At 38.1% G+C, this 53,881-nt stretch carries 43 protein-coding genes and 1 pseudogene; 12 read left to right on the top strand and 32 right to left on the bottom strand.

Annotated features, from left to right (window positions below):
- The 5 genes and pseudogenes from ACSV5T_RS08575 to ACSV5T_RS08595 form a co-directional block, all read right to left on the bottom strand.
- Positions 1 to 1,451: pseudogene (locus tag ACSV5T_RS08575) on the bottom strand (autotransporter outer membrane beta-barrel domain-containing protein); the annotation flags it as partial.
- A 319-nt stretch (positions 1,452 to 1,770) separates the two neighbouring features.
- Positions 1,771 to 4,020 (bottom strand): autotransporter outer membrane beta-barrel domain-containing protein, encoded by a 2,250-nt coding sequence (locus ACSV5T_RS08580; RefSeq protein ID WP_438320802.1) that lies wholly within the window; start codon positions 4,018 to 4,020, stop codon positions 1,771 to 1,773.
- Between the two features lie 467 nt (positions 4,021 to 4,487).
- Positions 4,488 to 4,814, bottom strand: coding sequence for a hypothetical protein (locus tag ACSV5T_RS08585; RefSeq protein ID WP_039968814.1), 327 nt, complete (start codon positions 4,812 to 4,814; stop codon positions 4,488 to 4,490).
- Between the two features lie 308 nt (positions 4,815 to 5,122).
- Positions 5,123 to 5,533 carry a hypothetical protein gene (locus ACSV5T_RS08590; protein WP_024063950.1) on the bottom strand — a complete coding sequence of 137 codons (411 nt, stop codon included), beginning with the start codon at positions 5,531 to 5,533 and terminating at the stop codon, positions 5,123 to 5,125.
- Between the two features lie 203 nt (positions 5,534 to 5,736).
- Complete coding sequence (locus ACSV5T_RS08595; protein WP_438320804.1) at positions 5,737 to 6,921, bottom strand: O-antigen ligase family protein; 1,185 nt, start codon at positions 6,919 to 6,921, stop codon at positions 5,737 to 5,739.
- A 133-nt stretch (positions 6,922 to 7,054) separates the two neighbouring features.
- Here ACSV5T_RS08595 and ACSV5T_RS08600 point away from each other — a divergent pair, with 133 nt between their 5' ends.
- Positions 7,055 to 7,270, top strand: coding sequence for a hypothetical protein (locus ACSV5T_RS08600; protein ID WP_438320805.1), 216 nt, complete (start codon positions 7,055 to 7,057; stop codon positions 7,268 to 7,270).
- A 65-nt stretch (positions 7,271 to 7,335) separates the two neighbouring features.
- On the opposite strand, the gene ACSV5T_RS08605 is transcribed toward ACSV5T_RS08600, so the two are convergent.
- From ACSV5T_RS08605 to ACSV5T_RS08690, 18 genes are all read right to left on the bottom strand, one after another.
- Complete coding sequence (locus ACSV5T_RS08605) at positions 7,336 to 8,580, bottom strand: flippase (protein ID WP_438320806.1); 1,245 nt, start codon at positions 8,578 to 8,580, stop codon at positions 7,336 to 7,338.
- A gap of 161 nt (positions 8,581 to 8,741) precedes the next feature.
- Positions 8,742 to 9,695 carry a glycosyltransferase family 2 protein gene (locus ACSV5T_RS08610; RefSeq protein ID WP_438320807.1) on the bottom strand — a complete coding sequence of 318 codons (954 nt, stop codon included), beginning with the start codon at positions 9,693 to 9,695 and terminating at the stop codon, positions 8,742 to 8,744.
- 4 nt (positions 9,696 to 9,699) lie between these two features.
- Positions 9,700 to 10,515 (bottom strand): LicD family protein, encoded by an 816-nt coding sequence (locus ACSV5T_RS08615; RefSeq protein ID WP_438320808.1) that lies wholly within the window; start codon positions 10,513 to 10,515, stop codon positions 9,700 to 9,702.
- Between the two features lie 17 nt (positions 10,516 to 10,532).
- Complete coding sequence (locus tag ACSV5T_RS08620; RefSeq protein ID WP_105090015.1) at positions 10,533 to 11,867, bottom strand: adenylyltransferase/cytidyltransferase family protein; 1,335 nt, start codon at positions 11,865 to 11,867, stop codon at positions 10,533 to 10,535.
- Between the two features lies 1 nt (position 11,868).
- Entirely contained in the window at positions 11,869 to 12,945 is a 1,077-nt protein-coding gene (locus ACSV5T_RS08625; protein ID WP_105090014.1) for a pyridoxal-phosphate-dependent aminotransferase family protein, read from the bottom strand.
- Positions 12,946 to 12,962: 17 nt separating this feature from the next.
- Positions 12,963 to 13,814, bottom strand: a complete 852-nt coding sequence (locus tag ACSV5T_RS08630; protein ID WP_119207145.1) for a LicD family protein — start codon at positions 13,812 to 13,814, stop codon at positions 12,963 to 12,965.
- A gap of 33 nt (positions 13,815 to 13,847) precedes the next feature.
- Entirely contained in the window at positions 13,848 to 14,606 is a 759-nt protein-coding gene (locus ACSV5T_RS08635; RefSeq protein WP_438320809.1) for a DUF4422 domain-containing protein, read from the bottom strand.
- Between the two features lie 61 nt (positions 14,607 to 14,667).
- Positions 14,668 to 15,771, bottom strand: coding sequence for a UDP-galactopyranose mutase (gene glf, locus ACSV5T_RS08640; protein ID WP_316067092.1), 1,104 nt, complete (start codon positions 15,769 to 15,771; stop codon positions 14,668 to 14,670).
- Positions 15,772 to 15,781: 10 nt separating this feature from the next.
- Positions 15,782 to 16,729 (bottom strand): acyltransferase family protein, encoded by a 948-nt coding sequence (locus tag ACSV5T_RS08645; RefSeq protein WP_438320811.1) that lies wholly within the window; start codon positions 16,727 to 16,729, stop codon positions 15,782 to 15,784.
- Between the two features lie 32 nt (positions 16,730 to 16,761).
- Positions 16,762 to 18,198 carry an undecaprenyl-phosphate galactose phosphotransferase WbaP gene (gene wbaP, locus ACSV5T_RS08650; RefSeq protein WP_438320812.1) on the bottom strand — a complete coding sequence of 479 codons (1,437 nt, stop codon included), beginning with the start codon at positions 18,196 to 18,198 and terminating at the stop codon, positions 16,762 to 16,764.
- Between the two features lie 231 nt (positions 18,199 to 18,429).
- Complete coding sequence (locus ACSV5T_RS08655) at positions 18,430 to 19,641, bottom strand: O-antigen ligase family protein (RefSeq protein ID WP_438320815.1); 1,212 nt, start codon at positions 19,639 to 19,641, stop codon at positions 18,430 to 18,432.
- A gap of 71 nt (positions 19,642 to 19,712) precedes the next feature.
- Positions 19,713 to 20,657: a VirK/YbjX family protein gene (locus tag ACSV5T_RS08660; RefSeq protein WP_438320816.1), complete on the bottom strand. Its 945-nt coding sequence runs from the start codon at positions 20,655 to 20,657 to the stop codon at positions 19,713 to 19,715.
- Between the two features lie 39 nt (positions 20,658 to 20,696).
- Positions 20,697 to 21,782, bottom strand: coding sequence for a glycosyltransferase family 4 protein (locus ACSV5T_RS08665; protein ID WP_438320817.1), 1,086 nt, complete (start codon positions 21,780 to 21,782; stop codon positions 20,697 to 20,699).
- Positions 21,783 to 21,887: 105 nt separating this feature from the next.
- Complete coding sequence (locus tag ACSV5T_RS08670) at positions 21,888 to 23,909, bottom strand: LTA synthase family protein (protein ID WP_438320818.1); 2,022 nt, start codon at positions 23,907 to 23,909, stop codon at positions 21,888 to 21,890.
- Between the two features lie 66 nt (positions 23,910 to 23,975).
- Positions 23,976 to 24,731, bottom strand: coding sequence for a glycosyltransferase family 2 protein (locus ACSV5T_RS08675; RefSeq protein WP_295231017.1), 756 nt, complete (start codon positions 24,729 to 24,731; stop codon positions 23,976 to 23,978).
- A gap of 56 nt (positions 24,732 to 24,787) precedes the next feature.
- Positions 24,788 to 26,767: an LTA synthase family protein gene (locus ACSV5T_RS08680; protein ID WP_438320819.1), complete on the bottom strand. Its 1,980-nt coding sequence runs from the start codon at positions 26,765 to 26,767 to the stop codon at positions 24,788 to 24,790.
- Positions 26,768 to 26,974: 207 nt separating this feature from the next.
- Positions 26,975 to 28,078: a transcriptional regulator gene (locus tag ACSV5T_RS08685; protein WP_438320820.1), complete on the bottom strand. Its 1,104-nt coding sequence runs from the start codon at positions 28,076 to 28,078 to the stop codon at positions 26,975 to 26,977.
- Positions 28,079 to 28,401: 323 nt separating this feature from the next.
- Positions 28,402 to 28,998, bottom strand: a complete 597-nt coding sequence (locus tag ACSV5T_RS08690; RefSeq protein ID WP_438320821.1) for a class I SAM-dependent methyltransferase — start codon at positions 28,996 to 28,998, stop codon at positions 28,402 to 28,404.
- A 487-nt stretch (positions 28,999 to 29,485) separates the two neighbouring features.
- Here ACSV5T_RS08690 and ACSV5T_RS08695 point away from each other — a divergent pair, with 487 nt between their 5' ends.
- The 3 genes from ACSV5T_RS08695 (at position 29,486) to ACSV5T_RS08705 (ending at position 35,247) form a co-directional block, all read left to right on the top strand.
- Entirely contained in the window at positions 29,486 to 30,850 is a 1,365-nt protein-coding gene (locus tag ACSV5T_RS08695; protein WP_156719476.1) for a hemolysin family protein, read from the top strand.
- A gap of 273 nt (positions 30,851 to 31,123) precedes the next feature.
- Positions 31,124 to 32,188: an efflux RND transporter periplasmic adaptor subunit gene (locus ACSV5T_RS08700; RefSeq protein ID WP_438320822.1), complete on the top strand. Its 1,065-nt coding sequence runs from the start codon at positions 31,124 to 31,126 to the stop codon at positions 32,186 to 32,188.
- Positions 32,185 to 35,247 (top strand): efflux RND transporter permease subunit, encoded by a 3,063-nt coding sequence (locus tag ACSV5T_RS08705; protein ID WP_438320823.1) that lies wholly within the window; start codon positions 32,185 to 32,187, stop codon positions 35,245 to 35,247. Before ACSV5T_RS08700 ends, ACSV5T_RS08705 begins: the two co-directional genes overlap by 4 nt.
- A gap of 55 nt (positions 35,248 to 35,302) precedes the next feature.
- Here ACSV5T_RS08705 and ACSV5T_RS08710 read toward each other — a convergent pair whose 3' ends face one another.
- From ACSV5T_RS08710 to dnaA, 9 genes are all read right to left on the bottom strand, one after another.
- Positions 35,303 to 35,620, bottom strand: coding sequence for a YbjQ family protein (locus ACSV5T_RS08710; RefSeq protein WP_005384805.1), 318 nt, complete (start codon positions 35,618 to 35,620; stop codon positions 35,303 to 35,305).
- 121 nt (positions 35,621 to 35,741) lie between these two features.
- The gene (locus tag ACSV5T_RS08715; protein WP_119206601.1) at positions 35,742 to 37,223 is read right to left on the bottom strand and encodes an amino acid permease; all 1,482 of its coding nucleotides are present in this window, start codon (positions 37,221 to 37,223) and stop codon (positions 35,742 to 35,744) included.
- Between the two features lie 10 nt (positions 37,224 to 37,233).
- A complete protein-coding gene (gene gyrB, locus ACSV5T_RS08720) occupies positions 37,234 to 39,135 on the bottom strand; it encodes a DNA topoisomerase (ATP-hydrolyzing) subunit B (protein ID WP_295802506.1) in 1,902 nt (633 codons plus the stop codon).
- Positions 39,136 to 39,210: 75 nt separating this feature from the next.
- Positions 39,211 to 39,459 (bottom strand): DUF370 domain-containing protein, encoded by a 249-nt coding sequence (locus tag ACSV5T_RS08725; RefSeq protein WP_004692940.1) that lies wholly within the window; start codon positions 39,457 to 39,459, stop codon positions 39,211 to 39,213.
- 13 nt (positions 39,460 to 39,472) lie between these two features.
- Complete coding sequence (locus ACSV5T_RS08730; protein ID WP_438320824.1) at positions 39,473 to 40,375, bottom strand: DUF721 domain-containing protein; 903 nt, start codon at positions 40,373 to 40,375, stop codon at positions 39,473 to 39,475.
- Positions 40,362 to 41,462: a DNA replication/repair protein RecF gene (gene recF, locus ACSV5T_RS08735; protein WP_438320825.1), complete on the bottom strand. Its 1,101-nt coding sequence runs from the start codon at positions 41,460 to 41,462 to the stop codon at positions 40,362 to 40,364. Before recF ends, ACSV5T_RS08730 begins: the two co-directional genes overlap by 14 nt.
- A 3-nt stretch (positions 41,463 to 41,465) precedes the next feature.
- The gene (locus ACSV5T_RS08740) at positions 41,466 to 41,699 is read right to left on the bottom strand and encodes an RNA-binding S4 domain-containing protein (RefSeq protein WP_004692943.1); all 234 of its coding nucleotides are present in this window, start codon (positions 41,697 to 41,699) and stop codon (positions 41,466 to 41,468) included.
- Between the two features lie 291 nt (positions 41,700 to 41,990).
- Positions 41,991 to 43,103 (bottom strand): DNA polymerase III subunit beta, encoded by a 1,113-nt coding sequence (gene dnaN / locus ACSV5T_RS08745; protein ID WP_054747902.1) that lies wholly within the window; start codon positions 43,101 to 43,103, stop codon positions 41,991 to 41,993.
- Positions 43,104 to 43,501: 398 nt separating this feature from the next.
- Positions 43,502 to 45,079 (bottom strand): chromosomal replication initiator protein DnaA, encoded by a 1,578-nt coding sequence (gene dnaA / locus ACSV5T_RS08750; protein ID WP_438320826.1) that lies wholly within the window; start codon positions 45,077 to 45,079, stop codon positions 43,502 to 43,504.
- An 830-nt stretch (positions 45,080 to 45,909) separates the two neighbouring features.
- Between dnaA and rpmH the strand changes: the two genes are divergently transcribed.
- The 8 genes from rpmH (at position 45,910) to rsmG (ending at position 53,701) form a co-directional block, all read left to right on the top strand.
- A complete protein-coding gene (gene rpmH / locus ACSV5T_RS08755) occupies positions 45,910 to 46,044 on the top strand; it encodes a 50S ribosomal protein L34 (protein WP_004692946.1) in 135 nt (44 codons plus the stop codon).
- A 79-nt stretch (positions 46,045 to 46,123) separates the two neighbouring features.
- On the top strand, positions 46,124 to 46,483 hold the full coding sequence (gene rnpA / locus ACSV5T_RS08760) for a ribonuclease P protein component (protein ID WP_156719487.1): 360 nt from the start codon (positions 46,124 to 46,126) through the stop codon (positions 46,481 to 46,483).
- A 49-nt stretch (positions 46,484 to 46,532) separates the two neighbouring features.
- A complete protein-coding gene (yidD, locus tag ACSV5T_RS08765) occupies positions 46,533 to 46,754 on the top strand; it encodes a membrane protein insertion efficiency factor YidD (protein WP_072270728.1) in 222 nt (73 codons plus the stop codon).
- A gap of 168 nt (positions 46,755 to 46,922) precedes the next feature.
- Positions 46,923 to 47,591: a YidC/Oxa1 family membrane protein insertase gene (locus tag ACSV5T_RS08770; RefSeq protein ID WP_303880512.1), complete on the top strand. Its 669-nt coding sequence runs from the start codon at positions 46,923 to 46,925 to the stop codon at positions 47,589 to 47,591.
- A gap of 8 nt (positions 47,592 to 47,599) precedes the next feature.
- Positions 47,600 to 48,397 (top strand): RNA-binding cell elongation regulator Jag/EloR, encoded by a 798-nt coding sequence (gene jag, locus ACSV5T_RS08775; protein WP_438320827.1) that lies wholly within the window; start codon positions 47,600 to 47,602, stop codon positions 48,395 to 48,397.
- Positions 48,398 to 48,586: 189 nt separating this feature from the next.
- A complete protein-coding gene (mnmE, locus tag ACSV5T_RS08780; RefSeq protein ID WP_438320829.1) occupies positions 48,587 to 49,972 on the top strand; it encodes a tRNA uridine-5-carboxymethylaminomethyl(34) synthesis GTPase MnmE in 1,386 nt (461 codons plus the stop codon).
- 275 nt (positions 49,973 to 50,247) lie between these two features.
- Positions 50,248 to 52,119, top strand: coding sequence for a tRNA uridine-5-carboxymethylaminomethyl(34) synthesis enzyme MnmG (gene mnmG / locus ACSV5T_RS08785; RefSeq protein ID WP_438320830.1), 1,872 nt, complete (start codon positions 50,248 to 50,250; stop codon positions 52,117 to 52,119).
- Positions 52,120 to 52,948: 829 nt separating this feature from the next.
- Positions 52,949 to 53,701, top strand: a complete 753-nt coding sequence (gene rsmG, locus ACSV5T_RS08790; RefSeq protein ID WP_438320831.1) for a 16S rRNA (guanine(527)-N(7))-methyltransferase RsmG — start codon at positions 52,949 to 52,951, stop codon at positions 53,699 to 53,701.
- Positions 53,702 to 53,881 lie beyond the last annotated feature (180 nt).

Genomic DNA, 53,881 nt, shown 5'->3' on the forward strand with positions numbered 1-53,881 from the left:
GGATCCGGAGTTACAGGTGTAACTGGTTTTGGATCTGGAGTTACCGGCGTAACTGGCTTAGGATCTGGAGTTACTGGTGTAACTGGTTTAGGTTCTGGAGTTACTGGCGTAACTGGCTTAGGATCCGGAGTTACAGGTGTAACTGGTTTTGGATCTGGAGTTACCGGCGTAACTGGCTTAGGATCTGGAGTTACTGGCGTAACTGGTTTAGGATCTGGAGTTACCGGTGTAACTGGTTTTGGATCCGGAGTTACTGGTGTAACTGGTTTTGGCTCTGGAGTTGGTGTAGGTTTTGGTTCTGGCACCACATAGGAGCCTTGACCATTACCGTCTTTCCAAGTGATATCCCCTTCTTTTTGATCTGTAGTCAACGCTTTTTTGTAGCTAGACACAATACCTTTAGAAGCAATAGATACTGTACCAGAAAGGTTTCTTTCACCCTTTACATAGTTTTCATAATAGAATTTATGGGCCAAGTTATCTAAAATCTTGTTTACATTACTTTCAGAGGAAGTATCAAGGTGATCACCTGTTACATAGCCATGCACAGCAGAGCCAGTCGCAGCGGATTTCACGATGAAGTTACCACCCTCGATATCAGCCGGATCAAGACCATTTTTCTTGGAGCCTTGTTTAGCGAAATTCAAACCCGTACTATCACTCATGTCATAAATAACGTTGATATGGCCGTCCAATTTATTTACATGAATGTCGCTACGAGAATCTTGTGCAATACGGCTGAACCCTTCACGCGTACGAGTACCTGTGAGGTTGTTAATACTACTGCGTTCCGTTTTACCATCAATTTTGAAAGATTCCAAGCCACCCATGTAATCATGGCTCCACATGCCTCCATCAAAGGTCATGTTGATTTCGCCACCCTTATCCTCTAAGGTGTTCACAGCCTTACCGGAAAATTGGTTAGGGCTATTGTGCGCGCGGCCTAGGCCGATATTGATAACAGATGGTTGCTGTTCTTGATGAGGAGGCATCATTTTATCAGATACCAGCACATCACCTTGCATATTGAACACTTTGTGTTTTACAGTACCCGCATCATCGACACCGAGATTAATTTTACTATTATAAGCAAATGCCACTGGATATGGAGACTTCCATGGCGCAGTAGTCACATCCATAACACCGCCATCTACTTGGATGGAACTGTTATTTAGCATGCCTGTAATGAAAGCTGGTTGACGGTAGCGTTTAGGCAATTGAGATGCATCAGGAGTGTCCAGAGAGCCAATTGTAACTTGACCACCATCAGATGCGACTACACCATTCGCAGTCGTACTACCTGTACTTTCAAATTTACTATCTGCAGTAGTTGCAAAAATACGTCCATCAGAATTAATACCTGCTGCAGCCCATGTACTAGGCATAGCCATCGTAGATGACAATAAGGTCATCATAACAGCAGACAATAAAATCTTATTACTACCTTTCATCCTCTTATACCTCAATAAATACTTCACTTACAATACAATCACATTTGTGAAAGCTCCTTCATACTTGAATATATATCTATGAGTTGATTTATTAGCCTTTATATACGGTAAAAGACAGATATACACGCTCATAATAAAGAAACTTTTTTCTAACACTTTTAAAATATATTTAAAATATTACATCATTTTTAGTGAATTGTAAATGAATTGTACTCATTTATTTTAGAAATAATTAAGTTTTGATATGTATTAGATAAAAATATAGCAAAAGAGGCAACGCTTAATTCGCTGCCTCTTAGTAAATCTGTTGACCAGTATATTAGAATTTATGTGTAAACCCAGCATTTACAGACCAGCCTGCTTTATAGTCGCCAGATAGACCTGTGCTAAGGTCAGCAAAGATACTGTTATTAGCATTGAATCCATAGCGACCACCGAATGCTAGATCGGTCCAAGTGCCTTTAAGATCTTGTTTTGTATATTTTGTAGTATTGCCTGTTGTGTACGCTGTATTTACAGTACCAGAGAAGGCATGGTTTACACCAACGCGAGTATAGATGTTGCCTGCACCGAATGTTTTACCGATTTCAAGGCCAAGTCCCCCTGCTGTGCTGCTCACACCAGATTCGTTGACATGCATACGACCCGCATCAAAGCTATCCCCACCGAAGTGAGTGTAGCTCAATTGTGCTTGTGGCTCGATATACGTGCCATTTTGGAATTTCACAGTTTTACCATAGCGCGCGCCAATTGTATAGGCATTCGCTTTAGCATCACCAGAAATGCTTTCACCAATTTCATTGCGAGCTGTGAAAGCATTAGAAACGCGACCTACTTGGGATTCAAGGTGAATGTATTGGTCTTTACCAAGATCTTTCACACCGTACGCACCTACAGCAAAGGCTTTTTCCTTACCAGTGCCATTGAATACGTAGTCATCGTTGCCACGAAGGTAGGATACTTGACCACCTACAGTCCAGCCGCTACCTGTTTTAGCATCGTAACCACCTTGAATGCGTGTATACGTTGTATCTGTGTCGATACCTTTTGCATTGAAGCTGTATTTACCACCCCCAACGCGAGCCCAAATGCCTGTTGGTTCGCCTTGTTGCAATACGCGTGGACGATACATATTATCTGTTAATGCTCTCCAACCATTGATATTGCTCATAATAGCAGAACGGGCACCGCGCATATGAGGTGTATCAAAATCACCCATGATAACATGAATGTGAGAATTACGCTCTGGCGCTGGAGTTGGTTTCACTTCTGGTTTAGGAGTTGGTTTTGGTACTGGCTTAACCTCAGGTTTTGGCGTTGGTTTAACCTCTGGTTTAGGAGTCGGAGTTGGTACCGGCTTAACCTCAGGTGTTGGCGTTGGTTTTACTTCTGGCTTAGGTATTGGCTTAGGTTGAGGTTTTGGTACAGGTTTATTTTCACCATATACGTATTTACCTTGACCATCTTTATCCGTTTGCCATGTAATATCACCTTCTTTAGCATGACCAGATGTAATTACTGTAAAACGACCAGATTCAGAACCATCAGATGCAATAGCTACTGTACCTTGAAGGTTTCTTTCACCATTAACATAGTTATGATAGTACATCTTGTGAGCCAAGTTATCTAAAATCTTGTTCACATTAGCCTCAGAGGACATATCTAGGCCTCGTTGAGTAGTGTACACATGAGCCGCTGCACCAGGAGCTGCACTTGTAATATGAATATCACCACCCCAGAAGGAATCTGGAGTCAAACCATTATAGGTTGTAGTCGGTGGTTTATAATCTGGATCCTCAGTATCGCCACCTTCATCATTAGGGTCGTAAATAAAGTTTACATGACCTTCCAGCTTATCTACATAGAGCTTATTATGCTCACTTTGGGTTACCATATTCGCATAGTTGCGATTCTTGGAACCTACAAGTCGATGTACATGGCTAGGTTGCGTACCACCATCTAATGTTCCTTCATGCAAGCCGCCTTGATAGAAAAGCTCCCAAGAACCATAGTCGCCAAGGAATACATTGATATGACTTGGATGCTTTGCATCTTTATCTGCTAGATTAAAAGCTAAGCCATCCCAAAGAGATTCTTTGCCAATGATACCAATATTGATTTCAGACGCATGGTTTGGGTCGCTTTTAACGATAACATCACCTACTAAAGACAAGTCATTGCCAGTAAAATTACCTTTATTGCCGTCTACACCAATATTAACGGTGCCACCTTGAGCCACTGCAATAGGAGTGCTTACATTTTGAACATCATAAACACCTTCCTTAAGGCTAACTGTACTGCCACCTTTACTGCTGATAAAAGGCTTGTTATTATAGCCAATATTAGCAACAGCTTTATCAATACTAACTGTACTACCAGTATCTGCTTCAATCGTAGATATGTAGTTTGTCATTTCGCCAGCCTTAAACTTCCCACCGTTGTTTGCCGTAATATTTGCACCATTAGGTGTAGTAACTAATGTACTCCCCGCCATTGCATAGGGCACTACAGAGCTAGCAATTGTCAGAGCAATCGCTAAAGATAGGTTTGCTTTATACACACGTTTCATAAAAACCCTCTCTCATTTACATACTATAAACTATTATTAAATAATTTAATTATATTTAATAATTATATTCTTGTAAATATGAGGGAAATTTGCCACATAACTATAAAATTATCACAAGTAAAAAAAAGCAGTAATTATAGTTACTGCTAACGTATACGTATATATATTTTTGTATATTTCTATAAATAGATTCTTATTGATTCGCTTATATGGAGCCTTTATCGCACTTGTGGCGCTTATTTGTCTTGGAAAAGACAAATAGCCCTTCGTTATCCCTAGATAATTAGGTAACTGAAAGGCCATTTCATCAATTATTTATTCTCTTGAGATGAGCCCGACGGATCTACTCGCTTGGCTATCTATTTATATTATAGGGTTAATCTTATATATCGTCAAATACGGATAAACGATACTATAGTACACTTATACAGACCAAAAGGCAGCGATCGAATCGCTGCCTTTATTCTTTATCTACGTGCCACACGCATAGCGGCCATCATACCTGGAGATTTCCATACAGATTGGCCATTGTCTGAAACGAGTTTGTTGTTATAGTAGAATACATCTGCATTGTAATAGTTACTATCGCTAGATGATACCTTATAGCTAAGGCCAGATGTAGTGTACACCGTAAAGTTGAGTACATCCCCTACTCTCTTCACAGAGTCTTGGTCTACATACCAGCTATTACCATTATAGGTTGTAGCATACACATCTGTACGAGCTTCTACATCATGTGTATTAATACCGATCAACACGAGTAGAGCTGCTAACATATATAAGAATTTACGCATTAGAATTACCTCCGTTTTATCGTTGGAATACTTGTTTATTATACCAAAAAACGGTGAAATTCGCATTAAAATGGCAACTTCTGAGCCAACTACTATCGGCTGCTCAATATACAATACAATACGTTTCATAACAGATTTGTTATATAAGAGAACATTCAATCCCTATTTCTTATCTTCGTATATCTAATAAAGATATTATAGGTTGATCTAAATTTAGTATCCCATCAATTTGATTTCTACATAAAAGAAGGTATCAACTGCCGTTGATACCTTCTTTTAATTCCACTATATAGTTATTAAGAATTATCTTAATATACTAGTTCTCCATTAAATGTACGATATTCATCACCAATTTTTGTTAAATCCTTTACAAGTAATCTAGAAGTTTGATGATCTAACTTCATAACTAATGTATGTCCAATAGATTTAGCCTTATGTATTACTTCACCAAGAAAATTAACAATGTTAAAGAATATCTCCTGAGGAGTACAATCTAAACATTTTAATAAAGAATCATCTTCCTTTAATCTAATACTATATACAGTTTCTCGATCGTCTTCCAACGTAAAATTCAATAAAACAGAAGTTGTCTCTACATCATAATCCAAATGATATGTATTAAGACGACCGCGCACTATAGCTTTATTATCATCTAAAATATTTGTAATTTCAAGCTCTATAGGCCTATTCTTATCAACTGAAAGTACATATTTTTTCATAATTAAAATCTCCCAAACCAATATATTAACTAATGTAGTCCCCTAGAAATGAATACTCCCAATATATTCATTCTATAATATTTTGCTATACAAATTATAACTAATTATGAGATAGAAAAGCCATAAACTATATATCAAATATATTCGATATATTTTAAATATTAGTTACAATATACACATTATACTTTATTTAGAATAACCCCCTATTCTCTGGTTATATCATTATGCTCATAAAATTTAATATAACAAATCAAAATCCCTACAAGAATTGGATAAGCCAATATAAATTCATTACTCATAAAGCATGCAATTTGCCCAAAGAATGCTACCAATAGGTAAACTAATGTAGGGTTATTAATATACTTTTTAATCTTATATGTTCTATATAAAATATATAAAATTGGGGTAATAAACAAGATTTCCCCTATCAACCCAAACCATGCCAATATAGCTGCAAACTCATTAAGTACTGGATACTCAAATGCTAAAAAGCCTTTTTGTAATACGTCTTCTGTCCAACGTTTGACTTCTCCACTATCTTTAGCAAAATCAGGGAATTTATCAACCATATAGCTTGAGTGCAATCCTCTACCAACACCAAAGGCTAGATGATCTAGACCAACGTTAAACATAGCTACTGTATTACCAAATCTAGCTGAATTGGATCTAGAACTGGTATTGCTGACTGACTTAACATTGCTATCAATATACTTATCTAGAGCCTTTTCTACAGATATAGCCTGAGGTGTTTCTTTGGTAGTATTCGTTTGAGAAATACTAGCCTTAATTATAGGGCTTACTACGGAATCACCAACAATAGCAAAAGAATAACTTAGAACACTAAGTCCAATTGTAAATAGACATAGTTTCCACCAAGATTTATATCTAAATATTAGACTTAATACAATAAACGCAACCAGTTCGAATAGATAAACAACAACACCTGTTCGAGCCCTAGTTAAGAAAATCATGACAACTAAGAGAAATGCTAATATAATATCAAGTTTATTCTTAGAATTTACATAATGAATACCTAATAATGGTGCCAAAAACACCGCAATCATACTAAAATAGGATGGTTCTAACGCAAGGCTTCTAAGTTGACCTGGCCATAATTCCGGAGGCCACCACCCACTTTGTACAACAGGATCATATAAGCTATTATTAATAGTTACTAATATACTAGCCAAGTAATCTGAACCACTCCATAGCCAAGAAACCTCTATAATGGAGTAAGCTATACATAGTATTGTTAATATCCTTGCAGCATTAACAATAGTATCAAGACCTTTTTTACAATCATCTTTATATAGATTAAAAATGATTAAGAATAGCCCAATTAAGGGGAATATAAAGTTTCTAAACAGATACCAAACTAGTGATACCATTAACTTTACTTGTAGGATAAATTCATTACCTACAAACGAAGGAAATAGCGCATATAGTTTTTGGACAACAGATGTATTGATTAAATACGTGTAAATAACAGTATCATAAAAAGGAAAAGAAAATACCCCTAAAATGGTACAAAAAACAATCCAAGCAACAGATATTGTAAAATACGGTTTAAAGGGAAACTCTGTCTTCTTGTTCCATATGCTATATACAAGAAATAGTAAAATGGAAAAGAACAAAAATACCATCGACAGATTATTTCCCATGGAAAATAAGGTATACCGATCTGGTATCCGCATCAGTGGTAATGAAATTATCATTGCACAAAGCAATAACTCTTGAATTTTATAATATGCTGTACTAATCATATTAAAACAAACCTCTCAAATCTCTCAAACTATTTAAACCTATTGGAAGAGTTGTTTCCTTAATAAGCCTCCCATAATAATCATAATTAAAAATTCTGTTAATAACATTGTCATTGCTACCCCTTTAGCCCCCCACAAATAACACAATGGGAATATAGATAACAAGCTAAAGAATGCTGCCAATACTAGAGTTCGGCTATATGCACTATTCATATTGAGTGGTAGCATCGTTTCTTCACCAAATACAGTACTAATAGCAACAGCTAAAGGAACAAATGACAAAATTCGTAATACGTCAACAGTTAAATTATAATCCGCTCCGAACAATAGCTTGACTATAGTATCTGAGAAGAAAAATAAAGACGTACAGCCAACAAGTCCTACAACCAAATACAAGAATATTTGTTTCTTTATAAATTGTAATCCCTTAGAAATATCATCCTTCATCATCTTACTTATAAATGGATATATGGCGTCACTTACAGCATATATACCTCTACGAACACAGGTAATTAATTTATCAGCAGCACTATAGTAACCAACGATAACATTATTCGTAAGCATCCCCAATACCACTACATTAGTTGCAGTATATAAATTAACTGCCAACGAGGATACGAATATAGACCATCCTTCTTTATAAGAATTAATAATTTCACCCATAGGTGGTAATTTGAATAATCCAGTATAGTGTTTTCTTAACCACACTATTGAAAAAATACCTGCAATTAATGGAGTACAAGCCTGTAAGAATGCAGCAAGTATATAATCCTCTGGAGATTTTACAAGTAAAAATATACCAAGCATCGTACAGATACGACCACTCATATTTAATATGGTAATATACCGCATCTTCTGTATGCCCTGGAAAAACCATACAGGAAATAAAACATTGCCTATAATTCCACAGTACATAACCTGAAACAATAATATATCAATCGTATTCCCTAGGAATATGCGTTGCAAATTATAAATAGCAAAAAATACGGCCGTAACAAATATTAATATACATACTTTTCCATAAAAATATTTGGCAAATAGAGATCCTATCTTCTGTTCTTCAGCCTGTGCTATTGCCTTTGGAGCCGTTAAGGAGTACCCAAAATCAACAAAGATTCGGAAATATTCCATAATACCTTGCATAAATGCAATCATTCCAAAATGCAAAGGTCCTAATACGCGAATTAAATATGGTACCAAAATAAAAGCGAGTACATACTCTAAGGCGCGTAGGGTTAGTAGAGAAAATATATTCTCTATTAATACGGAGTAACTCTTCCTCACATTACTTTTCCTCTATCATTAATATCTATCAAACCTTACTAACCATGCTTTCATAATTAGAGAAAATCCCATAGTATTATCAATTAAAAATATAAAGATAATCTCTATGGGTTTTAATCATATGTTACATACAACCGTATAAATATGGTTATGATTCATATTCAATAATACAATTTAACCAATACCCTCTTTATATGTTGTTTGCACTTCCATAATGGGTTATGGCTAGTATCAGCCGTATGATCTAAGACATAGTGCTTATATTGAGTGAGTAAATCTTTATACTCTGTCTTACATTTATTAACATGAACTCTACGAGATAATTCCACATAGGAATTTAATAGATACAATTGTAGCTCGTTCTCTACACTACTACAGTGATTCATAAGATAATCATTCATATGCATATGGGACTCTACTGTATCCGTCATAAAACGTCTACTAAAGTTAGCCATTATACTACCAGCGCGTTGAACATAATAATAGAGTGGTTCATTGATTGTCACTACAGTCTGACAATTCAAGAATATCTTAAAAATAGTGAAGTTTTCTTCTTGAATACGTCCCTTAGGAAAACGAACTGGTACTATTCCATTAAATACTTCTGATTTAAAAATCTTATTCCATACAACATTGAGATCGAATGGTTCCGTTTTTAGCAGATAATATCGCAACATATCCATGCCTGTAAAAGTTCTTTTATCATCTTGAACAGACATAGTATGTATACTAATATCATCATCACCTCTATAGATATAATAATTACAAGATACCATATCAGCATGTGTACTATTCGCAATAGTACACAATCTTTCACACATTGTATTTTCTATAAAATCATCACTATCAACGAATAAAATATAGTCTCCTGTAACATGGTCTAAACCATAATTACGAGCATCGGAAATCCCTCCATTTTCTTTATGAAAGACCTTAATCCGTTTATCTTTCGCCGCATAAGAATCTGCAATAGAACCGCTGCGATCAGTTGCTCCATCATCGACTAAAATAATTTCTAAATTTTGATAAGTTTGATTAAGTATTGATTGAATACATTTATCAACATACTGCTCAACATTATAAATGGGAACAATAATAGAAAGTAACGGCTCCATATACTTAATCCTTTCGATCTATCTTATATGCAACAATATTATGTCCACAGCGTTGATCCTCAGGAGGCATCTGCATATAGTCATCATACATATTATCTAGATATTGTCTCCAACAGGACATAACAGAAAATAATTGATCTTCAAACTCAATAGTAGTCATCTTCTCAAAGTCCTGTTTAGGCAATCGTTCCTTTACACCTTCACCCCAGGCAATTACACCAACATACTCTGATTTAGTATAGTCATAAGATTTAGCCAAACAATCCATAATATCGATACAACGTTGTTTACCAAATAAACGACACAATGGAACAATAACTAATTTACCTAAAGCATGAATAAGAGATTTCCCCTTAAACAGTTTAGCGCTAGCTAATGTAAGTATTTTTTGATAAAAAATCGATTTATCATAAATCTCTTTCATAATGGACATATCTTCACTAAATCCATCAACAGGAAAAATATCTATCCATAAATACTTGCTACGTAATGTATTAGAATATGTATTTTCACAAGGAATATTTTTATTGATGATAGCTGCATAGGTTGCATCTAAGCTATGATTGATAGGATTTGCGATTAACTCTAATCCATCATGATCATAATGCTCTTTTAACGTTAATAATCGTTCGTAATCAGGTCTTGGCATGCAAACATCAATATCATCATCCCAAGGTATAAACCCTTTATGTCGAGCTGCACCTATTAATGTGCCATAACATAAACTATATTTTAAATTATATTTTTTGCAAAATTTGTCAAAATCCTTGAGAAGATTCAACTCTTCTAGCTGAACCTCTCGTAAAGATAATTGTTGCATACTCACTCAATCCCATACTAAATAACGGTAACATTTGTATTAGATACAAATTTATTGAGGACGCGTACCTCTTCAATCATATCTTGATGACTCATCAAGAAGCTTTCAGAGTCCTCTCTAATACATTTTAAGAACTCAACGATTTCATATCGTAAGCCTTCACCTTCAAACTTATAGAAGTATTTTTGGTTTAAGTTCACATCTTCAAAACGCAATTCAAAGAATTCTGTTTTCCACCAAGGCGCTGGTACATAAATATATCCTTTAGAACCAGATATAACTAAATCTCCCTCTGCCTTAGCATTGATTGCCACAGTAGCGGAGGCCATAGCATCATCATAAAGAAAATTAATCTTTGATAAAATATCGACATCGTCAACCTTATGACTTATAAAATCAACGCGATTATAATCAAATCCTAGGAGTTTAAAGATAGCTAATAATGGATAGGATGCTAAGGATAAAATACTACCACCAGCTATTCTAATTTGATTAGCCAAATCTTCCCCCAAAACTTGTGTAAAATTAGCTTCTACATTAAAGATTTTACCAATTTTTCCACTACGAGCCATGGCAATTAACTTATTAAATGCAGGACTATAAGCTGTTTTCAAGCCTTCCATCAATACTAAGTTGGAAGATTTCGCCAAGTCCATTAAGCGTAATGTTTCATCAAGGTCACTACTAAATGGGAATTCTGTTAATACATGTTTTTTGGCTTGTAGTGCTTTTTCGATATAAGCACCACGTTTGGATAAAGGCATATTAATATATACTGCATCTACTTTATCCAGCAATTCTTCAGATGAACCAAATTGTTCTAAATTATTAAATTGATGTGATTTATAGATAGTATCAACCGACTCTGCCTCTGTGTACCCACCAATAATATCAATGCCACTAACAAATTTAGACTCATCCAAAAATCTATCTAATATAACTTCATTACCAATGATACCAAGTCTAATATTCTCAGAATTTCTAATCTGCGTACTTGAAATACCTTGTGTTCTTGGTAAGTAAACTACCTTGCAATACTCATTTAAATAGTCAAAATAGCCTTCCCAATCAGATCCAACGGTAAATATATCTACATTAAATCGTTTGATATCATCTATTTTTTGGCCAAAATATTCTTCTACTACAATTTCATCTGCGAAACCTGTAGCACGCACATTATCAATGCGCGTCATTAAAGAATCACGAACATTAAATTTACCTCTAGATTTATCAAAATAGTCAGACGTAACCCCAACAATTAGGTAATCACCTAATGCCTTTGCATTCTTTAATAGATTGTAATGTCCCTCATGAAACAAATCGTATGTTCCATATGTTATCACTTTTACCATATTATTTACCTGTAATCTCTTTAATGACTGATTTCATTGTTTCTACGAGCATTTTATTATCCTCAATGGTTGTATCACCAATATGAGCAACGCGTAGAACGTATTCTTCATTAACCCCACCCGTAGGATTTACAAAAATATCATATTTGTCCTTCAAAATTGTAAATACATCTTTAGCAATTGGTTGTTCAAAACGGATAGGCGTAACCGCATTACTGATGCTGAAGGCAGGAAGAGATACTGGTAATTCTTTAATTCTATTTCTGAAATCTTTCGCCACACTATCAATACGAGCTAAATAATTTTCAAAACCTTCCTCTTCAATCAGATGTAATGCTTTATTCATTTCTAAACATACCCCAACAGCAGGTGTGAATGGTGTTTGACCTCTTGTAAAGTTTTTTACATATTGGTTGAAATCAAAGTAAAGATTCTTAATATGATTATTTTTTACACGTTCTTCATATAATCTATCACTAATTACAATAGGGGATATACCTGGTGCAATACAAAGACCTTTTTGGGAACTCAAAATAGTAACATCAATATTATTACCAGCCATATCATAATGATCAATTAAGAACGAACTAATCGCATCAATTACCAAGTATGCTTCTTTCTTTTTAGCAAAGTTGCTTAATAAATTAATATCATATAACTGTGCGGTCGAAGTTTCATCAATATTAGCAATAACAAATGTAAATGATTGTTCTTCTACGGCAGCAAAGTGTTTTGCGGTTAGCTCCTCACCCTCGTCTAATTTAATCACAGTATGAGGTATCTCGTGGAGTTCACATAAATCGACGAAACGTTGACCAAAAGTACCACCATTAATAACTAACACATGGTCTGTTTCATTCATACAATTCATAATAGTAGCTTCTAATGCACCCGTACCAGAAGCTGTTAAGTAGATGGATTTATAGCTTTCTGGTGCATTCATAAATTTTTTGAGCAGTCTATCTGAATCTAACATAACTTCAGAAAATTCTGTTGTTCTAAAATAAGGAACTTGTTGATGTCTTACATCAAGAATTTCCTGTCTCATTTGAGTTGGTCCTACTGTAAATAGTTTCATAATATAATCCCCTCTTATTATTTCCAATACACTCTATAGTTATGATGCGGTACCTGTCGATCTTTAGGTGGTGCTTCCATATAATTATTGTACAAATGACTTAAATAGAAATCGCTATCTGTAAGTCCCCAAAACTCAGTATCCTCAAAAGGATATAAACTTCTATTATCAAACAAAGTTTTTTCGTATACTTCCCGTTTATTACCACTCGCACAATCGACGAGAACACTTATGTAGTTCGAATTGGAAAATGGATACTGTTGGGCATCTTGATTAATCTTTTTGATTAAACTTGTAGTTGGTAAAAAATGCATTAAACTAATAGCACCAAATTTTAAGAATGTACGAACATAACCTTTTAACTTTGCAAAGCTACCTTTAGAGTCTACATAACGATTACTGAATGTAAACTTCATAGAAGACCCATGAAATAACAAGTTTAAAAATTGTTGATGTCTAAATATTTTTTGTTGTGCCTGTGTTTCATCCGGTAACCCATCAATTGGGAAAATATCTATAAATACACCTGCTTTATCAAAATTACGCCATAATGTATTATCAATCATAACCGTTTCTTGATCGAATACCTTAGCCATTGTATAGGTATAAGTATCATCATTTTCAATAGAAAACACTTGATATCTTGAGTTATGCTCATTATATGTCTTAATAAAGCGATTATAATCATCCCGTGGCATCATGATATCAATATCATCATCCCATGGAATAAAACCTTTATGTCTAACGGCTCCCAACATTGTTCCATACGCTAATACATATCGAATATCATGTGTATCACAAAAATGTGCCACATCTTTTAAAATATCTAAAGCGACACTCTTAATCTCCGAAAATCCAATTTCTCTCATCAAAAAAATTCCTCCATAATACAAATAGGTCTATTATTTAAAGAATTTTCTTTTCAAGAATAATCCACCTTTTTTAATCCAGTTTTGTGGCTCCATAAAGGATACATTTTGTTCTTTATAGTTAATGTTATTGGCCTCAAGCCATACGTCGAGCAAGATTTCGCTTACGAAACCATAGATGCGCGCTTCGTATGTATCATAATCGGAAATATCGACGCGATGTTCAATCTCTTCCAAGATGGAGAACATCCACTCGCAGTATTGATCAAATAGGTCGCGGCGCATAACAAACATATTGAACATGTGCGCCCATGTGCGATTACAAACCTTTGTGAAAGCAGCGCTATATTCTGGATATTTTTCAGCGATGATTTGCTCTGCCGCATCAAGGCCGTCGCTGTGATGGGCATGATTATAGTGAGAACGGTTAGATTCAATATAATATTTGCGTTTATCCGCCACGACTACAGGATACTTTGAAAGTAGTTGTTCCCATTCCTGACTTGTAAGGATTTGATTCTTTTTATCCTCTACGGAACGCACCTCTTTGCGCGTAAAGTAACGTCTATAATGGACGAGACCGATATAGTCCGCATCAAGGTTTTTCCAAGCCCAATAAAGGCCTGTTAATTCGCAGTAATTTGCATTTTTTGAGGAAATATTATCCCCTGTATGATCGCCAGTATAACCAATATCAGCCTTGCCCTCTCTACCTACATGGATTGGCATGTATACGGAGTCCTCTGGCATCCAATATTGCTTATGTGTAGCTACTAAAATCTTAATATTCACTAGTACTCTCCTACATGAGTGTTGTCTCTCAAGTCTATCTACTTACCATATGAAAACTTGTTTAAGCTAACTCTTTTTCTACTAATGCCAAAGCGCTAGCAATAACCTTATCCATATCGTAATATTTATATTCCCCTAAACGACCACCAAAGATAACATTGGAAATCGTTTCAGCCTTTTTAACATATGTTGCGTAAAGATCTAAATTCTTTACATCATTCACTGGATAATAAGCCTCTTCGCCAATTTTCCAGTCTTTTGGATATTCTTTTGTTACATATGTAACAGGTTGTGTACCAAATTCAAAATGCTTATGTTCAATAATGCGAGTATACGGAATGTCCCCTTCCGTATAGTTCACAACGGCAACACCTTGATGGTTTTCCTCTTCAAGACGTTCAGTTTCAAAGTGAAGACCGCGATATTCCAATACACCTTCAGAGTAATCAAAATACTCATCAATAGGACCTGTATAGATGATTGTATCTGCCAAGGCTTCATATTCATCGCGATGTTTGAGGAAGTCTACACCTAAACGAACTTCAATACCCTCTAACATGCGTTCAATCATCTTCGTATAACCGCCCATAGGAATGCCTTGGAAACGGTCATTAAAGTAATTGTTATCGTAGGTATAACGAACTGGTAAGCGTTTAATAATAAAAGCTGGCAATTCTGTACATTTACGGCCCCATTGTTTTTCTGTATACCCTTTGATGAGCTTTTCGTAAATATCTGTACCTACAAGGCTAATAGCTTGCTCTTCTAGGTTCTTAGGTTCACTTGTAATAGCAGATCGTTGCTTGGTAATGATGTCCTGTGCCTCTTTAGGAGTTCGAATATTCCACATTTTGGAGAAGGTATTCATATTAAAAGGCAAGTTATACATTTCACCTTTATAATTTGCTACAGGGCTATTTACATAGTGATTGAACTCAGCAAATTGATTCACATAATCCCACACATGCTTTAAGGATGTATGGAAAATATGCGCACCATACACGTGAATGTTAATATCGTCTTTGCTTTCACAATACAGATTACCTGCTATATGATTACGACGATCGATAACAAGTACAGATTTACCACGCTTGTGCGCCTCATGGGCAAATACAGCACCAAATGGGCCCGCCCCAACTACTAAATAATCAAATTGTTTTTTCATATGTATATCCTTATTTTTTCATACCAAGACATAGCAATCGTGAATAATGATTTTTTCTTAATATATAACCTATCAAGATAGATAGAATTGTAGATGCTAGGAAGCACACAATAAAAGCTTCATAATACAATCCTAATTTAGACCAAAGTACAATTCTGAATGGAATCTTAACGATATCACTAAAGATATAAACATCCATTGAGACAGTGCCTAAAAAGATTAATAGTGTTTTATATAATCCGATTCTAGATGAGATTTGGTTAGCTATGTAGTATGTAATAGTAATGCCCGAAACTGCTGTTACAAGAGTAAGTATTTTAAACATATTAATATCATGTAACAATGCATAATTACCTACACCAAAAATCACCATAGATATAAGGGCTATTCCTGCGGACTTCATATAATCCAATAGCGCATATTTCTTTATATATAATCCCAAGATAAAGAAGAATTGGAAGTACAATATCTCCGATACCATAGCTACAGAAAAGATATTTAATACATCAGATAGCATTCCAATAAGGAAAGATCCAATTAGTAAACCTAAATTTACACGTTTAACCAATAAGGCAATCAAGATTGAAATGAAGAACAAACAATATAAAAACCATAGTTCTCCATCAGGATTGATACCTATTAATATTTTCCATATATCTTGTGGATATATCTGCTGATTTGCAAATTTTGATAAAGCTAATTTGAAAGGGAAATACAATAAACCAATAGTAAAATAAGGAACCATTAACCGTATACTTTTATCTTTTACAAATTTCTGGAAGCCCTCTTTCAAAGGTATATGCATAAAGTAGCCAGCGACAAAGAAAAAAACAGGCATATGGAAGCTATAAATTATTGTCCGCATCAAATATAAAGGATAACTAGCAATACCACTAGCACTTGCTTGGTCTGGAACAGAATGCCCTAAAACAACAAGCAAAATTGCAATCCCCTTCATAATATCAAAACTACTATCCCTCATAATACCGACTAATAAGCCCCTTTCGATTTAACGACAGCCAACACAGTTTTCAAAAGATATACTATATCGATCCACACGGACCAGTTATGAACATACCAAGAGTCCATTAACACCCGTTCTTCATAGGTAGTATCGCTACGACCGCTAACTTGCCATACACCAGTAATTCCTGGTGGTACAAGGTAAAAGTCGTTGATATAGTCGCCGTATTTTACGATTTCATCGCGCACGATAGGACGAGGACCTACGAGGCTCATATCACCAACGAGAACATTCCACAATTGTGGCAATTCATCAAGACTCGTTTTACGAAGGAATTTACCAATACGAGTAACACGAGGATCATCTTTTAATTTGAAATCCCGTTCCCATTCCTCACGAGCTGCAGGATTTTCTTTCAAATATACCTCTAATGCCTCTTGTGCATTCGGCACCATGGAGCGGAATTTATAGCATGGGAACTCTTTACCACCTTGACCAACACGCTTATGACCAAATACGATAGGCCCTGGAGAATCTAGATAAATCAGTACGGCTACAATGGCTAAAATTGGCAAAATCAAGAGGCCCCCACATACGGTAGCTACAATATCAAATATGCGCTTCATAATGCGGTTAGACTTGCGAGCCAAGTTATTTTGTACGCGCAATACAACGGCTTGCTCTTCCATCATGCCCCGAGCCGTGATATTACTTGTAGGCAAACCAAATAATTCAGGCACAAAGGCTACTCGTTTTACCAATAATTGCAATCGATTGATCAAAGATACTAACTTTTTAGGTTCTAACCCTGGTGCACAAATAAGAACTGTTTGTACACCTGTATCTTTGATAACATGTTCAACATCGGAAAAAGCACCTAAACATGGATATTCTTTAGCAATAGTAGAAGATTTAGGATTATCATCTACATAACCAATAATCTTGTACGTAGCAATAGGCATGCGATCTAAGGATTTCTTTACGAGCTCTGCTGTTTTACCTGCACCAACTAATAAAACTGGTATCGTTAAATATCCCGCCTTAGAAAGAATCTTGCCTACAATAAAACGGAAGCTAAAGATAAAGAGCAACATGAATAAGTAAGCAAAGACAACAAATAATCGGGATACATCGTTGATTACGTGTCCTGTGTACATGAGCACAATAGATACAACTACGCCAATAGTGATGCTACGGAATAAGTTCTTCATAGTATCCCAATAAGGAGATACAACAGAATAGGTATTATTGAGTAGCAATATAGCTAAAAATACGAAAGGTATAACGCCATATACATAGATTTCATCTACCTTAAAATGTGGACTTACCGGTAAAAACGGTAAATTTAACCGCAAATGATAAGCTGCTAATGTGCCTAGCACAATAGAAATATAATCAGCTATAAGCACTATAAATTTGCTAACAAGCAACTTGTTGTGATTATTATATCCATAACTATTCATACTAATACCCCAAACTATAAAAAAAGGTTGTTTTCTCAATACAATTTTCAAGAAAACAACCTCTAAAACATACGAATACAATGTACCAATATTTACTTATATTGTATCATATTCAAAAGTTTAAAACTATGAAAAACCATAGATTTTAGCTATCTTTTATGTAGTTTTTTGGAGATTCTCAGTCTATTTAAATCAGACGTAAAAATCAATTAAATAATGCGTAAATATTTTCTAAATAACCTTGTAATTCTCATTTATTTTCAATTGAATCATGATACCCATAACAATCCAAAATATGCGAATGCCCGATGAATTTCCCCATGTATAATCAACTGATCCAAATAGGAATAAGTAACTAATTAAACCTACAAGGATTGATAAATCATAAGGGTTTCTTGTCTTCACATAGTGTTTCAACGATTTACAGAACATAAAAATTGAGAATCCTAAGAAACCAACGAGGCCTAATAGACCAGATTCAGAGGCTATTTGCAATAAATTATTATGAGAATGGCCTAAATCTTGAGTTTCTTGTTTTAATTTATAGTGCTCTCGATATGTTTTTTGCCATAATCCAGGACCAACACCTGTTACAGGGTGGTCCATAATCATTTGCTTATCTGCTTCCCATACATAGATACGGCCCAAATTTGAACCATCTGTGCTTATATTAAAAGTACTTTCAAAACGAGCTACATAGGCTTGATTGCTACTAAATGCATATCCTATACCTACAACAGCTACAAGTAGTACTAATACATAGCGAATATTTACAAAGCAATAGCGCAATGTAATGAGCGCACCATTAATGCCATTAAATAACCAGGAACCACGGCTTTGGTTCCCCCACATGCCTAATAGCATGCCAAACAAAGAAAATACAGCAGATTTTCTTACATACGAAGGAAATCTCTTATCATAGGCAGCAATTAATGCTAATGGAAAAGCCAATGTTAACAACATGGCTAGTCCCATCATAGAGCCGTGTATAACACCACCTGCACGACCTCCTGGTCCTAAGTTATAGCCCAGTAAATATTGTGTAAAGGCCGATATAGCATCGATGCCCATATACACAAAAAATACTGATAATATGGCGTATAATTTGCGAGAACTCTTAATACATAGCAGAATTGGGACGATGACTAATACCTTCCAAACCCAAATATTAAAGAAATATTTTGTGGTCACCGCTATATCATTACTAATTAATGCGGACGGCAATACGCATAGTAACATGCCTAAATAAGCCCATCCATATTGGCGTATCGATTGTGGTATGGAGATTTCATGTCGCCTATACCAACAAGTTATTAAGGTCATCAATATAATGAGGCCATATAGTAAATTCCCTAATGCCATAGATGACCGTGTCGTACATATCATCAGCGAAATGAGTACGGTCAGGACCATTTCAGAATTCTTAATTATCCAAGATTGCATACTAACCCCTTTTTCCCAACATAGTTACAATCTACTGTCTATCATAGTGGTATCTATTCCCTTTATAGATATTATTTTACTCGTAACAATGGTCGTACATGATTTTGAATTTCTTGTTCATATTGATCGAGTAATTCATAACGTTTTCTATATTGGCTACGTTTTTGTGATTTAATCTCTTCAATAGGTTTACGATATTCCTCTAATGGAATTTTGAAGAACCGTTCATCGCTACATACAACACCGCCAGATTCCTCCCATAATGGATCTAGCTCAGCTACCTTAGCACGGTGACCGCGAACTAAGTGGGTATTTGCATAAAAGCCTTCATCAGAAACAGCGTAAATAGATTCTACCTTACAGATGACTGCAATATGGCGCAATAAGAACATGATAAAGTTTTTTGGTCGATATCCAAACATCTTTTTAGTCACTGTTTTAGCATTATCTAAACCATCTTTATAGCCTTGAATTGTGCCAATCCACATAGCAGGTTCCCCATTAAAACCTTTGCCAAAGCGGAAATTAGCATGGTATACGCCTTGTTTACCCAAGGTTAGTAACAAGGTTAAGAAGCCTTCTTTACGCTGACCAGGGCCATAATATAAGCGCGCTACCATATCAAGGTCTTCTGATTCCCATACGATAAAGCCACGATTCATACGGCTTACATCGTCATAAATATTATCTGGATCTACAGAGTACATTTCGCGAATCGCTTCGTCCGTAAATACATCTTTTAAATAATCAAAATGATTAACAATAGCCTCTAATCGTTCCTGTGGTGTTGAGCTTTTAAACAAGAAAAATCGTGTCATTAACTCAAATAAACCAACTTGACGGTCTAATAAGGTTGGATCAGGCGTATAGTTTGCAAAATAGGTCTCTAGTGCCTCAATTTCCCTTTTATTGCGGATAGAGCGCATTGTATGAAGAAAAGTACGTCTAGTTTCCCTCCAACTACGTTTGCCGTAAATCTTACGACCTCGCTGCCATTGTGTTTCTAAATATCCCATCTCAAACTCCTATCCACTAAAAACTACCAAACCTTATCATTACTTATCAGTGGAGTGTAAATTATCTATAATCGCAACTAATTCATCTGCCACACGATTAACCATGAATCGCTGTTCCACAACTTGTCGTGCCTTTGTGATGATATTTGGCAAGTTTACAGCATCACTCATCACATGTTCCATAGCTTGTTGTAAGCTGTGTTCGTTCAAAGGATCTACAATAAATCCAGATTCACCATCGTCTATGATTTCTCGCTGAGCCCCAGAGCCACTTGTAATGACTGGTACACCGCAATACATAGCCTCACAAATAACGAGACCAAAGGCTTCACGCGTTATCGTTGGCAATAGTAAGCAATCTATGGATCTATATAAACCTTCAATATCTCGTGTAAAACCTATAAATTCAACGTAAGAATGCATTTGATGTGCATGTATATAATCTTTTAATTTCTTAATTTGATCCTCTGTACCAGCCCCCGATATAATCAATCGAACATCGGGATTGTTTTGATGAATCTGTTCAAGAGCACTTAAAATCAGATACAAACCTTTCCGTTCTGTTATACGCGCACTATAGCCAAAGGTTCTAACCTTATATTTCATGGGAACAGCATCTGAAAAGGACTGGAATCGGTTCGGATCAATACCATTATATACAACATGGTATTTGCTAGTATCCTTAATAGCAGGCGTCATAAGATCGTCATAAACAAGTTTAGACACACAAACAAAGGCATCTACTTGTGCATTGATCCATCTATGATATATATCTGTTTTACCAGGTACAAGATTATGTTTAATAAACACCAATTTAGCACCTGTTAGCTGCTTAAGGGCAATACAGAATAAGATATATTTACCAGAGTGGCATACAATCGTATCAATCCCTTGTGCTTTTATCTGCTTAGCCACTGCACTAACAGATAGAAAACCCTTCAAAGTATAAAGATTGGCCGTCATCACATGACCCACTTGAGCATAGCGAGATTGCATATCTTCATTCGATTGGTCCACTAAGATATAGGCAGTCCTATGTCTCTGTTGTAATTGTTTACAAATATCATATACATATTGTTCGCCGCCACCCCAAATTTTGGCGCCTACAACATTGATTATAGACATAGGTTCCTCCTATCATACACATATCAATACACATTTAGTAGCATCTATTGATGTATACGAAATACTGGTTACATATACATCAATAGATATTATTGTTTAATTATACTACGACTTATTCATACTGTCTTCATGATTAATGAGCCACATGGTCAACAATGTCCAATCACGAGCATCATCCTCATGATTATCAATGGGACGAATTGGCTCAACCGGTTTATAAGACGGTGTGTTGCTTTCACCATAATCCATGCGAACGTCGCCAATCATATGTGGTGTAATCCATTGGTACGGCGTAACCAACGTGTCGGACTGTTTATCAAACAAGGACGGCACAATGGAATAATATTCAAACCCCTTTGGTGCAATGGCTTCAATAATCGTAGGCATGAGGCTCATATGCGTGCCAATGGGCGCCGTAATACTGTCCTTAGTGAAAGCAGGATGTTGCAATAGTCCTACGGTACAGAATGTGTCGCGCAAGGTATAATCCCGTTGAATTATGGATGTATTATTCAAAGACCCAAATAGATTCGAGTGGTCACCAGTGACAACGAATAAACTATCAGGAAAAGCCTCTTTCATAGCACGTACAAAGTTAAAAATCGCCTTGTCGCTATAGCGATAAGTAGCCAATTCTTTATTCCGTTTCTTATTGGATTTTAGATCATCACCAAGATTTGGCATGACCTTTTCAGGATCATAATCTAATAAGGAATCCTCCATTTTATAAGGGCCATGATTGGATGTAGTGTAAATAAAATGGAATGTAGGATGTTCTAACGATTTGATTTCCTGTTCAATATGTTCTAAAAAGACATGGTCATAGACGCCTACCCAAGTTTTAGGAGCATCGGAACCACAGAACACAGAAGCGCTTTCCACGCGGTCAAAGCCTTGAGCCTTACCAAAGTGATTAAAGTTGCCGTACGACGCATTACCACCATACCAATAAATCGTATCATAGCCTAATCGCTTCATTTGAGCTGCCAAAGAGGTCGGCAACGGCTCATGCCAAAAGGATTCCCGTTCGTTGATTTCCATACCCGCATCATAGACGCCGGATAATAGACTTACAATGGATGGGCGAGATACATTACCAGCAGGCAAGAAATTAGGTACTTGTGCCGTATGAGGATCATCTTTAAAATCCCATAAACCAGGACATATATTGAGATCCTTATAAGGTTCATCAAGAGACCATTGAGGGATACTTTCACCAACAATAAAAAAAATATGCTGCGGTTTATCAATACGAGGACCTGATGCAACACGTTTAAATGCATGAAGCGGTGTACTTAAATCCTGCCAGGAATCTTTGTATTTGTCAGGAACAATACGATATATGGCGTCATCAATATCCTCAGGTGATGCTGTATATTCATCACGTAGCGGATGTTTGAGTACCGTTTCTAAAGCACATAGATCTGGCACTGTAGCACGAGCAAAGAATATATCCTCTTTTACCACTGTAGGAATCGTATCCCATTCTGGTTTATCATCATGAGATAAGGTGCCACCATAGCGGAACCAATAGAAACCTAACACAGAGGCAGCCACAAGTCCTATATTCCAAGCTACCGTGGGCCATGTTCCTTCAATGTTTGGATACGGTATTGATGGCAAGGACAAGAAGAAATCTCCTATGTACCAGGATATAAATGTAATAGGAATCAATCCTAAGATGACAAGAATGCCTCTATCTTGATTAAAGAATACATCAATTAAATTATGTTTCTCTGCATGATTTCCATAATGAACCATGTAGTTGTACGTATCATGGAAATGCTTGTAGAAGATCATTTTTCCTGCAAAGGCTGCGTACAGAACACAGGAATAAATCGTTAGACCCACCAATCGTAAGGAATCCTCTATTTGATGGTATCCTTCAAACCATAGTCCAGGGAGTGTTACCAAAACTAAGGGTAGTAAGAATACATAGGCATCAAAATCCATGCCCCACCAGAAGCCGTAACGCAATGAACCTACTACAGATTTCCAACGACCTTTCCATGTGGGGTAGGGATTATACACAATCATAAATACGATTCGAAAGATGGTGCTCAATATAGGAGCCCAAAGCATTAATTTTATATTTTGTTGTAGGGATAGAAAAAATTGTTCACTCATTTATACTTCCAGATCTACTTAAAGAACAATAATTCCCTATAGCAATCTACTATACTAAATCACCAATTATAATTGCCCATTCGATTTATTTAAATAATATAATTTTACATATTTCGTCATGGTGTACATCATATGGTAGATAGATAATAGAAAACCTATTTTTCCATCTAATATGCCACCTTGCAAAATATATATCTTAAAGAATGCCCATGTAGGACGCAATATAATATCCCCTAAAAAACTACAAGACTTCCCTTGTGCCTTGTATTTGTTAGCTGCTGCCGTCGTATACTTATTGAACTTCTCAAAGAATTGATGCCAATTATCATACGTATAGTGATACAACTTTCCTTCTAATGTATCTTGTGGGTACGGGCTGATAAAGGCTTCATGAACAGCACCTTCTACAGTTGCACCCTCTCGAGGCATCAATCGTAGCACCTTATCAGGTCTCACCACACCATGGGTTGCCTGATTATGATGGAACAAGTTATATCGACGTAGCCAATACGCCTTCGGTTCTCCTTGAATAGCTCGTTGAATAGACTTTGCTAACTCTGGTGATACACGTTCATCAGAATCAACAAATAAAATCCATTCACTCTGAGCTTGTGAAATACCAAAGCGTCGTTGTTGTGACCAATCTCCATTTAACGGATGTGGTATAACCTTTGCACCTAATCCAGTAGCAAGTGATACTGTTTGATCTGTACTACCATCATCGATAACTAGGATTTCATCAGCAAATTGAATACTTTTAATACAATCTACAATATGTTGTTCTTCATTGCGCGCTAAGATAATAGCCGTCACAGTACTCATAGATAATCCTTTAGCTTATAAATCAATTACATTTAATACATAAAAATATGTAGTTTTTATTGGATGATATCCCCATGTTTAATACGCCATGCTGCAAGTTCGCGCATGTTCTTAATCACTTCACCATAGGCTTGAGGCATATTTGTGCCTTGTTCCATAAGTTTTCCACTGTTATCTAGATAGAGTCTATGGTTAAAGACAAATTCCTCTTGTGTAAATAGACTTGGCACCATTGCTTCATAGGTTTGACCAGGACGACCTACAAGTTCTGCCAAGGTTGGAATGATTTGAATGCTCATGCCAAACGCATTAGGAGCAAGCCAGTCTTTATGAATGCCTCGACCATAGAAGATAATCGGAATGGTAGATGCCACATTAGGACTTACTTCACGAGCAAAGGTAAAGCGTTCGCTATGGTCCCCAGTGATAACAAAGAGCGCCGATGGATCTGCTTTTTCTTCGCTGGCGATAAACTCACCCATCACATGGTCTGCATACCAAATATGACCCATTTCGTTCAATTGCTTATCGGTTTCAGCGATTGTATCCGGCAAATGACCTTTTACCTTGTTCACATCATACCCTTCTTTAGCGACGTTAACGCTATATGGAGGATGATTAGATGTAGTCATGATTACGTTGAGGATTTTTTCCCCTCTATGTTGTTCCATATATGCGGAGATGGCTTTAAACATATCCTTATCCGCTACGCCCCACGCATTACTTTCATCGCTTGGCATTTCGGACGCATCATGGAATTCATCAAAGCCTTGAGATAAGGCGAAATTCTTAACATTTTGCCATGTGCTAAAGCCGCCGTACCAGAATACTGTTTTGTAACCTAGTTTTTTCATAACAGAACCAATGCCTAAGCCATATGGTTGTTTGAAACTTTCACCTTCGTAGTTAGGATATAAACCTGTATCAGGCATACCAGTCAATAAACCGTTGATAGCAGGCATCGTACCTGTACCTTGAGCAAGTGCTAGCTGTGTACTCATCGCTTGAGGGCTAGCAGCATATTTACGGCCTTGTTCAACGAGGTAGGCACCAGGTTCGTTGTATTCACCGAGGAATGGCCACAAACCATAAGATTCACCAAGAACGATGTTAATAGATTGCGGTTGCTCTGCTAAACGTTGGGTTGTAATCGTTCTTGTGAAAGAACCATCAAAATCCTTACCGTTAAACTTACCGCCGATGGCACTAATTTTTTCACTCAATTCTTGAGGTGTTAAATTGATGACCTCAAGCTCATCTGCACGCTTTGCAATGCTTTTAACGCGATAGAGAGCCTGCACATCATCAAGGATGGTTTCATTTAATAGATTAGAACTGAGACGCGCCGCACTTTCCCAGTTAATAGAGTTCGTATAGTTAAAGGCACCACCAAATCTAAAGAATAATCCTAGTACGCCGATAACTACAGTCAATCCAATGCCTGTAATCCATTGCGTTTTCTTCGTCTTAGGATACCACGTAGTACAAACTAGTTGAGTATTAGCGTAATCGCTATATTTCTTTGTACCCCACGCCAAGAAACGAACGAGGAACCAACAAAGGGCGGCACTCAACACAACAGCACCTACGATGTACATCAACGCATTATATTCATTGATGGCTGTATTGATAATGGCGCCGATATCATCGTTTTTACCATTGATGAGCATCGCATTATAAGAGGAGTTAAAGATCTTATAGAACGGAATGCGCCCCAAGAATAAGAAGGTTAACAGTACCGTTGCAATAGAATAGATAACCTGTTTAATGCGCAAGGATGGCCATTTTGGTACAAAGGTATGCACCAATGTGCCTCCTAAGAAGCCCAATAAGCACAAAGAACCGACTGTCTTGAGGCTCAATCTAAAGCCTAGCCATAAGGACGTAAGGATATTTTCCATCGTCACAGATGCTAGCTGTGATTGGAATACTGCAAGAAACACGATTCTAAATGCAGTCAACAAGGCAGAGAAAAAGATAAATACCTTAATCTCTGTCTTTATGCCTTCAAATAATCGTTGCCATCGGTTCATCATTAACCCCTTACTGTTCGTTCATATAACGTAACTACTCTATACTACCTAACTATAATTATGTTGGATATTTCTTACATTTAGGTCCCTTACATCGCTTGCATTTACCGCATCCGCGGTCGATAGTCCCTGCACTGGCTGATTTCTCAGCACTAGTACTCTCCTGAGCCTTCTTAGAGGCCTTACTATTCCATACGGAAACTATCGTTTCTACTTTTTTTCGGATCCATCCTTTTTGGATTTTTTATCCTTTTTCTTGTCTTTTTTCTTATCTTTTTTACTGAAAGTGTCAGCTAAAAAGACTGTTTTTAACTTGTCATTTAAGACTTTAAGCTTCTTTTCAGCCTTGTCTTTCTTTTTCTTTAATTTATCTTCAGACTTAGAATGTTTATCTTCCTTAGACTTTTTAAATTTTTTGTCCTTTTTATCCTCTTTAGACTTCTTGTCATCCTTAGCTTTTTTGCCTTCTTTAGATTTCTTATCTTCTTTGGATTTTTTAGACTTTTCGTCAGTCCCATTGATACGCGCCCATTCATCATCTACGCGTTTCAATTGCTTTTTAAGAAGCTTTTCCATCTTCTTATTAGCTTTATCTGAATCCAAGCCAGCTTTGCCGAATAACAAAGCATTTACCGCTGTATATGGATCAATAGCGGATAAATCATCTTCGTCCTCATCCATATCATCATCGAATTCATCATTTGAGGATTTATTTTTATTGTCTTCATCCAAGTGATAGACTTCTAAACTTTCAACGCCATCTAATGGATTGACATCCATATGCTCTACAAGTGCTTCATCAAGGTCAGACACCTCATGTTTGGAGCTTTCACCAGAACCTGTAAAAAGACCACCCATAGAATGTAATTCATTCAATTTAATATGGTTCATGCCCACTGTAGAATCGTGCTGTGCAGGAATATCGGATAATTGAACCTGTTCCATAGCGTACACATCGTTATTATGGCTAGCACCCTTACCAAGATACGATTTATCAGCAATGATAATATCCTCTTGATTGTCGCCTAACACATTACCAAATAAATCCTCTTCAAGAGAATCATAGGTATGCAACATGGACATTCGTTTTTGAACCTCTTCAATTTGATTCCACAAATCTACGAGAGAGGATGTGTAGTAAACGCGTTCCTTAACCTCTAAATAAGCTTGGTAAACGATAGCCAATTCAGACTCATTGAGTCCCTCTTCAGCACCGATTTCTTCTATCATTTGTTGGATCTGTTGATCTCGATCATAACGTTTAATTAAGGCCTTGCGAATACGTTCAATCAATGCTGTATCGATGATTTCCACGGGTACCTCCAGTCTTCAATACACTCAGCCCTATCCACTAACTTAGTGCATACGAATCAATGTATAGAACCATAAAAAATAATTTGATTTTATAATCTCTAATATATTATTATATCAGAATTTATCTGCTTTTTCCTTAATAATCTAGGTGAAAGTTCCTTAAAAATAGAATAAAACCTCAATTTGAATAATGTCCTAGTCGTACAAATTTAGAACCACTAAAACAAGCCTTCAACATTGAGGTTTCTTACATACTAAAATAAATAGAATGAATACATTAAAATAAGCTGACAGAATATACTAAAACAAGTTAACGGAATACACTAAAATAAATTGACTGAATACACTAAAATTCGTTCTTTTACATCACGTTCTTCAAAGAGATCACTGCAATCAATGATTTCTTCCTGTTCCAATCGCACATGGTTATTCAAGAAGTTTTCTACCTCTTCGTTGACATAGTAGAAAAATAGTTTAATCTCCCGCGGATGATGATACAGAGAATCGAAGATATTTCCTAAAACCCGCTTAATCGTATGAAGCGCAAAGGGATTAAAGAAAAAACAACGATCTACTTGGTCTGGCAATTCATAAAGAGCATCACCATGCACAAAGCTCACACGATTGCGAGCTGCTGGGCTTTCACCATTGATAATAGCCTTTTCATAGAGTCGTTCATCGTATTCGATACCAATGGAATGACAACCCGTTTGGTACGCCATAAAAATGCTGACACGGCCCTTGCCACTGCCATAATCAATGAGCGTATTTTTCTTGCGGATATGTCCACTATTCGCCAAGCGCTCCAGCACGCAATAATCTGTCGGCTCATAAGGATGATGCTCCGTATCGGACCGACTATCATCACGGCCTGCTGTCTTTATTTGTAAAACCTGTTCCCATTCCTGTTCACTTGTCATATACCTAATCCTATCATGAGGTCCAAATTATATGGCCTATTTTTCCTATTTTTAATACTAAACCTTGATATTTATATATACTATACCTTTATTAAGGCAATATTTACAAATTAAAGGTAATCATGTATCATAATATATGACAAAGGAAGTCAATGTGAGACACGTTTTCACGCAAACAAAAAAGGAGGGTGGTGGCCCTCCTTTTTTTGTGCTAGTTACTGACGGAAGTAACCATCTAGCCACTTGCAGATGTAGTGACAGGTTACACCTGCTACGATGGATACTATTAAGGAAATCAAAGTGTCAAACACGTTTTCACCCCCTTTCTGTTACCAGTCTGGGGCAGTAACACCTATAGTATACAACAAAAGCACCTATCTTAGGTGCTTTTGTTGTATCTAAACACGTATTGATGCTAATATGGTATACTAAAGAGTAACATTTCTATTTTCTCATGTGCAGAATATAAAAAGGAGTATCTATTTACATGGACAGTGATCTGACCTTAGATTTTATAATTATCATCGTATTAATTATCGCGAATGGCTTGTTCTCTATGACGGAATTGGCTATCGTCAATGCGAAGAAACGAAAATTAGAGGAAATGGCCGAAGCGGGCAACGAGCGTGCTAAAAAAGCCTTTGAATTAGCAGAAAATCCAAACGAGATGTTCTCTACTATTCAAATTGGTATTACCCTCGTTGGTATCTTAACTGGTTTGTATTCTGGTGCTACCTTCTCTGGTCCTTTAGAGGATATCTTAGTGGCAAGCATTCCAAGCATCGAGCCCTATGCTGCATCTATTAGCTCCTTCCTCATCGTTGCTATCATCACCTATTTATCCCTCGTTATTGGCGAGCTTGTGCCGAAACGTTTGGCTTTAAATAGTCCTGAAAGCATTGCTGTTGTAGTATCTAAACCAATTTATTGGTTATCTGTAGCATTAAAACCTATCGTTAGCTTCCTCGGTGTTTCCACAGAATTCCTTTTAAAATTACTAGGCGTTACTGTAAAAGAAGAGGCGCCTGTTACAGAGTCTGAAATCAACAAGATGCTCACCGAAGGCGTTGCCATGGGTGCTTACGAAGAAGAAGAACCTATCCTCGTAGAAAATATCTTCCACTTGGCAGATATGAATGCTGGTGACATCATGACACCTCGTACGCAACTCAAATGGATCGACCTTAACGGTACAGAGGACGAAATCATGGAGGTCCTCAAAAATGCCAACCATTACCGCATTCCTGTAGGTACCGATTCCTTGGACGAATTAAAAGGTCTCGTTACCGTATCCGACGTATTAGTACAAATCATGCAACGTCCAAGCGAACGATCCATTCATGATATTATTGAATCTTGTTTGAAAGAACCATTACTCATTCCAGAATCAATAACGCTCATGAAATTGTTGAACGTACTCCGTACAGAAGGCGTTCACGAAACTATCGTTCTCGACGAGTACGGTGGTTTCAGTGGTCTTGTAACCTTACATGACATCATGGAAGAAATCGTAGGTCTCATGCCTTCCGGTGAAGAAGAAATCAAGGAAGAAGAAAATAAAATCGTTGAACGCGAAGATGGTTCCTGGCTTGTAGATGGCCTTCTCGACGTAGATGAATTCAAAGAATTCTTCCACATCGATGAAGAATTACCAGGCGAAGAAAAAGACTTGTACAAAACAATGGGAGGTCTGTTAAATGTTCTCTTTGGTCGCATTCCAAAAGAATTAGATAAAGCCAAATGGAATGGCTATACCTTTGAAGTGGTAGATATGGATAATACTCGTATAGATAAAATTCTTGTCACCTATGAAGAACCTATTGTAGTACAAGAAACAGAAGAAAAAGAATAATACCTACTAGCTCATAGACTTATGAGCATTGTAGATTTATAAAGAGTGAGTTCTCCTATGGAGGACTCACTTTTTATATATACCCCTAGCCGTTTACAGCTAAATATAGTATTATTAAATTGTATAAAATATATAATTAAACCTAATAGAGCTATTAATTACTATAATTTTAATAACTAAATTGGATCTACTCTCATAAAATGGAGTCCTATGAATGCTGTATCCATATAGTTGTGTGTCATAGGGCTTATGTGTGGTAAAAGGAGAGATTCTATGAATCAAAAAGTCATAGCAACTATAGGAGCCCTCTTAATAGGGACCGCTATAATCAGTGGTTGCGGATCTGAAAAGCAATCTGAGGATACTAGCCTCAAGGTGCGCACCATCACCATCGGTGAAGAATCTGGTACTACTAGTGCTGGCTATGCAGGCACTATCCATAATAAAACGGAAACAAACTTAGCCTTTCAAATTGGAGGGCGCGTCATCAATAAATTTGTAAATGTTGGTGATGTGGTACAAGCAGGCCAAGTTATCGCGCAAATCAATGGTTCCGATACATCAGCGCAAGTACAAAATGCTGAGGGTGCTGTGAAAGCTGCTCAATCGGCTTATGAATTAGCAGAAACCAATGCTAAACGATATCGCGAGCTCTACGCGCAACAAGCGATTAGTAAATTGCAATTAGACCAAGCAGAAAACCAATTGAATGCTACCTCTGCTCAATTACAACAAGCACAGGCTAGCCTCAATTTGAGTAGCAATCAAAATAGCTATACTACTTTGACTGCTCCTGATACAGGTATTATTACAGCTTTCAACATTGAAGCAGGCCAAGTCGTAGCAGCCGGTCAAAGCGTCGGTACCTTAGCGGCCGGTCGCGACCCAGAAGCAGTCATTGCCCTTCCTGAGCAAGAATTGACTAAGGTTCATGTGGGAAGCCCTGCCACTATTACATTCTGGGCTCTACCAGATGTAACCGTACAAGGTGTGGTCCGTGAAATTTCACCAGTTCCTGACCCTGTAGCGAGAACGTATACCGTAAAAATTACCTTACAAAATCCTCCAAAAGAGGTACAACTAGGCATGACGATTAATGTAAATCTATCTACTACAGATAGCACCAATATTTCCATTCCGTTAACAGCTCTTGTGAAAGACTCTAACGGCAATAATGCAGTGTATATCATTCGAGATAAAAAGGCTCATCTCGTGCCAATTAAGACTGGTGAGTTTGGTAAGAACTCCGTCATCGTCACATCTGGTTTAGCTAAGGGTGACATTGTCATCACCGCAGGTACCCAACAATTACAAGAAGGGACGGCGGTGAGTCAATGAAACAATTTAACTTAGCCGAATGGGCCCTCAAACATAAGTCCATTATCTACTACTTTATGGCTGTGCTCCTCACCTTTGGTATCTTCTCATACAACCACATGGGCCGTATGGAAGACCCAGACTTTACAATGCGCACCATGGTAGTCGGCGTTGCTTGGCCGGGGGCTTCCCCACAAGAAATGTCGGATCAGGTAACGGACAAATTAGAAGAAAAACTGCGCGACCTACCTGGCGTAGACTATACAAAATCTTTCACAGATGGCAGCAAATCAGTTATTTATATTAATCTGAAAGAAAATCTACCATCCGATAAAATCCGTCCCGCTTGGGAAGAAGCGCGGAACATGATCAACGATGAATGGAAGTCTCTACCACAAGGTGTTCAAGGACCGACCATCAATGACAGATTTGATGATGTATACGGCATTATCTACGCCATTAGTGGCGATGAATTCTCGTACGAAGAAAAGCGACAACAAGCAGAAGACTTAAAACGTCAGCTATTATCTGTTCCAAACGTTAAGAAAATCAGCCTCATTGGGGTTCAACAACAAACCCTTAATGTAACGATTAATAAGGATAAATTAGCATCCTATAAAATCAGTACACAACAGCTATTAACGGCTATCAAACAGCAAAGTATGATGGTTCCAGCTGGTATGATTACAACGGATACGAATAATGTATATCTCCGCGTGAACGGTCTATTCGATAGTCCACAAGCCGTACAAGATATGCCAATTCGCATCAATAATCAAACCTTGCGCCTCGGCGACATGGCTGATGTGACCATGACATACCAAGACCCTAGCAATCCTCAATTCTACTATGAAGGCAAGCCAGCTATCGGTATTGCCATCTCCATGGATGCAGGTGGCAATAATATAGAATTTGGTGAAGCTATCGATAAAAAGCTAGCAGAATTGAAGAAAACTATTCCTGCAGGCCTTGAGCTCGATCAAGTATCAAATCAGCCACATATTGTTAAAGAATCCATTGGCGATTTCTCTCAATCTCTATTTGAAGCTATCGCCATCGTATTGCTCGTAAGCTTTGCATCCCTTGGCTTGCGTACAGGTGTGGTCGTAGCCCTCACTATTCCTGTCGTTGTGTCTACCACATTCATTTTGATGTATGAAAGTGGCATTTATCTGCACAAGGTTAGTCTAGGTGCGTTAATACTGGCTCTAGGCCTCCTCGTAGATGATGCCATCATCGTTGTAGAAATGATGAGCGTTAAGCTCGAAGAAGGTTGGGGTCACTTTAGATCTGCAACCTTTGCTTACCAATCGACAGCGTTCCCTATGCTATCTGGTACGCTCATTACTTGCGCAGGCTTCTTGCCATTAGCATTAGCACAAGGCATGGTAGCAGAGTTTACAAAATCTCTATCCATCGTTGTATTTATGGCGCTCATCCTATCTTGGTTCGCCTCTGTTCTCGTCAGCCCTGTTCTCGGTTATAAAATCATCGAAAATAAGGCTCCAAAACCTGAATCAGAATGGAACAAACGAGACCGTATCATGCACAAGCTCAGTGTTACATTCTATGATAAATTTGAAAAACTATTACATTGGGCTTTAGGCCATCATAAGGTTGTATTACTCATCACCTTAGGTGCCTTTGTGTTATCCCTACTTTCACTACCATTGATCAAACAGGAATTTTTCCCATCATCAACACGTAATGAAATCATCGTATCCATGCAATTCCCTCAAAGTTCGTCCATCGAATATACTGCAAATCAAGCGAAGATCATCGACGAACACTTACAAGGTAACGAACATATTTCAACATTTACATCCTACATCGGACAAGGTTCTCCACGTTTCGTCCTCACCTTGGAACCGGAATTGCAACGAAACAATTTCTTGCAGTACGTTATCGTTACTAAATCCTTAGAGGATCGTGATAAATTATATGCAGAATTGACGCCATACTTAAATGAAGAATTCCCATCTGCCCTTGTAAATACTCAATTTGTACAAATTGGCCCACCATCTAAATATCCAGTTATGCTCCGCGTTTCTGGACCTGATCAAAAGGTGGTAAAAGAAATTGCCAACAAGGTTAAAGACAAGATGCAAGGCGACAAGGATTTGCATAACATAGCCTTTGACTGGCCAGATACGGAACCAGTAGCCAATGTTCATATCGATCCTAACAAAGCTCGTTTACTCGGTATTGATAGCTATGCCGTATCCTTACACTTGCAAAGTCTATTATCGGGTACAAAATCTGGTGAATACTACGAAGGTAACCAAACAATTCCTGTTACATTCCGTTTAGGAGATAATGAACAACACAACTTAAGTGCTCTATCCTCCTTACCAATTCAAACAGGCAATGGTTCCTACGTACCGCTTAGCCAAATTGCAACCATCACCATGACTCAAGAGGATGGTATCATCTGGCATCGCAATATGATGCCAACCATCAGCATTCACGCTAATGTAAATGCCGGTGTCTTAGGCAACGCAAAAACAAAAGAGGTTTATAAATCCTTACAAGACATTCGTGATTCCTTGCCTACAGGATATACCATTGAACTTGATGGAGCCGCAGAAAAGAGCGTAACAGCTGTACAAAATCTGTTAACACCAATGCCGATTATGCTCTTTGTGATCATGACAATCCTCATGTTCCAATTAAAGCGTATCGCTCTCATGTTTATGGCCTTGCTCACAGCACCTCTCGGATTAATCGGCGTCGTATTGGCTCTGAATATTACGAGAACGCCATTGGGCTTTATGGCTATTCTAGGTATCATCGCCCTTTCGGGTATGATCATTCGTAACTCCATTATCTTGTTAGACCAAATCGAAATCCACAAGGCAGAAGGACAAAAACCACGTGAAGCGATTATTAACTCCGCTACACTTCGTTTCCGCCCTATCATGCTCACCGCTATCGCAGCGATTTTAGGCATGATTCCGCTCATGGGATCTGTATTCTGGAGCCCACTTGCTATCGCCTTCAGCGGCGGCCTACTAGTGGCAACAGTTCTAACACTTATCGTACTACCAGTTATGTATGCAACATGGTATAAGATAAAATAAAAAAATCCCCCTAATATAGTTTTAACACTATTATTAGGGGGATTTTTATTACCTATTAAACTACAACGGCTGTACCATTGCATGTAACCATGAGCATACCATTTTCTGCACCTACTGTGCTGTATTGGAAGGATACGCCGATAACAGCATTAGCACCCATTTTAGAAGCCCGTTGAGACATTTCATCAAGGGCTGCTTGGCGTGCATTCATTAAGGAGTTTTCATAGCTGCCACTACGGCCACCAACGATGTCGCGAATACCAGACATGAAATCTTTCACAAAGTTACGGCCTTCTACGACTTCACCAAATACGATACCTTTATACTCTTGGACAGGTTTATTTTCAATATGCATAGTTGTAGTAATAATCATAATTGTATCCTCTCTAATTGACTACAATATATTTTGATTAATTATAGCAAGGCTTTCACAGAAATACAATCATAAAAAAGACCTGTTCACTATTTCATAATGAACAGGTCTAATTATGTTATTATTTATCGAAATCGCGGTCTAGGTTAACCTCTTTCAATGGAACAAGTTTTGTTTTCTTGATGTATTTGTAACCTAAGTATACTGCGAAGAAGATTGGCAATCCGATGTACGCAACGGATACACCATACCAGTCGATTGTATCGCCTGTGAAAGCGGAGTAGTTTTGGCCAGCAATGATGATGACGCAAAGGATGAACGCCAAAATTGGGCCAATTGGGAACAACCACGCTTTGTAAGGTAATTCACTAAGATCTCTACCTTGTGCAATGAAGGCACGGCGGAAACGATAGTGAGAAACAGCGATACCAACCCATGCGATGAAGCCGCAAAGACCGGAAATATTAACAATCCAAGTATATGCAGTACCTTCGCCGATGAAGCTTGTAAGGAATGCAAATAAACCGATTGCTGTTGTTAAGATTAACGCTGGCACTGGAACGCCACGGCTATTAAGCTTAGCAAAGATTTTTGGTGCTTGACCTTCTTTAGCGAGTGCGTAAAGCATACGCGTAGAAGAATAAAGACCAGAGTTACCAGCACTGAGTACTGCAGTTAAGATGATAGCATTGATGAAGCTAGCAGCAAAGGCAAAACCAAAACGGTCAAATACGAGTGTGAATGGAGAAATAGATACATTCTCTACACTAGAATTCAACAGATTTGGATCAGTGTACGGAATTAAGAAACCGATAACTATGAAAGCACCAATATAGAACAATAAGATACGCCAGAAGATTGTATTAATCGCTTTTGGCACGTTCTTTTCAGGGTCTTCTGCTTCACCAGCAGCTACGCCGATAAGCTCAGTACCTTGGAAGGAGAAACCAGCTACCATGAAGATAGCGAGAATGGATTCCCAGCCACCTACGAATGGCGCTTCCCCTACTGTCCAGTTCGCAAATCCTGGAGATGTGCCGCCAATGCCAAAGATGAGCATGAAGCCGCAGAATAGGAATACGAATACAGTAATCACCTTGATGCTAGAGAATACATATTCACTTTCACCAAAGGAACGAGTAGACAAATAGTTCAAGCCGAATAAAACGAGCAAGAACAGAGCAGACCATACGATGGCAGGCACATCAGGGAACCAATATTTCATGATCAGCGCCCCTGCTAATACTTCAGCAGCCAATGTAATAGCCCAGTTAAACCAATAGTTCCAACCTAAGGCAAAACCGAAGGCAGGGTCTACATAACGTTTTGCATAAGTCCCAAATGAACCAGGAATCGGCAAGTACGTAGCCATTTCACCAAGAGATGTCATGAGGAAGTACACCATAATACCGATGAGACCGTAAGCTACAAGCGCACCACCAGGGCCTGCTGTGCTTACTACTTCACCACCAGCTACGAATAAGCCAGTACCGATAGCGCCACCTAAAGCAATCATATTCATATGACGCGCTTTTAGGGAACGTTTTAAATGTTGATCTTTATTAGAGGTAAACTCTACATTATTATTTTGATTTTCAGCCATGGGTCACCTCTTATAAATCTAGATTACGCACGTATTTTGCGTTATCTTCAATAAATTTACGACGAGGTTCTACCTTATCGCCCATAAGAACTGTAAATATTTTATCAGCTTCGATGGAATCCTCTAAGCTAACTTGTAAAATCGTACGATTTTCAGGGTTCATTGTAGTTTCCCATAATTGCTCAGGGTTCATTTCACCTAAACCTTTGTAACGTTGGATTGTGATACCATCACGGCCTACTTCATCAAGCTTAGCTGTAAGCTCTGCATCAGAGTATACATACCAGTGGGATTTACCCTTCTTGATTTGGTACAACGGTGGTTGAGCAATGTAGATATGACCTTCCTCTACCAATGGTTTCATATAGCGGTAGAAGAATGTTAATAACAAGGTACGGATATGAGCGCCGTCAACGTCCGCATCGGTCATAATAATAATCTTGTTGTAACGGGATTTTGTAATATCGAATTCTTCCCCAATACCAGTACCAAAAGCAGTAATCATGGAGCGAATTTCGTTATTAGCTAAAATCTTATCAAGGCGCGCTTTTTCTACATTAAGGATCTTGCCACGTAAAGGCAAAATCGCTTGGTAACGACGGTCGCGACCTTGTTTTGCAGAACCGCCCGCAGAGTCACCTTCGACTAGATAAATTTCAGTCATAGATGTATCTTTTTCGGAGCAATCTGCCAATTTACCAGGAAGGCTAGATACTTCCAAGGCATTTTTACGGCGAGTTAAGTCGCGAGCTTTACGAGCTGCCTCACGAGCACGGCTTGCCATAGTTGCTTTTTCGATGATTTTCTTCGCATCTTGCGGATGTTCTTCGAAGAATGTTCTAAGACCTTCAGATACTATAACATCTGTAATACCTTTAACTTCGCTATTGCCAAGTTTAGTTTTAGTTTGGCCTTCAAATTGAGGTTCCAATACTTTTACAGATACAACAGCTGTCAAACCTTCACGTACGTCTTCACCGGAAAGGTTGGACTCATTTTCCTTGATCAAACCAGATTTACGGCCATAATCATTAAGGGTACGAGTTAAAGCGGCACGGAAACCAGAAAGGTGAGTACCACCGTCAACAGTGTTGATGTTATTTACGAAGGACAACAAGTTTTCGCTGTAGCTATCGTTATATTGCAACGCTACGTCTACTACTACGTCGTCTTTTGTATTTTCGATATCGATAACAGTAGGATTTACTACTTCTTTATTTTCGTTTAAGAAGGCAATGAAAGAACTTAAACCACCTTCGTAGTGGAAGCTTTCAACACGAGGTTCCTCTTGGCGCAAATCGCTCAATGTAATGCGAAGACCTTTATTAAGGAATGCCAATTCTTGTAAACGAATTTTCAATGTATCAAAGTTGAATACTGTAGTTTCAAAGATTTCAGCATCTGGCTTGAAGATAACTGTAGTACCAGTACCTTCTGCTTTGCCGATTTCATGTAACTCGGAAGTCTTATGACCACGAGCGAATGTAATCTCTTGAATAATACCATTTTGAGCTACTTGAACCTTAGTCCATTCACTCAACGCATTTACTACAGAAATACCTACGCCGTGAAGACCACCAGAAACCTTGTAGCCGCCACCGCCGAATTTACCGCCAGCATGCAATTTCGTTAATACTAACTCTACCGCAGACATACCGGATTCATGCATCCCTGTAGGAATACCACGACCATCATCGACAACAGTGATGCTGTTATCTTCATTAATGGATACTTCGATATGTGTAGCGTAACCTGCGAGCGCTTCGTCTACAGAGTTATCTACTACTTCATAAACGAGGTGATGTAAACCGCGAATGGACGTACTACCAATGTACATACCAGGACGTTTACGTACCGCGTCAAGACCCTCAAGAACCTGTATATTCTGAGCGCCATAATTTTCTTCAGGCATGAAACAAACTCCTCCTAACAATCTATCACACTGTACTGGATTGAAATTTGGTACAACACATGTACAGAATAAATCTTATCTCTTTATTATACTATAAAACTCATCAATTCGTCTCATTAAAGTCTTAATGCTAATACCAGATCCATAAACGCAATCATCAGTGACCACATAAGTCTTGATTTGCTCCTCTGGTACCATAGCGATATACTCTAGCGTTTCATAGTGATGAATAGGACTTTTATGGGACTTTCCGCCCTTGGCGTGCACCATGGTAATGATGGATTCAATAGGCACGGAAATGGTATCCCCAATATGAACGTACATAGGAATGCCCCCTCTACTTTTCTAATGTCCCATTAAGGGCATCAATTTTGCGCTGTTCTTCTTCAGCAAGGAACTTAGACCGATATTTATTACATAAATTAATAACATGCTGATCCGTTAGCTCATCAGGCTTTTTATGCGTAATGAGCATGGCCACCATATACATATGACGGCGATTAATAGATCCTTTATAAATTTTATCTAGGTAAAAGTATATGGATTCCCGCATCGCTTCTGCAAAATCTGGGAAGGTACACTGTATAAATTGCTGACAATCACTATATTTAAAGTACGGATACTTTCTAATAACCGACTTAATGTCCTTAATATGTTTTCGATGCAATTCATATTCACAGGTCGGACATATATCCCGTTTAGATTGCATATGCATGCCACATCGACCACAACGATGATAGCCATGCTGCTCTAAATAGATTTCCCGCTTTCGAGCTGTAATTTGCACTTTTCTGAAAGCAGCTCGTAATTCTTCATTATCCGTCTGTTCTAACGACTTATCGATGGCTTCTACGTCTTCTTTTGAAAGCACAATATCTGCGAAATTAATACGTTTTGTAATAATCTGTTCATCAGGTAATGAAATCGATGTATCAGTATTAGCTTTCACATAGCTCTGACGTTTCATAATAAAGCGAATATCTTTGATTACCTCTTGATGGTAATACTTGTTAACAGCCTCAATGATACGTCGTTTTTGCATCTGTAATTCCTGCATCCACATGGAATTATCTGCACTGATAACCATATCTGGAGGCTTGATAGATACAATTTTCGTATGATCTGCAATGACATCGCCCACTACATCACGCCACTTGTGAACGAGGGTATTTAATTTATATTGTTCCAGTAAATTCAGTTTTGATAAGGCCTTTGGTAAACAAAGATCAAGGCTGTCCATACTGAACCTTTCCCCCTTCACAAGAAATAAATTGAACAGATTTCAAATCTTTAAAATCGTGAATATCTGTAGTAGTAATAAATGTTTGAATACGTTTATGAATAAACTGCAATAAATTCGCTCGTCTCGACTCATCAAGTTCGCTCAATACATCATCCAATAACAGAACTGGATATTCCCCAACCTCGGACTTGATAAACTCAAGCTCACTCAACTTTAAGGATAATACAGCAGTTCGTTGCTGCCCTTGGGATCCAAATTTCTTTAAATCCATCGCATCAGAAAAGAATCGTAAATCATCGCGGTGAGGACCTACGCTGGTTGTCATCCGATGACGATCCTGCGGCAAAGCTGCTTTGATGCGCTCGTAAAAGCCTTCCTTTGTATATTCTAATGAACCATTGTCCATGTAAGGCTGTACATAACCGATGGTTAAATTCTCTAGACCACCGGTCAATTTACGGTTCATCAAATCGATGAGAAGGTTAATTTTCTTCAAGCTCTCTAACCGTTTCTTTACGATAAAGCTCGCCATATCGGCTAATTGCAAATCCCATTCTTCAAGAGGAATATTTTGCTTCCCTCTATATTCTTTAAGGATCACATTGCGCTGCTGTAATAACCGATTATACTGCATCAATTGATGATAGTACGTAGCGCTCGTCTGAGAGATTTCCATATCGAGGAACCGTCTACGACCCGACGGAGTTCCTTTGATAAGTTGTAAATCTTCAGGACAGAATATAACTGTATTTAATGTACCAATCAATTCTTTTTGAGATATTTTAGTGTCATTTAAGCGAATATCCTTAGGACCTTGGCGGAATAACTTGATATTTACCTTTTGTGGCGTATCCTTTTTCTCGAACTTTACTACAATGCCCGCTTCCTCAGCGTTAAACATGAGCATATCTGACGTATCGTTGGTCCGATGGCTTTTACCAATGGTACCCACATAGATAGATTCGAGGATATTCGTCTTACCAGCCCCATTAGTGCCATGCAAAACGATAATCTCCGGATTAAACTGAATCGTTACATCCTTATAATTACGAAACTGGAATAATTGCAGTGAGTCAATTCTCACCGATTAAGCCTCCTCTTGAGTAATTACGAGATCTACATCAAGACCTTCGCAAGAAATCACATCGCCAACGCGACATTTCTTGCGTTTTTCTGTGACAACCTGACCATTCAAAGTAAGAATACCTTCATCGATAAAGGATTTAATTTGACCACCTGTTTCGATGATACCTTCTAACTTCAACAACTGATCAATTTGAATGTACTCCGTATGAATGGGTACCTGCTGTTGCTCTTTCATAACGTCCTCCTATAGTGGACAATTTATAACTATATGGGAATTAGGTAACGATGACTTTTAATCATCATTACCTAATAAAAATATGTATATTAATTCAATAAGATATACAGAATATTGATATTTTTATCAATAAACTAATAACAGATTTTAACATTTAACATTATTAATTATTTAGTACCAGAGTACAGGTCGCTCGCTGAGCATTTTTCTACGAAAAATTGCACGCTCCGACCAAAGTGATGTGTGGCTCCCATCGTCGCTATTGCTCCTCTGTTAGCTCACACCCTACTTTTATGCATTCGTACGAACTGGTGTTACTACATATGTATAGTTCGGATTATTGTCTTGGCGAATAACAACAGGACCATTTTGTTTTAAGAACAAATGGATGTTGTCACCTGTGCTGTGGCGCAAGATGTCAGAGATGTAGCGACCGTTGAAGGAGATTGTGAAAGGTGTGCCTTTAAATTCAACAGCTACGTCTTCTTTTGCCATACCGATTTCAGTATTTTGAGTAGATAATGTTACATTGCTTTCAGCCCAATCATAACGAATTACGTTATAACTGATATCTTTAGCCAATAAGGATACGCGATCAACGGCACCAGCGAATTCGCGGCGGTCAATCACAGCGCTAGAATCGAATTGGGAAGGAATTACCTTTTCATATTCTGGATACGTGCCTTCGATCAAACGAGAAATGATATAAATAGATTCAAAGTTGAAAACGATTTGTGTGCGGTTCCAAATGATGTTAATCATGGCTGGATTATCTGTTGGTAATAAACGAGATACTTCAGCCAATGTTTTTGTAGGAATGATAGCGCGCATTGGCGTAGTTGCTGGTTCATCGATGGTAATTTTCTTAACAGCCATACGGTGTGTATCAGTAGCAACCATTGTTACTTCATTTTCTTTGATTTCAAGAAGAGCACCCGTAAATACAGGACGATCTTCGTCAGTAGCAGCTGCGTAATTTGTTAAATCGATGAGTTCTTTCATTGCAAAGCTATCGATGTTCACATGATCTTGGTCATGAATTTGTTCAACTAAGGAGAAATCATCGGGATGCAATGTTACCAAGTTGAATTCGGAAGAGCCGGATGTGATTGTCAAAGAATTACCATCTTCTGGTTTGTAAAGTTCGATTGTATCGCCTGGTAATTTGCGAATTAATTCTTGGAAGTAGCGGGAACCTACAACTAATGTGCCAGGTTCTTTGATGTCGCCATCGATTGTTAAACGAATACCAAGTTCAAAGTCATTACCTTGCAATTCTACTTGTCCATTTTTTGTTGTCATGTAGATAGCACCTGGTAAGTTGGAACTTGTTTTATTTTGAGATACCTTTTGCAATACGTTGATTGCTTTTTGGAGATTTGCTTTTGGGAATGTAATATGCATATGTTACTCCTTTATAATTTGTCTGTTTGTTATTAGTACTATTAGATTTGTAGATTGCTTTACATTATATATATTGTTTGTATGTACTGTTTCCATATAATGCAGAAGCACTGATAACTACTTCTTTTGTTTGTAATATTCTATGTTTGCTATCGTAGATGCTCTATAGATATTCTGCGATAGATCTGTTTCTACTGGTTTTTTGATTGTTTGTTAGTTTTAGTAGTAGTAATAGTAGGGGCCTGTTCATATGTGTAAAAGTGAATTGGCGCTACTAACTGTGCGATTTATCGGTTGTGTATAACTATGTTGATAGTTTGTAACCACTTATCCACATACTCACAGCGGAGTGCGGTTTTTAGGATATCCACAAAGTTACGCACAATATATCCACAGAGTTATCCACAGGTTGTTAATTTCTGTTTAATTTCAGAAATCATGTTCTTAGTTTCTTCGTTTCGCTCAATTTCCTTCGTGATTTTATCGTACGCATGGAGAATTGTTGTATGGTCACGAGAGAAAGCTGCTGCGATTTGCGGATAACTTTCGTTGATCATATCGCGGCATAAATACATGGCAATTTGGCGCGGAAATGCGAATTGAGCCTTCCGTTTTTTGCCGAGCAAGTCTTGCTTTTTAATATTGAAATAAGAACTTACAAAATTCTGAATACTTTCAATAGTTACCATGTTCACTTCTTCTGTGTGAACGAGTCCGGCCAAGGCTTGTTTAGTATATTCTAGGTCGATAGATTCAAGACGTTGATCGATGGATGCGGTACCGATTAATTTTGTGAAAGCACCTTGTAATACGCGGACATTTTCGCTGAATTGAAGCGCCACGTAGTTGATGGAGTCGTTATCGATGCGGATAACGCGGTTTTTCTTATATTCTCTTTCGAGTAAGGATCTAAAGATAGCAATGCGCGTTTCTAAATCTGGATTTTCCATTGTTGCAATATAGCCAGCTTGGAAACGAGAACGGAGACGGTCTTCGAATTGTTCCATATCGTTTGGCATCGTATCAGAGGTAAGTACGATTTGTTTGTTGTTATTTAATAGTTCATTGAACGTATTAAATAGCTCGGTTTTCGTACTTTCACGACTTTCAAGGAACTGAATATCGTCAATCATGAGTACGTCGATATTGCGGAACGTGTTGCGGAATAATTTACCTTGGTTACGCTGCAATGTTTCGACGAAAATGTTCATAAAGTTTTCGCTCGTAATGGACATAACCTTCATGTGTGGATGATTTTCCTTGATGGCATTGCCGATGGCGTGCATCAAATGCGTTTTACCGAGGCCTGAAGGACCATAGATAAAGAGCGGATTATAGTCACCGCCTGGATATTCAGCTACATTTTGAGCTGCTCCAAATGGAATGCGGTTTGCGTTGCCTGTTACGTAATTGTCAAAGCGGTACGCTGGATTTAGGTTAGATAAGGATAAATCTACAGGTACATTATCAGATTGTAATGTAGGTGTTGTAGTTTCAACTGTTTTACTAGGCGCTACCATTGGCTCATCTGGAATTTCCACAGGTGCTGGTGCGCGATCGATGTAAACCGGCTCTTGATAGATTGGTTTATAGAATTCTTCTTGATGCGTTTTCTCCTCTACTACTGGAGGTAATGGCATCGGCGGAGCCACTACAGGTGTATCATCGATGAGATTTTCATCAACAAAGGTAGTATCTACACTCTCTTGATTGAAATCGAATAACACCATATCCCGATGGGAACCGATAACCGTAGTAATAGCATCCTGCAAAGCTTTGCTAATCTGCGGCTGCTGATCGATTAAGTTTTTAACAAATGTTTGCATGACCCCTATATGGATCGAATGACTGTCGAGAGACATGGGAATCAACGATGACGTGACGCGCAAGTACAACGCGTCAGGCAAATGTTGCATGTTCTTTTTCGCCTCTTGCAATATATGTTCCCATATATTATTCAAATCAAATGACTGCATGACGTGCCTCTTGTGTATAACTATTGCGATAAATGTGTATAACTTTAGGAATAATGTGTATAACTCTTGTGAAAGCTGTGGAAAAACCTGTTATTCCTGTGAATAACCTGTGCACAACCTGTGAATAAGTGAAAATAAAATTCTCTTCCAACCAGATAATAACTGACTTTATAGATTACACAGGTTAAAAGAGAAAAAATGTGGATAACCTTAAAAGTTATCCATCAAAAACTTATAAAAATATATACTTTTTCCTAATTTCAGTTATGATTGTACCAAAAAATCACTAGTTTGTCATTTATTCTGTGGATAACTTTTGGTTATCTGAAGGAGAAGTGTTAATAACTCAGTTATTATCTCATCTTTTGTTCATCAATTACTTTTGGGGGAGGAATGAAAACTACTTTTATCGCTCCATTCTGACGCAAGTCGCTCAAAAAGTAGTTTTCATTCCCCTCCTCCCATAAGATAATTTATATGATTACAATACACATAGATGAAAAAGTAATTGATGAACATTACAGCATCAACCTTCAGATAATCAAAAGTAAATGATCAATAAAATAACAAACTAGTGATTTTTCTAAGAGGGAGTGTTAGGTGTAGATGTGGATCTTTGACCGAAACGATGAGTATGGAGGGAGAAAACCACATCTATCCCTCCCCCTATAAAAGTAGTATCAGTTTTAAGTTCTATCGAATTTAAGTAAAATCCACATAAAAGTCTTTCAGAATAGCCCTAAATGATTGACAAATTTACGTTTTAACTCTATAATTACCCTGTTATGGTATAAGTAAAACAATACAAATGACGAGGAGGTGTTTTACTAATGAAACGTACTTACCAACCAAATACTCTTTGGAGAAAACGTACCCATGGTTTCCGTGAACGCATGAAAACTATCGGTGGCCGTCTCGTTTTAAAAAGAAGACGTGCAAAAGGCAGAAAACGCTTATCTGCATAATATAATAGCTGTTAGGCAGGAGAAAAAACTTGGCGCTGCTGCCAAGTTTTTCTATTCTTAGGACTTAAGGACAATGCATATGGATTATTGCCTCGATAAAGCAAGACGACTGACGCACAATAATGAATATCGCCTTGTGTATAAGCACGGAAAATACGAAGTAGGCCGTATGTGTGTACTCTATCGTATGCCCGTGGCGAAGCAATCTACGCGCATTGGTTTTGTAACCGGCAAAAAGGTTGGTTGTGCTGTTGAGCGCAACCGAGCTAGACGGCTTATGAAAGAGGTGTATCGCCTCAATCAACATGCCATACGCGAAGGGTATCATATCGTAATTGTTGGACGTGGCCCTCTGAAAAACGCTACCTACGAAAAAGCGGAAAAGGAAATTTTGTATCTCTTGCGAAAAAGCAAATTGTTGATACAAAATAATAAATAGGACCACAAGTTAGAGGCTTTGGTCCTTTTTTGTGTATATGGAGGTTTCCATGAAACGCTGTATAACTACGCTTTTACGACTTTTAATTAGGTTCTATCAGCTTGCCATATCTCCCTTAAAACCTGGATGTTGCCGTTATTATCCGACATGTTCCACATATACTCTGCAGGCCATCGAAAAATATGGTCCTTTGAAAGGTAGCTGGATGGGTTTAAAACGCATTCTTCGCTGCCATCCTTTTCACAAGGGTGGCTACGATCCAGTTCCCTAACCTATTTGGGCTTAGGCTGGATGCGGGCTGTGAAAGTAACTTTCACAAAAACCATCGAGCACAGTTTTGGAAATACCTAAGCATCTGTATGGATGAAATTTAGACCATACCATAACGATATATAGATGCGCAAAGGACAGTTTCGGACTGTAAGAAAAAGGAGAAACAATGGAATTCTTAAGTAGTATATTCCACCCTATCGTTGAATTGATGACTACATTGGTAACCTATGCGTTCCAATTAACTCAAATGGTAGGCTATCCAAGCTACGGTGTGGCTATTATCCTTTTAACAATCGTTATCAAAGCGATTTTGGCACCACTTACTGTTAAACAAATCAAATCCATGAAGGCTATGCAAGAGTTACAGCCTCGCATGAAAGAATTGCAAGACAAATACAAAAACGATCCTGCAAAACTTCAAGCTGAAATGGGTGCATTGTACAAAGAAATGGGTGTTAACCCACTAGCTGGCTGCTTGCCTCTATTGGTGCAAATGCCATTCTTGATCGCTATCTTCTATGCTTTACAAGGCTATCCATACGATCAAAACTATGTACAATTCTTATGGCTTCCTAGTCTTGGCGAACCAGATCCAATGTACATCTTGCCAGTATTGAGTGCGGCATCCACATGGATTATGTCCAAGCAAACTAGTAGCGGTGCATCTGGTGCTGCTGCGCAACAACAAAAGATTATGACAATCTTTATGCCTTTATTCATTGGTTACATCTCCCTTAACTTCCCATCTGGTTTAGTTATTTACTGGATCGTATCCAATGTATTCCAATTTGTGCAACAACATTTCATTTACAAAAGCTTAGAAGCTAAGAAATAGGAGACACTATGGAATTTATCGATGTATCTGCTAAAACCATTGAAGATGCCATTGCCAAAGGCGTAGCTCAATTGGCTGCAGAAGGCCAAGAATTGGTAGAAACTAAAGTCTTGGAACAACCTTCTAATGGCTTTTTGGGCATTGGTCGTAAACCAGCAGTTGTTCGCTTATTCTTCACATCTGTAGCTAAAACTGCTACTCAAGAAGAAGTAGCTCATGTAGAAGAACAATCTGTAGCTGTTGCTTCCGAACCGGTGGCAACAACTGAAACAGAAGTAGAAGACACAGCAGTTTATTCTACTGAAGGTGATGTTGTAGAAAAAACTTCTAAAAAGGAACTTTCAAAAGAAGATCAACAAGAAATCGCTGAAAAAGGTAAACAATTCCTCGATGATATGTTTACTCAAATGGGCCTCACTGTGGTTATCGAAAAAATGATGACTAAAGATAAGATTACATTCCAAGTACACGGCGAAGATTTAGGTATTTTGATTGGCAAACATGGTCAAACATTGGATGCTATTCAATACTTAACAAATCTCGTGGCTCACAAGGATGTATCTGGCCACTGCCATATCGTTGTAGATGTGGAAAACTATCGTTCTCGCCGAGAAGAAACATTGGTAAATCTCGCGAAACGTTTGGCTTCTAAGGTGAAACGCAATCGTCAAAAGGTTTCCTTAGAACCAATGAATGCTTTTGAACGTAAAATCATTCACACTGCCCTTCAAGGCGACAAAAACGTTGTTACTAACAGTGAAGGGGACGAACCGTTCCGTCACGTTGTGATTACGTACAAAAAATAAAATATAGTGGTGCAGCTTTCAAGTAACTGAGATTATCGGTTGCTTGAGAGCTGTCCTCTTTATTCTTTAGGTTATGGTGAAAGCTAACCTAAGTTAATCTTCGCATGCAAAGATTAGTTTAGTTTAACTTTCACAGGCGAAGAACATATACAAAAACAAATATTAGATAATCGAAATACGGAGATATTTATGTATATAGATGATACAATAGCGGCCATTGCGACGCCGCCCGGTATCGGCGGAGTTGGTATTATTCGGGTCAGCGGCAAGGATAGTTTTCCTATTGTAAATAGCCTGTTCAAGAGCGCTGGCACCGTTCCTTTGATGGACCGCCAAAATAGAACGATACAATATGGGACCATTGTGGACCCTGCAACGAACAAGACCATCGACGAGGTTCTTGTGTTATTAATGAAAGGCCCTCATTCCTACACGGCAGAGGATGTAGTGGAAATTCAGTGTCACGGCGGCATTGTGCCGGTTCGACAAATCTTGAAATTGCTCGTAAATCATGATGTGCGTATGGCAGAGGCCGGTGAATTTACGAAGCGTGCCTTTATGAACGGACGTATCGACCTCACCCAAGCGGAGGCGATCATTGATATTATTGAAGCGAAAACAGAGGACTCCCTCTCCCTCGCTGTGGCACAGCTGGATGGGACCGTTTCGTCCTTTGTAAAAGACGTGCGTGAACAGCTTATCGCTATGATTGCCCATTTAGAGGTTACTATCGACTATCCTGAAGAGGATATCGAGGACGTAACGAGCCAAGAGGTTAGCGATCAATTGCAACCTATTTTGAAAGCTATGGATGAACTTTTGTCCACAGCGAACACGGGTCGCCTCATTCGCGACGGCATTACGACAGTTATTGTAGGCCGTCCAAATGCAGGTAAATCGAGCCTTATGAACGCTCTCTTGCGCGAAAATCGCGCTATCGTAACAGATATCCCTGGTACGACACGGGACAGTATTGAAGAATATATGACCGTAGAAGGCATTTCCTTGCGCCTTATTGATACGGCAGGTATCCGCGATACACAAGATACGGTGGAAGCCCTCGGCGTGGAACGCGCTCGCGATTATATCAACAAAGCAGACATCGTGCTCTGTGTTATCGACGGGTCTACTCCATTAACCTCTGAAGAAATCGAAATTTTGACCTCTGTCAGCGGTTTGAACACCATCGTGTTACTTAATAAGTCCGATGTGGCACAAGTCGTTACAGATGAAAATATTAAAGAACACGGAACTTTTACAGCTATTGAACGCATTAGTGCTAAAGAAGGCGAAGGCTCTGCAGTTCTTTCTAAATGGGTACAAGAACTCGTCTACGGCGGTCGGGTAAAACAAGACAACAGCGCCATGATCAGTAACGTGCGCCACATCAGCCTCATGGAACAAGCAAAGGCACAAGTCGAACAAGCCCTCTCCTCCATCGACATGGGCATGCCAGTAGACTTTGTAGCTACCGACCTGCGTAGCGCCTGGGAACTACTAGGAGACATCACGGGCGACACCATCCGTGAATCCATGATCGACGAACTATTCAGTCGTTTTTGTTTAGGTAAATAAAAGTAGGGTGTGAGCTAACAGAGGAGCGCTAGCGACGATGGGAGCCACACATCACTTTGGTCGGAGCGTGCAATTTTCCGAAGGAAAATGCTCAGCGAGCGACCTGGACCATGGGAAAGACACTGCATCACTTTGTTCCGAACGTAAAATTTTCTAGGCTACAATGTAGCCTAAAGAAAATTCACAGTGAGGAACTGGACTCTGGGATATTAGTCCTTGTAGTTTTGAGTCAAATAATCTTTCAAAATAAGTAATATATAAGGAATTTAATTGATATGTACACAGTAGATAATTATGATGTCATCGTCATCGGTGGTGGTCATGCTGGTTGTGAGGCGGCTCTTGCCGCTGCCCGCATGGGTCATCGCACGTTGATGGCGACCATCAGTTTAGATAATATTGCGCTTATGCCATGTAACCCTGCCGTTGGCGGTCCTGGTAAAAGCCATCTTGTTTATGAGCTTGACGCCTTAGGCGGTCAAATGGGTATCAACGCGGATGCTACGGCTATTCAAATGCGTATGCTCAACATGGGTAAAGGCCCTGCCGTTCATTCATTGCGCTGCCAATCCGATAAAATCAAATACCAACATTTGATGAAACAAACCATTGAAAATACAGAAAACCTCAATGTTAAGCAAATCATGGTTACGGAGCTTAAGGTTGAGGACGGCAAAGTAACAGGTATCGTTACAGAGCTTGGCGAGTTCTATGGTGCTAAAGCTGTCGTTCTTTGCACAGGTACCTATTTGAAAGGTAAAATCCTCATCGGCGACATCGATTACGTAGGTGGCCCAAATGGTCAACGCGTAGCGGAACATTTCTCTCAATCCTTGCTGGACAATGGCATTGAGTTGATGCGCTTTAAGACTGGTACGCCAGCTCGTGTAGATAAACGTACTCTTAACCTTGAAAATATGGAGGTTCAAGAAGGCGATACACATCATCACTCCTTCTCCTTTATGGATGAATGGATCAATCGTAATGAAGACGTATGTTGGCTGACCTATACTAACAAAGAAACGCACGAAATTATTACAAGCAATATTCACCGCGCTCCAATGTATAGCGGTAAAATTGAAGGTGTAGGCCCTCGTTACTGCCCTTCTATCGAAGATAAAGTGGTGCGCTTTGCCGATAAAGAACGCCATCAATTATTCGTAGAACCAGAAGGTACAGGCACAAATGAAATGTATGTACAAGGTATGAGTACATCCCTTCCTATGGACGTACAATATGCGTTCCTTCGTACTATTCCTGGTTTAGAAAATGTAGAAATCATGCGCCCAGCGTATGCTATTGAATATGATTGTTTGAACCCAACACAATTGACACCAGCCCTTCAAGTGAAACATATTGAAGGCCTCTACTCTGCTGGTCAAGCCAATGGTACATCTGGCTATGAAGAAGCGGCTGCTCAAGGTCTCATGGCTGGTATTAACGCAGCTTTATGGCTTGAAGGTAAAGAACCATTTATCCTTGCTCGCTCCGAAGCATACATTGGTGTTCTCATCGATGATCTCGTAACAAAAGGTACAAACGAACCGTACCGTATGATGACGAGCCGCAGCGAATACCGTCTATTACTTCGCCAAGATAATGCAGATATGCGTCTCACTGAAAAAGGTCGTGCTATCGGTCTTGTAAAAGACGATCGTTGGGCTAAATTTACAGCTAAGAAAGCTGCTATCGAAGAAGCGATGGATATGTTGCGAAATACACCTGTAAATCCATCCAAGGAAACACAAGCTTTGCTTGAAAATTTAGGTACAGCACCTATTAGAACAGGTATTCATGCCTACGATTTAGTAAAACGTAACGGACTCTCCTATGCTATCGTAGCCGATGCATTTGGTTTAAAACGCTATACACCTGACGTAGAAGAAGCTGTTGATATCTCCATTACTTACGAAGGTTATATTAAAAAGCAAATGGACCAAGTCGATAAGGTTCGCAAACTAGAAGAAAAAATTCTTCCAAAAGAATGGGACTATACACAAATTAAGGGCATTTCTCTTGAAGCTCAACAAAAGCTCAATAAAATCCGCCCTCACTCCATCGGCCAAGCAAGCCGTATCTCTGGCGTATCCCCTGCGGACGTATCTGTGCTGTTGATCCAATTAGAACAATACAATCGAAGCAAATAAAATATGTGATAACATAGAAAAAAGCTAGCTAATTATATTAGCTAGCTTTTTTAGTTATAAGGCTTCCCGTTCTTGATGCTCATCGATTTCGCGACCTTGGCTCATATAGTCTGGAGTAAATAATGATAGGCCCATTTTAAATAATATCCACATAAATTTTTGTTTCATGGGTACCACCTCCCTATTAATGGTAGTGTATCTATAAATAGAATAATTAGCAAGTTATTTATCTATATAAAAGAGAGCGACATTAGTAAGGATTTGTATATTGATGCGAATATTTATAAAATACATATTGTTCTACGACTAAAATATGTACACTAGAGAAATACATTACGTGTACATTCAGAATAGACAAATTAATTTATATATGAAGAGAAATTCATGGTGATAAATTAGAAATAAACTGTGAAATTTGTTTGATAAAAAGATGGACCAATTTCTCAATTAATTGCTTTAAATGATAATGCGAGTATAACATTTATCCCCTACCCTATTTTGTGTTACGCAGGTCCTATATTTTGGTTTATAAATGAGAATGAGCTGAGAATATGCTATAATATAAAGAAAAATGACTTAAATATTTCGCTTATATGGTCATTTTATTAGTTTTTGTATATAAACTTATATAAAATAGATTAAAAGCACTGTATAACGCAAAATTTTGAGTTTTATAGCATCTGAAAATCGAAATACCATTTTGATATCTCATATATTGTTAAATACATAGTTTTGCCTATATGATATGTCATATGACATGAATTTTGTTACATATATGTGGATTACTTTTAGTATTATATAAATATCTAATAATTTATTAGGAGTACTTATGAAAGAGAAATACGATGTGCCTATAGCACCTGAGTCTGAATTTGTTTCATACATGATGGAGCAAATGAACCAATTTGGTTTGCCTTGTACGGAAGAGCAGGCGAAGGACTTTTATGTGTATTATGCGCGCATGATTGAAACAAATAAATACCTCAACCTTACGGGCATCACAGATATGAAAGAGGTTGTAGTGAAGCACATGATCGACTCCCTCTCCTGCTATGACTCAAATATCATTAAATCCGGCATGTCTATTATTGACGTTGGCACTGGCGCTGGTTTCCCTGGTATTCCGTTGGCAATCTATAACCGTAGCCTTAAGGTTACACTCTTTGACTCTTTGAAAAAACGTCTTACCTTCCTTGAATCTGTTATAGATGAGCTTAAATTGACGAACTGTACTACCTTACATGGTCGTGCAGAGGATCTTAGCCATCAAGATTATCGTGAAAGCTTCGATATCGCTACGAGCCGTGCAGTGGCGAGATTACCTATTCTTTTAGAATGGACTGTTCCATACGTAAAAGAAGGTGGCTATGTTATTGCCTTAAAAGGTGCTATTTACGAAGAAGAAGTGGGAGAATCCAATAAAGCGCTCAGCACATTAAAAGCTAATATTGAAGAAGTACGTACCGTTACTCTGCCAACCTTGGATGATAAACGAGCTATCCTGTACATCAAGAAAATAGGTAAAACACCGAAACAATACCCACGTAAGCCAAAAGAAATTAAAGACAAACCGTTAGTGTAATCTTTAAAGGGGAATATAGTTGCTTGTAAGCACAATATAAACAAATTCTGCCTTATATAAACAACAAGAGGATGCAAATCTAAGATTTGCATCCTCTTTCTCTTTTGTACGCCGAATAGGCATGACTAAACCCCCAGTTAAACTGGGGGTCGGTAAAAAATTCTTAGAGAAAAGGAAAGA

Source organism: Veillonella sp. ZSJB6 (assembly GCF_051549505.1).
GTDB lineage: Bacteria > Bacillota > Negativicutes > Veillonellales > Veillonellaceae > Veillonella.

Coding starts and splice junctions, on each gene's coding strand:
- dnaA (WP_438320826.1), bottom strand. CDS start 45,079: ATGCAGTCATTTGATTTGAATAATATATGGGAACATATATTGCAAGAG.
- ACSV5T_RS08610 (WP_438320807.1), bottom strand. CDS start 9,695: ATGGAGCCGTTACTTTCTATTATTGTTCCCATTTATAATGTTGAGCAG.
- dnaN (WP_054747902.1), bottom strand. CDS start 43,103: ATGCATATTACATTCCCAAAAGCAAATCTCCAAAAAGCAATCAACGTA.
- rnpA (WP_156719487.1), top strand. CDS start 46,124: ATGGATTATTGCCTCGATAAAGCAAGACGACTGACGCACAATAATGAA.
- ACSV5T_RS08710 (WP_005384805.1), bottom strand. CDS start 35,620: ATGATTATTACTACAACTATGCATATTGAAAATAAACCTGTCCAAGAG.
- ACSV5T_RS08665 (WP_438320817.1), bottom strand. CDS start 21,782: ATGTCTATAATCAATGTTGTAGGCGCCAAAATTTGGGGTGGCGGCGAA.
- ACSV5T_RS08680 (WP_438320819.1), bottom strand. CDS start 26,767: ATGATGAACCGATGGCAACGATTATTTGAAGGCATAAAGACAGAGATT.
- jag (WP_438320827.1), top strand. CDS start 47,600: ATGGAATTTATCGATGTATCTGCTAAAACCATTGAAGATGCCATTGCC.
- ACSV5T_RS08705 (WP_438320823.1), top strand. CDS start 32,185: ATGAAACAATTTAACTTAGCCGAATGGGCCCTCAAACATAAGTCCATT.
- rsmG (WP_438320831.1), top strand. CDS start 52,949: ATGAAAGAGAAATACGATGTGCCTATAGCACCTGAGTCTGAATTTGTT.
- ACSV5T_RS08670 (WP_438320818.1), bottom strand. CDS start 23,909: ATGAGTGAACAATTTTTTCTATCCCTACAACAAAATATAAAATTAATG.
- ACSV5T_RS08695 (WP_156719476.1), top strand. CDS start 29,486: ATGGACAGTGATCTGACCTTAGATTTTATAATTATCATCGTATTAATT.
- ACSV5T_RS08715 (WP_119206601.1), bottom strand. CDS start 37,223: ATGGCTGAAAATCAAAATAATAATGTAGAGTTTACCTCTAATAAAGAT.
- ACSV5T_RS08625 (WP_105090014.1), bottom strand. CDS start 12,945: ATGAAACTATTTACAGTAGGACCAACTCAAATGAGACAGGAAATTCTT.
- mnmE (WP_438320829.1), top strand. CDS start 48,587: ATGTATATAGATGATACAATAGCGGCCATTGCGACGCCGCCCGGTATC.
- ACSV5T_RS08590 (WP_024063950.1), bottom strand. CDS start 5,533: ATGAAAAAATATGTACTTTCAGTTGATAAGAATAGGCCTATAGAGCTT.
- rpmH (WP_004692946.1), top strand. CDS start 45,910: ATGAAACGTACTTACCAACCAAATACTCTTTGGAGAAAACGTACCCAT.
- ACSV5T_RS08620 (WP_105090015.1), bottom strand. CDS start 11,867: ATGGTAAAAGTGATAACATATGGAACATACGATTTGTTTCATGAGGGA.
- ACSV5T_RS08580 (WP_438320802.1), bottom strand. CDS start 4,020: ATGAAACGTGTGTATAAAGCAAACCTATCTTTAGCGATTGCTCTGACA.
- yidD (WP_072270728.1), top strand. CDS start 46,533: ATGAAACGCTGTATAACTACGCTTTTACGACTTTTAATTAGGTTCTAT.
- ACSV5T_RS08725 (WP_004692940.1), bottom strand. CDS start 39,459: ATGTACGTTCATATTGGGGATACCATTTCCGTGCCTATTGAATCCATC.
- ACSV5T_RS08690 (WP_438320821.1), bottom strand. CDS start 28,998: ATGACAAGTGAACAGGAATGGGAACAGGTTTTACAAATAAAGACAGCA.
- ACSV5T_RS08655 (WP_438320815.1), bottom strand. CDS start 19,641: ATGCAATCTTGGATAATTAAGAATTCTGAAATGGTCCTGACCGTACTC.
- wbaP (WP_438320812.1), bottom strand. CDS start 18,198: ATGAATAGTTATGGATATAATAATCACAACAAGTTGCTTGTTAGCAAA.
- ACSV5T_RS08595 (WP_438320804.1), bottom strand. CDS start 6,921: ATGGTATCACTAGTTTGGTATCTGTTTAGAAACTTTATATTCCCCTTA.
- ACSV5T_RS08645 (WP_438320811.1), bottom strand. CDS start 16,729: ATGAAGGGGATTGCAATTTTGCTTGTTGTTTTAGGGCATTCTGTTCCA.
- ACSV5T_RS08615 (WP_438320808.1), bottom strand. CDS start 10,515: ATGCAACAATTATCTTTACGAGAGGTTCAGCTAGAAGAGTTGAATCTT.
- ACSV5T_RS08730 (WP_438320824.1), bottom strand. CDS start 40,375: ATGGACAGCCTTGATCTTTGTTTACCAAAGGCCTTATCAAAACTGAAT.
- ACSV5T_RS08660 (WP_438320816.1), bottom strand. CDS start 20,657: ATGGGATATTTAGAAACACAATGGCAGCGAGGTCGTAAGATTTACGGC.
- mnmG (WP_438320830.1), top strand. CDS start 50,248: ATGTACACAGTAGATAATTATGATGTCATCGTCATCGGTGGTGGTCAT.
- ACSV5T_RS08770 (WP_303880512.1), top strand. CDS start 46,923: ATGGAATTCTTAAGTAGTATATTCCACCCTATCGTTGAATTGATGACT.
- gyrB (WP_295802506.1), bottom strand. CDS start 39,135: ATGCCTGAAGAAAATTATGGCGCTCAGAATATACAGGTTCTTGAGGGT.
- ACSV5T_RS08585 (WP_039968814.1), bottom strand. CDS start 4,814: ATGCGTAAATTCTTATATATGTTAGCAGCTCTACTCGTGTTGATCGGT.
- ACSV5T_RS08740 (WP_004692943.1), bottom strand. CDS start 41,699: ATGAAAGAGCAACAGCAGGTACCCATTCATACGGAGTACATTCAAATT.
- ACSV5T_RS08675 (WP_295231017.1), bottom strand. CDS start 24,731: ATGAGTACTGTGACGGCTATTATCTTAGCGCGCAATGAAGAACAACAT.
- ACSV5T_RS08630 (WP_119207145.1), bottom strand. CDS start 13,814: ATGAGAGAAATTGGATTTTCGGAGATTAAGAGTGTCGCTTTAGATATT.
- ACSV5T_RS08700 (WP_438320822.1), top strand. CDS start 31,124: ATGAATCAAAAAGTCATAGCAACTATAGGAGCCCTCTTAATAGGGACC.
- glf (WP_316067092.1), bottom strand. CDS start 15,771: ATGAAAAAACAATTTGATTATTTAGTAGTTGGGGCGGGCCCATTTGGT.
- ACSV5T_RS08600 (WP_438320805.1), top strand. CDS start 7,055: ATGGTACAAAAAACAATCCAAGCAACAGATATTGTAAAATACGGTTTA.